General features: G+C 63.2%; 55 protein-coding genes (2 of these 55 cut by a window edge). 31 read left to right on the top strand and 24 right to left on the bottom strand.

The annotated features are described in order from the left end of the window. The 4 genes from mutM to radC all read right to left on the bottom strand — a co-directional run. Nucleotides 1–505 carry the 5' portion of a bifunctional DNA-formamidopyrimidine glycosylase/DNA-(apurinic or apyrimidinic site) lyase gene (gene mutM / locus FHS09_RS12115; protein ID WP_183460244.1) on the bottom strand. It extends 311 nt beyond the left edge of the window, so only the first 505 of its 816 coding nucleotides appear in the window; it begins with the start codon at nt 503–505; its stop codon lies beyond the left edge, outside the window. 127 nt (nt 506–632) lie between these two features. Beyond that, nucleotides 633–788 (bottom strand): 50S ribosomal protein L33, encoded by a 156-nt coding sequence (rpmG, locus tag FHS09_RS12110; protein ID WP_183460242.1) that lies wholly within the window; start codon nt 786–788, stop codon nt 633–635. A 35-nt stretch (nt 789–823) separates the two neighbouring features. After that, nucleotides 824–1,060, bottom strand: a complete 237-nt coding sequence (rpmB, locus tag FHS09_RS12105; protein WP_183460240.1) for a 50S ribosomal protein L28 — start codon at nt 1,058–1,060, stop codon at nt 824–826. Nucleotides 1,061–1,513: 453 nt separating this feature from the next. Continuing rightward, nucleotides 1,514–2,188 (bottom strand): RadC family protein, encoded by a 675-nt coding sequence (radC, locus tag FHS09_RS12100; protein ID WP_183460238.1) that lies wholly within the window; start codon nt 2,186–2,188, stop codon nt 1,514–1,516. Nucleotides 2,189–2,270: 82 nt separating this feature from the next. Between radC and coaBC the strand changes: the two genes are divergently transcribed. The 4 genes from coaBC (at nt 2,271) to slmA (ending at nt 7,636) form a co-directional block, all read left to right on the top strand. After that, entirely contained in the window at nt 2,271–3,482 is a 1,212-nt protein-coding gene (gene coaBC, locus FHS09_RS12095; RefSeq protein ID WP_183460236.1) for a bifunctional phosphopantothenoylcysteine decarboxylase/phosphopantothenate--cysteine ligase CoaBC, read from the top strand. Nucleotides 3,483–3,494: 12 nt separating this feature from the next. Then, nucleotides 3,495–5,861, top strand: a complete 2,367-nt coding sequence (locus FHS09_RS12090) for a phosphohexomutase domain-containing protein (protein WP_183460234.1) — start codon at nt 3,495–3,497, stop codon at nt 5,859–5,861. Between the two features lie 74 nt (nt 5,862–5,935). Then, on the top strand, nt 5,936–6,886 hold the full coding sequence (gene argB, locus FHS09_RS12085) for an acetylglutamate kinase (protein WP_183460232.1): 951 nt from the start codon (nt 5,936–5,938) through the stop codon (nt 6,884–6,886). A 144-nt stretch (nt 6,887–7,030) separates the two neighbouring features. Further along, nucleotides 7,031–7,636 (top strand): nucleoid occlusion factor SlmA, encoded by a 606-nt coding sequence (gene slmA, locus FHS09_RS12080; RefSeq protein WP_183460230.1) that lies wholly within the window; start codon nt 7,031–7,033, stop codon nt 7,634–7,636. 318 nt (nt 7,637–7,954) lie between these two features. Here slmA and FHS09_RS12075 read toward each other — a convergent pair whose 3' ends face one another. Both FHS09_RS12075 and pyrE read right to left on the bottom strand, forming a co-directional pair. Continuing rightward, the gene (locus FHS09_RS12075; RefSeq protein ID WP_183460228.1) at nt 7,955–8,572 is read right to left on the bottom strand and encodes a hypothetical protein; all 618 of its coding nucleotides are present in this window, start codon (nt 8,570–8,572) and stop codon (nt 7,955–7,957) included. 8 nt (nt 8,573–8,580) lie between these two features. Next, nucleotides 8,581–9,249, bottom strand: coding sequence for an orotate phosphoribosyltransferase (gene pyrE, locus FHS09_RS12070; RefSeq protein ID WP_183460226.1), 669 nt, complete (start codon nt 9,247–9,249; stop codon nt 8,581–8,583). A 128-nt stretch (nt 9,250–9,377) separates the two neighbouring features. On the opposite strand from pyrE, the gene FHS09_RS12065 reads away from it, so the two are divergent. Further along, on the top strand, nt 9,378–10,145 hold the full coding sequence (locus tag FHS09_RS12065) for an exodeoxyribonuclease III (RefSeq protein ID WP_183460224.1): 768 nt from the start codon (nt 9,378–9,380) through the stop codon (nt 10,143–10,145). Between the two features lie 215 nt (nt 10,146–10,360). Here the strand turns inward: FHS09_RS12065 and rph are convergent, their stop codons facing one another. Further along, a complete protein-coding gene (rph, locus tag FHS09_RS12060) occupies nt 10,361–11,080 on the bottom strand; it encodes a ribonuclease PH (RefSeq protein WP_183460222.1) in 720 nt (239 codons plus the stop codon). A gap of 96 nt (nt 11,081–11,176) precedes the next feature. Here rph and FHS09_RS12055 point away from each other — a divergent pair, with 96 nt between their 5' ends. After that, nucleotides 11,177–12,070, top strand: coding sequence for a YicC/YloC family endoribonuclease (locus tag FHS09_RS12055; protein ID WP_183460220.1), 894 nt, complete (start codon nt 11,177–11,179; stop codon nt 12,068–12,070). A gap of 84 nt (nt 12,071–12,154) precedes the next feature. On the opposite strand, the gene FHS09_RS12050 is transcribed toward FHS09_RS12055, so the two are convergent. Then, a complete protein-coding gene (locus FHS09_RS12050; RefSeq protein WP_183460218.1) occupies nt 12,155–12,691 on the bottom strand; it encodes a DUF805 domain-containing protein in 537 nt (178 codons plus the stop codon). A gap of 472 nt (nt 12,692–13,163) precedes the next feature. On the opposite strand from FHS09_RS12050, the gene FHS09_RS23140 reads away from it, so the two are divergent. The 6 genes from FHS09_RS23140 (at nt 13,164) to FHS09_RS12020 (ending at nt 20,634) form a co-directional block, all read left to right on the top strand. Beyond that, the gene (locus tag FHS09_RS23140) at nt 13,164–15,230 is read left to right on the top strand and encodes a S8 family peptidase (protein WP_183460216.1); all 2,067 of its coding nucleotides are present in this window, start codon (nt 13,164–13,166) and stop codon (nt 15,228–15,230) included. A gap of 182 nt (nt 15,231–15,412) precedes the next feature. Next, complete coding sequence (locus FHS09_RS12040) at nt 15,413–16,657, top strand: sterol desaturase family protein (RefSeq protein ID WP_183460214.1); 1,245 nt, start codon at nt 15,413–15,415, stop codon at nt 16,655–16,657. Between the two features lie 270 nt (nt 16,658–16,927). After that, nucleotides 16,928–17,548: a guanylate kinase gene (gene gmk / locus FHS09_RS12035; protein ID WP_183460211.1), complete on the top strand. Its 621-nt coding sequence runs from the start codon at nt 16,928–16,930 to the stop codon at nt 17,546–17,548. Between the two features lie 133 nt (nt 17,549–17,681). Beyond that, the gene (gene rpoZ, locus FHS09_RS12030; RefSeq protein WP_183460209.1) at nt 17,682–17,948 is read left to right on the top strand and encodes a DNA-directed RNA polymerase subunit omega; all 267 of its coding nucleotides are present in this window, start codon (nt 17,682–17,684) and stop codon (nt 17,946–17,948) included. A gap of 52 nt (nt 17,949–18,000) precedes the next feature. After that, nucleotides 18,001–20,118, top strand: coding sequence for a bifunctional GTP diphosphokinase/guanosine-3',5'-bis pyrophosphate 3'-pyrophosphohydrolase (gene spoT / locus FHS09_RS12025; RefSeq protein ID WP_183460207.1), 2,118 nt, complete (start codon nt 18,001–18,003; stop codon nt 20,116–20,118). Nucleotides 20,119–20,250: 132 nt separating this feature from the next. Continuing rightward, nucleotides 20,251–20,634: a RidA family protein gene (locus FHS09_RS12020; RefSeq protein ID WP_183460205.1), complete on the top strand. Its 384-nt coding sequence runs from the start codon at nt 20,251–20,253 to the stop codon at nt 20,632–20,634. 210 nt (nt 20,635–20,844) lie between these two features. Here the strand turns inward: FHS09_RS12020 and FHS09_RS12015 are convergent, their stop codons facing one another. Together FHS09_RS12015 and FHS09_RS12010 are read right to left on the bottom strand one after the other, a co-directional pair. Then, nucleotides 20,845–21,726, bottom strand: a complete 882-nt coding sequence (locus FHS09_RS12015) for an NAD-dependent epimerase/dehydratase family protein (RefSeq protein ID WP_183460203.1) — start codon at nt 21,724–21,726, stop codon at nt 20,845–20,847. Between the two features lie 137 nt (nt 21,727–21,863). Then, nucleotides 21,864–22,124 (bottom strand): GlsB/YeaQ/YmgE family stress response membrane protein, encoded by a 261-nt coding sequence (locus tag FHS09_RS12010; RefSeq protein WP_183460201.1) that lies wholly within the window; start codon nt 22,122–22,124, stop codon nt 21,864–21,866. Between the two features lie 188 nt (nt 22,125–22,312). Here FHS09_RS12010 and FHS09_RS12005 point away from each other — a divergent pair, with 188 nt between their 5' ends. The 4 genes from FHS09_RS12005 to FHS09_RS11990 all read left to right on the top strand — a co-directional run bounded on the left by FHS09_RS12005 (nt 22,313) and on the right by FHS09_RS11990 (nt 26,960). After that, nucleotides 22,313–23,233 carry a hydrogen peroxide-inducible genes activator gene (locus FHS09_RS12005; protein WP_183460199.1) on the top strand — a complete coding sequence of 307 codons (921 nt, stop codon included), beginning with the start codon at nt 22,313–22,315 and terminating at the stop codon, nt 23,231–23,233. A 13-nt stretch (nt 23,234–23,246) separates the two neighbouring features. Beyond that, nucleotides 23,247–25,331: an ATP-dependent DNA helicase RecG gene (recG, locus tag FHS09_RS12000; protein WP_183460197.1), complete on the top strand. Its 2,085-nt coding sequence runs from the start codon at nt 23,247–23,249 to the stop codon at nt 25,329–25,331. Between the two features lie 158 nt (nt 25,332–25,489). Further along, complete coding sequence (locus tag FHS09_RS11995) at nt 25,490–26,173, top strand: hypothetical protein (protein ID WP_183460195.1); 684 nt, start codon at nt 25,490–25,492, stop codon at nt 26,171–26,173. A 127-nt stretch (nt 26,174–26,300) separates the two neighbouring features. Then, nucleotides 26,301–26,960: a hypothetical protein gene (locus tag FHS09_RS11990; RefSeq protein ID WP_183460193.1), complete on the top strand. Its 660-nt coding sequence runs from the start codon at nt 26,301–26,303 to the stop codon at nt 26,958–26,960. 46 nt (nt 26,961–27,006) lie between these two features. Here the strand turns inward: FHS09_RS11990 and FHS09_RS11985 are convergent, their stop codons facing one another. Continuing rightward, nucleotides 27,007–28,335 carry a dicarboxylate/amino acid:cation symporter gene (locus tag FHS09_RS11985; protein ID WP_183460191.1) on the bottom strand — a complete coding sequence of 443 codons (1,329 nt, stop codon included), beginning with the start codon at nt 28,333–28,335 and terminating at the stop codon, nt 27,007–27,009. Between the two features lie 140 nt (nt 28,336–28,475). On the opposite strand from FHS09_RS11985, the gene FHS09_RS11980 reads away from it, so the two are divergent. The 5 genes from FHS09_RS11980 to FHS09_RS23265 all read left to right on the top strand — a co-directional run bounded on the left by FHS09_RS11980 (nt 28,476) and on the right by FHS09_RS23265 (nt 34,412). Next, nucleotides 28,476–29,099: a chorismate lyase gene (locus tag FHS09_RS11980; protein ID WP_183460189.1), complete on the top strand. Its 624-nt coding sequence runs from the start codon at nt 28,476–28,478 to the stop codon at nt 29,097–29,099. Then, nucleotides 29,092–29,973 carry a 4-hydroxybenzoate octaprenyltransferase gene (ubiA, locus tag FHS09_RS11975; RefSeq protein ID WP_183460187.1) on the top strand — a complete coding sequence of 294 codons (882 nt, stop codon included), beginning with the start codon at nt 29,092–29,094 and terminating at the stop codon, nt 29,971–29,973. The genes FHS09_RS11980 and ubiA overlap by 8 nt, the downstream gene beginning before the upstream one ends. A gap of 87 nt (nt 29,974–30,060) precedes the next feature. Next, on the top strand, nt 30,061–30,765 hold the full coding sequence (gene phoB, locus FHS09_RS11970) for a phosphate regulon transcriptional regulator PhoB (RefSeq protein ID WP_183460185.1): 705 nt from the start codon (nt 30,061–30,063) through the stop codon (nt 30,763–30,765). A gap of 37 nt (nt 30,766–30,802) precedes the next feature. Next, complete coding sequence (gene phoR, locus FHS09_RS11965) at nt 30,803–32,098, top strand: phosphate regulon sensor histidine kinase PhoR (protein WP_183460183.1); 1,296 nt, start codon at nt 30,803–30,805, stop codon at nt 32,096–32,098. Between the two features lie 82 nt (nt 32,099–32,180). Then, a complete protein-coding gene (locus FHS09_RS23265) occupies nt 32,181–34,412 on the top strand; it encodes a lipopolysaccharide kinase InaA family protein (protein ID WP_183460181.1) in 2,232 nt (743 codons plus the stop codon). Between the two features lie 131 nt (nt 34,413–34,543). On the opposite strand, the gene FHS09_RS11955 is transcribed toward FHS09_RS23265, so the two are convergent. The 4 genes from FHS09_RS11955 to FHS09_RS11940 form a co-directional block, all read right to left on the bottom strand. Then, complete coding sequence (locus FHS09_RS11955) at nt 34,544–34,903, bottom strand: hypothetical protein (RefSeq protein ID WP_183460179.1); 360 nt, start codon at nt 34,901–34,903, stop codon at nt 34,544–34,546. A gap of 11 nt (nt 34,904–34,914) precedes the next feature. Beyond that, on the bottom strand, nt 34,915–35,538 hold the full coding sequence (locus FHS09_RS11950; protein ID WP_183460177.1) for a DUF938 domain-containing protein: 624 nt from the start codon (nt 35,536–35,538) through the stop codon (nt 34,915–34,917). Beyond that, complete coding sequence (gene yaaA / locus FHS09_RS11945) at nt 35,535–36,320, bottom strand: peroxide stress protein YaaA (RefSeq protein ID WP_183460175.1); 786 nt, start codon at nt 36,318–36,320, stop codon at nt 35,535–35,537. The genes FHS09_RS11950 and yaaA overlap by 4 nt, the downstream gene beginning before the upstream one ends. A gap of 91 nt (nt 36,321–36,411) precedes the next feature. Next, nucleotides 36,412–36,891, bottom strand: coding sequence for a DUF4265 domain-containing protein (locus tag FHS09_RS11940; protein ID WP_183460173.1), 480 nt, complete (start codon nt 36,889–36,891; stop codon nt 36,412–36,414). A gap of 71 nt (nt 36,892–36,962) precedes the next feature. Here FHS09_RS11940 and FHS09_RS11935 point away from each other — a divergent pair, with 71 nt between their 5' ends. The 4 genes from FHS09_RS11935 to FHS09_RS11920 all read left to right on the top strand — a co-directional run bounded on the left by FHS09_RS11935 (nt 36,963) and on the right by FHS09_RS11920 (nt 40,323). Continuing rightward, nucleotides 36,963–38,237 carry a M48 family metalloprotease gene (locus FHS09_RS11935; protein ID WP_183460171.1) on the top strand — a complete coding sequence of 425 codons (1,275 nt, stop codon included), beginning with the start codon at nt 36,963–36,965 and terminating at the stop codon, nt 38,235–38,237. A gap of 82 nt (nt 38,238–38,319) precedes the next feature. Beyond that, nucleotides 38,320–38,541 (top strand): AbrB/MazE/SpoVT family DNA-binding domain-containing protein, encoded by a 222-nt coding sequence (locus FHS09_RS11930; protein WP_183460169.1) that lies wholly within the window; start codon nt 38,320–38,322, stop codon nt 38,539–38,541. Continuing rightward, complete coding sequence (locus FHS09_RS11925; protein ID WP_183460167.1) at nt 38,538–38,972, top strand: PIN domain-containing protein; 435 nt, start codon at nt 38,538–38,540, stop codon at nt 38,970–38,972. Before FHS09_RS11930 ends, FHS09_RS11925 begins: the two co-directional genes overlap by 4 nt. 202 nt (nt 38,973–39,174) lie before the next feature. Continuing rightward, complete coding sequence (locus FHS09_RS11920; RefSeq protein WP_183460165.1) at nt 39,175–40,323, top strand: phospholipase effector Tle1 domain-containing protein; 1,149 nt, start codon at nt 39,175–39,177, stop codon at nt 40,321–40,323. Between the two features lie 87 nt (nt 40,324–40,410). On the opposite strand, the gene FHS09_RS11915 is transcribed toward FHS09_RS11920, so the two are convergent. The 6 genes from FHS09_RS11915 to FHS09_RS11890 form a co-directional block, all read right to left on the bottom strand. After that, nucleotides 40,411–40,749: an antibiotic biosynthesis monooxygenase family protein gene (locus FHS09_RS11915; protein ID WP_183460163.1), complete on the bottom strand. Its 339-nt coding sequence runs from the start codon at nt 40,747–40,749 to the stop codon at nt 40,411–40,413. 53 nt (nt 40,750–40,802) lie between these two features. Then, nucleotides 40,803–41,504, bottom strand: a complete 702-nt coding sequence (gene phoU / locus FHS09_RS11910; protein ID WP_183460161.1) for a phosphate signaling complex protein PhoU — start codon at nt 41,502–41,504, stop codon at nt 40,803–40,805. A 25-nt stretch (nt 41,505–41,529) separates the two neighbouring features. Continuing rightward, nucleotides 41,530–42,270, bottom strand: a complete 741-nt coding sequence (pstB, locus tag FHS09_RS11905; RefSeq protein WP_246394944.1) for a phosphate ABC transporter ATP-binding protein PstB — start codon at nt 42,268–42,270, stop codon at nt 41,530–41,532. A gap of 164 nt (nt 42,271–42,434) precedes the next feature. Continuing rightward, nucleotides 42,435–43,721, bottom strand: coding sequence for a phosphate ABC transporter permease PstA (gene pstA / locus FHS09_RS11900; protein WP_183460157.1), 1,287 nt, complete (start codon nt 43,719–43,721; stop codon nt 42,435–42,437). Then, a complete protein-coding gene (gene pstC, locus FHS09_RS11895) occupies nt 43,714–45,093 on the bottom strand; it encodes a phosphate ABC transporter permease subunit PstC (RefSeq protein WP_183460155.1) in 1,380 nt (459 codons plus the stop codon). The genes pstA and pstC overlap by 8 nt, the downstream gene beginning before the upstream one ends. A gap of 207 nt (nt 45,094–45,300) precedes the next feature. Further along, nucleotides 45,301–46,371 (bottom strand): PstS family phosphate ABC transporter substrate-binding protein, encoded by a 1,071-nt coding sequence (locus FHS09_RS11890; protein ID WP_183460153.1) that lies wholly within the window; start codon nt 46,369–46,371, stop codon nt 45,301–45,303. A 186-nt stretch (nt 46,372–46,557) separates the two neighbouring features. Between FHS09_RS11890 and FHS09_RS11885 the strand changes: the two genes are divergently transcribed. From FHS09_RS11885 to FHS09_RS11870, 4 genes are all read left to right on the top strand, one after another. Next, nucleotides 46,558–47,130: a TRAP transporter small permease subunit gene (locus FHS09_RS11885; protein WP_183460151.1), complete on the top strand. Its 573-nt coding sequence runs from the start codon at nt 46,558–46,560 to the stop codon at nt 47,128–47,130. After that, entirely contained in the window at nt 47,127–48,482 is a 1,356-nt protein-coding gene (locus FHS09_RS11880; RefSeq protein WP_183460149.1) for a TRAP transporter large permease subunit, read from the top strand. Before FHS09_RS11885 ends, FHS09_RS11880 begins: the two co-directional genes overlap by 4 nt. A 145-nt stretch (nt 48,483–48,627) precedes the next feature. After that, entirely contained in the window at nt 48,628–49,017 is a 390-nt protein-coding gene (locus FHS09_RS11875; protein ID WP_183460147.1) for an acyl-CoA thioesterase, read from the top strand. Between the two features lie 28 nt (nt 49,018–49,045). Further along, nucleotides 49,046–49,288, top strand: coding sequence for a hypothetical protein (locus tag FHS09_RS11870; RefSeq protein WP_183460145.1), 243 nt, complete (start codon nt 49,046–49,048; stop codon nt 49,286–49,288). 66 nt (nt 49,289–49,354) lie between these two features. On the opposite strand, the gene FHS09_RS11865 is transcribed toward FHS09_RS11870, so the two are convergent. After that, nucleotides 49,355–50,491 carry a TRAP transporter substrate-binding protein gene (locus FHS09_RS11865; protein ID WP_183460143.1) on the bottom strand — a complete coding sequence of 379 codons (1,137 nt, stop codon included), beginning with the start codon at nt 50,489–50,491 and terminating at the stop codon, nt 49,355–49,357. 177 nt (nt 50,492–50,668) lie between these two features. Next, complete coding sequence (gene uvrD, locus FHS09_RS11860; RefSeq protein WP_183460141.1) at nt 50,669–52,864, bottom strand: DNA helicase II; 2,196 nt, start codon at nt 52,862–52,864, stop codon at nt 50,669–50,671. A gap of 350 nt (nt 52,865–53,214) precedes the next feature. On the opposite strand from uvrD, the gene hexR reads away from it, so the two are divergent. Further along, entirely contained in the window at nt 53,215–54,069 is an 855-nt protein-coding gene (gene hexR / locus FHS09_RS11855) for a transcriptional regulator HexR (RefSeq protein ID WP_183460139.1), read from the top strand. Between the two features lie 155 nt (nt 54,070–54,224). Further along, nucleotides 54,225–55,457: a multidrug effflux MFS transporter gene (locus tag FHS09_RS11850; RefSeq protein WP_183460137.1), complete on the top strand. Its 1,233-nt coding sequence runs from the start codon at nt 54,225–54,227 to the stop codon at nt 55,455–55,457. Nucleotides 55,458–55,469: 12 nt separating this feature from the next. Here FHS09_RS11850 and gstA read toward each other — a convergent pair whose 3' ends face one another. Beyond that, nucleotides 55,470–55,859: the 3' portion of a glutathione transferase GstA gene (gstA, locus tag FHS09_RS11845; protein WP_183460135.1), read on the bottom strand. 219 nt of this gene lie beyond the right edge of the window; only the last 390 of its 609 coding nucleotides appear in the window; the start codon falls outside the window, past its right edge — the gene reads right to left on this strand; it ends in the stop codon at nt 55,470–55,472.

Here is a 55,859-nt window from a genome sequence, read left to right as displayed (position 1 = left end):
CTCCCACGACGATGCGCCCGTCCATGATCAGCGCCTTGACCGCCTGGCGGCGGCCGCGGGAGGCGGAAAACAGGTAGTCGCCGTGAAAGTCACCGGACAGCGGTTCCGGGCCCAGGTGGGCGAGCAGTTCGTGTTCCGCGGGCTCTCCACCGGTCCACAGCAGCGCGCCGAAGCGGCGGGGATCGCGGTAGCGCAGGACCAGGCCGCTATCCAGCTGCCAGTCGATGTGGTCGTGTTTTTCCGCCGCACACTCCGGACCTACGAGGCGCAGGCTGCCGGACATGCCCAGGTGCCAGATGGCGCAGCCCCGGTCCGTGTGCATCAGCAGATACTTGGCGCGACGCTCCAGACGCAGGATCTTTGCACCGGAGATGCGCCTCGCGAACCCCTTGTCCACCGGCCAGCGCAGGCGATGCTGGCGCACCCTGGCCGAGCGGACCCTGTGGCCCTCCAGGTGGGGGGCCAGACCGCGGCGGGTGGTTTCTACCTCGGGTAGTTCGGGCATTTTGCTTTGGGCTTGTTGGGTAGGGCGGGCCTCCGGCCCGCGAGCCGAGCTGGAGCTCGGCGCTCCCGGCACACACAAAAAAGCCCGGAAACTCCGGGCTTTTTCCATCCTGCTACAGGCACAATCGTTACTTGATCTTGCCTTCCTTGTACATCACATGCTTGCGGACAACGGGATCGTATTTCTTGATCTCCATTTTTTCCGGCATGTTGCGCTTGTTTTTGTCAGTAGTGTAAAAGTGGCCGGTGCCGGCGCTGGAATTCAGGCGAATTTTCTCACGCATTGTTCTGTCTCCGATCTCTTAGCGGACTGCCGCCGTTAAAATTTTTCGCCGCGGGCGCGCAGCTCGCTCAGCACGGTGTCGATACCTTTCTTATCGATCACGCGCATTCCTTTGGCGGATACCCGCAGCTTCACGAAGCGCTTCTCGGATTCGACCCAGAAACGGTGGCTGTGCAGGTTGGGCACAAAGCGGCGCTTGGTGCGGTTTTTAGCGTGGGATACATTGTTACCGGTGACCGGGCGCTTACCGGTGACCTGACATACCTTGGACATCTGATGGCCTCTTCAAAACTCTCGAGCCCGCTGTGACGGAGCGGTGCGGGGACTGATTAATCCGGTTCCTGGGCGGACGCGGTATCTGTATAGAATCTGGCCCGGCCGCAAAAGAGCGGCGTTTTATACCAGAAGAGCCCCTCGGGGGCAAGTTCTGAACAACAGAATCGGCCTGTGGGGGCTTGCCCGCAAGCGAACAGCTACGGAGTTCCGCCCTTTTCGCCTGCGCAAGCAGGCTCCTACAGAGAGCACAGCGCCAGGCACCGCATTCAGAGCCTGTTTGGAGTCTCGCGCAAAACTCGCCTGGCCGGCATGGGTGCCTCTTTCCGGGACCGTATGAGGCATGGATGCTGATTACGAGCGTACAGGGATGTATTTACAGCGCGTCCCGGAAAGAGGCACCCATACCGGCCCCGCACGGAACGGGGACGATATGAAGACTCCAAACAGGCTCTAAAGCAACCCCTGCTCGGCAAAAGACAGCGCCGCCCCTTCTCCCACGATCATATGGTCCAGCACCTTGATGTCCACCAGCTCCAGCGCCTGGCTCAACCGCTCGGTGATCCAGATATCCGCCTGGCTGGGCTCACTCACCCCGGAGGGGTGGTTGTGGGCCAGGATCACTGCCGCCGCGCCCTTGTGCAGCGCCGCCTGCACTACTTCCCGCGGGTAGACGCTGGCGGCGTTGAGGGTGCCTTCGAACAGCTCCTCGAAGGCGATGACCCGGTGCTGGCTGTCCAGGTAGAGGCAGCAGAATACTTCGCGCCGGCGGTGGCGCAGCTGCGCGGTCAGGTAGTTGCGCACGGCGTCGGGGCTACACAGGGCATCGGTGCGCTGCAGGGATTCCGCCAGGTGGCGGCGGGCCATCTCCAGCACCGCCTGCAGTTGCACATACTTGGCGTCGCCCAGGCCTTTGCCGCGGCAGAACTCCCGCTTGTCCGCCTCCAGCAGCGGGCGCAGGCCGCCGAAATCCACCAGCAGTTGGCGGGCCAGGTCCACCGCCGAGAGCCCGGGAACCCCCGTGCGCAGGAAAATCGCCAGCAACTCCGCATCCGAGAGTGCCTCCGGCCCCCGCTCCAATAATTTCTCCCGCGGCCGCTCCGCCGCCGGCCAGTCCGTGATCGCCATGGTCTCCCTCCCTGTTTATCCTTATTCGCGGGGCACAGAAATGCTAATCTTACCCGCTCTCCCGATTTTGGAAACCGCGCCTATGTCCTCCCTGGCCGACAAACACATACTGCTGGGCGTCACCGGCGGCATTGCCGCCTACAAGAGCGCCGACCTGGTGCGCCGCCTGAAGGAGCGCGGTGCCCGGGTGCGGGTGGTGATGACCGCCGGCGCACAGGAGTTTGTAAAGCCGCTTACCTTCCAGGCCCTCTCCGGCGAGCCGGTGCACACCGACCTGCTGGACCTGGCGGCGGAGGCGGCCATGGGACATATCGAACTGGCCAAGTGGGCCCAACTGATCCTGATCGCCCCGGCCAGCGCCAACCTGATGGCCAAACTGGCCGCGGGCATGGCGGACGACCTGCTCACCACCCTGTGCCTGGCGAGTGAGGCGGAACTGGCGCTGGCGCCGGCAATGAATCAGGCCATGTGGCGCCACCCGGCCACCGCCGCCAACAGGCAAACCCTGTTGAACCGCAACACCCGCATCTGGGGACCGGCGGCGGGCAGCCAGGCCTGTGGGGACGTGGGACCGGGTCGCATGCTGGAACCGGACGCCCTGGTGACGGAGGTGGAGACCCTGATGGCAGCGAACCCATCGCTGACGGGCAAAACGGTGGTGATCACTGCCGGCCCCACCCGCGAGGCGCTGGACCCGGTGCGCTTCCTCAGCAATCACAGCTCCGGCAAAATGGGTTTCGCCCTGGCGGCCGCTGCGCGCCGCGCCGGTGCCGAGGTCACCCTGATCGCCGGGCCGGTGTCCCTGGCCACACCGCCGGGAGTCAAGCGTATCGACGTAGTCGACAGCCGGGAGATGCGCGATGCCGCCGAGCGCGCCGCGGACCTGTGCGACCTGTTTATCGCCGCCGCCGCGGTGGCGGATTTTCGCCCCGCCACGGTGGCGGAGCAGAAAATAAAGAAGCAGGACGACAGCGAGGAAGACGTCGTGGCGCTGGTCAAGAACCCGGATATCGTCGCCGGTATCGCCGCGCGCAGCAGCCGGCGCCCCTTTACCGTCGGCTTCGCCGCGGAGACGGAAAAGGTACTGGAGCATGCCCGGGGCAAGCTGGTGCGCAAGAAACTCGACCTGATTATCGCCAACGATGTGAGCACGGAGGACGGCGGCTTTGACAGCGACCGCAACGCCGTTACCGTGATCGACAGCACCGGCAGCGAGACCCTGCCACCGGCATTGAAAACGGAACTGGCCGAGCGGTTGATCGAAATCATAGCCGCCCGAGCATTTGCACAATAATTGGAATCTTTCGTGTCTTCCCGCAAACAGAATCGTCAACCCCTGATTCACAGCGGCCTGCTGTTGCCGGCCCTGCTGGCCGCCGCGGTCTGGCTGGGCGGTGCCTATATCGTCGAACGCAACATCATCTCCCCGCGCAACGCCGCGCAGGCCGAGGAGGCCGCTCAGCGGCAGGGAGAGAAGTATGCCGCCGAACTGAGCCGCTATTTCGACGGGCGTGCCCGGCAGCTGGAAAGCATAGGCAAAGGCGGCCACACCCCAGTCGAACTGCAGAAGGGCGATTTCCTGCCGCCGCAGGCCTCCGCGCAGTTTTTTGCCGATGGCGGGATACGCGTCGGCGCGGGAGATAATCCTCCCCTCAATTTCGCTCTGGTGGACTTGCTCAAACGTAGCCAGACGGAAGGCCCGCAGCCGGCGGAATTTCTGCGCACCGGCGCCGGCGACAGCTGGCAGTTGCACAGCGCCGTTGCCGAAGAGGGCGGACTGCTGCTGATCACCCAGCCTTTTTCCGTCATCGAAAAAATCCTGCAGAAATTCGACAGCGGCAACGGCGCCATTGTCCTGGTCCAGAAATTTCCCGACGGCACACCGCAGACACTGTGGCGGGCGGGGCAGGGCAACAGCGGCAGCACCAGCGCACCGGTCGGCGGCAGCTACCTGATTGTGCAGTTCCAACCCTCCGCATCCTTTGCCCAGCGCCATGGTCTCGGCGCGCACTGGTGCTATATCGCCGCCGCGTTCGGGCTGCTGGTTTCCTTGTTGTTATTGCTGCGCTTCCTGCCCCGCAATGCCCCCGCACCCTGGGAACGCATCAACAATAAAATGAAACAGCACAGGGGCGGGGGGAAACCCGACGACGCGGAGCCGGAAGCCGAGCAGTTCCAGTCGCCGCCGGAACCGCGGGAGCCCGTTCCCACGCGTGCCGCCGCGCCCAGCGTGCGCGAAGAAGTTGTGGAAGAAGCCCCGGCGAAATCCCAGCCGCCCCTGGGCACCGACTTCCCCCGCCACGTGTTCCGCGCCTACGATATCCGCGGCGTAGCCGGCTCGGAAATCAACGAACCCTTCGCCTACCAATTGGGGCGCGCTCTGGGCACCCTGGCCCAGCACGTGGGCGAGAAAATCCTGCTGGTGGGGCGCGACGGCCGCAACAGCAGCGAACTGCTGAGCAGCTGCCTGATCGAGGGAATCCTCGACAGCGGCTGCAACAGCGTCGACCTGGGCCTGGTGCCCTCGCCGCTGCTCTACTACGCCTGCGTCCGCGGTAAAAACACCAGCAGCGGAGTAATGGTGACCGCCAGCCACAACCCGGCGGAGTACAACGGCTTCAAGATCCTGTTGCGCGGGCGTCCACTGGCCGAGGACAAGCTCTCGGGACTGCGCCAACTGATGCAAAAGGGTCCGTTCAAAAGCGGGCAGGGCAGCAACCGTCAACAGGATGTGCGCGAGAGCTACATCGAGCAGATCTACAACGACGTGGCGCTGGCGGGACAACCGCACCTGGTGGTGGACGCCGGCAACGGCTCCACATCCCTGTTGGCGCCCAGGTTGTTCGAACAGCTGGGCTGCGCGGTCACTCCGCTGTTTTGTGAAATCGACGGGGATTTTCCCAACCATCCGCCGGACCCTTCGCGGCCGGAAAACCTTCAGGCTCTGATCGAAAAGGTAACCGAGACCGGCGCAGACCTGGGTGTGGCCCTGGACGGCGACGGCGACCGGGTGACCCTGGTCTCCGCCTCCGGGCGCATCGCCTGGGCGGATCAGCTGGTGATGCTGCTGGCCCGGGACGTGCTCGCGCGCAACCCCGGCGCAGATGTGGTGTTCGACGTAAAAAGCAGCCGCGCCGTCGGCCAGTTGGTGAACCAGTACGGCGGCCGCCCGATCATGTGGAAGACCGGCCACGCCCCCATGAAAACCAAAATGCAGGAAACCGGTGCGCTGCTGGGCGGCGAACTGTCCGGGCATATTTTTATCAAGGACCGATGGTTCGGCTTCGACGACGGCATCTACGCCGCCGCGCGCATACTGGAAATCATGGCGCTGCGCGAGCAGAGCCTGGACGACTTGCTCGATTCGCTGCCACAGCTGGTAAGTACCCCGGAAATTCTTTTGCCGGTGGAGGAGGGCGAGAAATTCGCTTTGATCGAGCAGCTGAAAAACACCGGCGAGTTCGACGCGGCGGATATCAACACCATCGACGGCCTGCGCATCGAGTACGCCGACGGCTGGGGCCTGGTGCGCGCCTCCAACACCGGCGCCGCCCTTACCCTGCGTTTCGAGGCGGAAACCGAGGAAGCGCTGGAGCGCATCCGCAAACAGGTGATGACACAATTGAAAAAAATCGATCCCAAGCTGACGGTACCGGACTGGCAGCTGGTGTAGCGCCGTGCGCACCGAGAACCCCCGGAACACTTTCGGTGCGCACGGCGCACCCTACGAACAGGAACTTTCCCTTTATGTCATTGGATCAGAAATCCGCCCTACGCGTCGCCCAGGTACTGAACGAGGCGCTGCCCTATATCCAACGCTTCACCGGCAAGACGATAGTGGTGAAATTCGGCGGTAACGCCATGGTGGATGAAAAGCTGCAGAACAGCTTTGCCCGCGACATTATCCTGATGAAACTGGTGGGCATGAACCCGGTGGTGGTGCACGGCGGCGGGCCACAGATCGGTGAGCTGCTGGACAAACTCAGCATCGAATCCCGCTTCGTGGACGGCATGCGGGTCACCGACAGCGAGACCATGGACGTGGTGGAAATGGTCCTCGGGGGCACGGTGAACAAACAGATCGTCAACCTGATCAACAAGAACGGCGGCCGCGCCGTGGGTGTTACCGGCAAGGACGGACTGCTGATTCGCGCCAGGAAACTGCAGCGGGAAAACGCCGCCGCGGGCCTGCACGCCTCGGAAATTATCGATATCGGCCATGTGGGCGAAGTGGAGAGCATCAACACCGATGTCATCGACATGCTCATCCACAGCGACTTTATACCGGTGATCGCCCCTATCGGCGTGGGTGAGGACGGCGCTTCCTACAATATCAACGCGGATCTGGTGGCCGGCAAGATCGCCGAATACCTGCGCGCAGAAAAACTGATGCTGCTCACCAATGTAGCGGGCCTGCAGAACAAGGAAGGCGAAGTGCTCACCGGCCTCAGCACCCTGCAGGTGGACGGGCTGATCGCCGACGGCACCATCTATGGCGGTATGCTGCCCAAGATCGCCTGCGCCCTCGACGCGGTGAAATCCGGGGTAACTTCCGCGCATATCATCGACGGCCGCGTACCCCACGCGGTGCTGCTGGAAATTTTCACCGATATCGGCGTGGGTACCCTGATCACCAACAACGGCGCACAATCGCACCAATTGCCGGATAACATTGAAGCGCGCGAGACAAATCGCTAGGATTCCCGCGCCTCTCCCAGCCGGCAGAGCCGGCGGCGGCTCCCGCTTAGGGCCTGTTTGGAATTTTATACACAACTCTCCGGGCCGAGAGAGAGAGATTCCAGACAGGCGCTTACTCTCAAAGGCATAACAACAAGGCAGTCAATGAGCAGCGAAAAAATCAACCGGCGCCAACAGATACTGCAGGCCCTGGCGCACATGCTGGAGGCCAGTCCCGGCGCCCGCATTACCACCGCGGCCCTGGCCAAGGAAGTGGGCTTTTCCGAGGCGGCGCTGTACCGCCACTTTCCCAGCAAGTCCAAGATGTTCGAGGGCCTGATTGAGTTTATCGAGGACACCGTTTTCAGCCGCGTGTCCCTGATCCTGCAGGAGGAGCCCTCCGCCCTGGCGCGCTGCCAGAAAATCCTGCACCTGCTGCTGGCCTTCTGCGAGCGCAATCCGGGCATCACCCGGCTGCTCACCGGGGATGCTCTCACCGGCGAGACTGAACGGCTGCACGGCCGCATTCTGCAATTCTTCGACCGTCTGGAAACGCAGTTGAAACAGATCCTGCGTGAGGCGGAGCTGCGCGAGCAGCTGCGCCCGGCAATTCCCCTCGGCGGCGCCGCCAACCTGCTGTTGGCCAGCGCCGAAGGGCGCATCGTGCAGTACGTGCGCAGCGGCTTCAAGCGCAAGCCCACCGAGTACTGGGCAGAGCAGTGGCCGGTATTGATGGCGGGATTCTTTCGCGAGACGGCACTGGCGCAGTAAGAGGAAAATTCGACCTCAGTGCGGGGCCGGGTGGGGTACCGCTTTCCGGGACACGGGCTGGGCGCCCCCCTTTAATACGTCCACGTCCTTGTACGCTCGTAATCGGCATCCCTGCCTCACAAATCTGCCGGAGCAGATTTGGACGCCGAAGGCGCCCGCAGGGCGAACGCCAGGGATGGCGCGAGTCATCCGGTCCCGGAAAGCGGCACCCCACCCGGCCCTGGAGAGTTTCGCACGAGAGTCCAAACGGGCTCTAAGAGTAGTCGAGTGTAAGGTGCGCCGCGCGCACCGCCCGAGCAACGGTGCGCACGGCGCACCCTACGGGGCGATTTCCGCGTAGCGCCTGGCGGCGTGATCAAACTCCTTGTTGAGTCGCTCCGCCTCGGCTTCGCGCCGGCTCAGGCGCTCCTTCAGCACCCCGATTTCCTTTTTCAGGTCGGCGATGCGCGCCAGCAGCTCCGGCGGCACTTCGCGGCCGTTGCGCTGAGTGCGTGCGGCGGCGGTTTCTTCCTGCTCTACCTGCCGGTGAAGGCTGGTGATATTGGAGCGCATGATCGCCATATCCTGATTCACCACCGCCAGTTTGCGCGAGCGCGCGCTCTCGATATCCGCCACGCTGTTGTAGCGCTTGAGTAGTTTGAGGTCCTCTTCCCGCTGCGCCTTGCGGCGCTGCTGTTCCGCCAGCTCCTCGCCGCTGAGTTGCGGCGGCACCACTTTGAGCACGCGCCCGGAGAGACTGAGCACTTCGTAGCCATCGGCTACATAGCGGGGCGGCACCAGGTCGTCCAACACCTGGACACCCTGCTCATCCTTATAACGGTAGAGCACCTTGCCACTGAACTCGAAATCCCCCTTTTTTCCGGGTTGTGCCCATACGGGGGCCCAGGCGACGGAGAGCGCGAGGACGGCGGCCGGGAACAGGGGGGCGATTTTCATCGCTCTTCTCACATGGGTTGGTCGGGTTTGCCGGAGACGCCGTAGCGCCGCCGATAGTCCACTATCTTCTGCAAGGTCTCGCTGTCTTGCGACTCCTCCTGCAGGTAACGGACGATGTGATCCAGCTGCACAATGCTGATCACCGGGATATTGTACTGCTGCTCCACCTGCTGGATAGCGGACAGTTCACAGTCCTCGCCGGCCTTTTCCTGCCGGTTCAGGCCGATCACCACGCCGGCGGGCTCCGCCCCCTGCGCGGCGATGATTTGCATGACCTCGCGCACTGCGGTACCCGCGGTAATCACGTCATCAATGATCAAAACCTTGCCAACGGGCGGCGCACCCACTAAGGTTCCGCCTTCGCCGTGATCCTTGGCCTCTTTGCGGTTGTAGCAGAAGGGCTTGTCCACGCCTTTCTCTGCCAGCGCCACGGCGGTCACCGCTCCCAGCGGTATGCCCTTGTAGGCCGGCCCGAAGATGACATCGAACTCCACTCCCGAGGTCAAAATCGCCTCGGCATAGGCCCGCCCCAGTGCCGCCAGCGCGGCGCCGGTGTGGAATCGGCCGGCATTGAAAAAATAGGGGCTGCGGCGGCCGGATTTCAGTGTGTAATCGCCAAAACACAGCACCTGGTGATCCAGGGCCAGTTGGATAAAATCGCGCTGATACTGCTGCATGGAAATTTATTAACTATTGGCTAAGGTGAAGGGAGACTTCTCCACAGATGCCTGTCGGAGAATGACAGTCGAATAATGCTAGTGACAATGCGGGTAATCATACACAGTCCGCTGGTAAGGGGCTAATAATGCGAATAGTGAGTCTGTCGGTAGACGGAGTGCACCAGGCGGCGCAGCGCGGTCTTTACGACTGGCTGGCGGATCAGGACGCGGATATCGTCTGCCTGCAGGACCTGCGCTCGCTGGAGCCGGAACTGGACCACCCGATCTTCCATCCCGACGGCTATTACAGCTACTTCTTCGATTCCGGCAATCCCCACGAGAACGGCGTCGCCATCTATACCCGCTACCAGCCCAAGGCGCTGATCTACGGCATGGGTTTCTCCAACGGCGAAGATATGTACGGCCGCTATCTGCAGGCGGATTTCGAGCGCCTGAGCGTGGGCTCACTGCTGGCGCCGGCAGCCAGGGACGAGGCATCGCTGGAGAAGAAGGTGCAGTTTTTCGACGACATGCAGGCGCACCTGGTGAAGATCAGCCGCAAGCGCCGCGACTTTATATTCTGCGGCAACTGGGGCATGGCCCACCGCCGGGCCGACGTGCAGAACTGGCAGGACTACCAGGACACCCCCGGCTTTATGCGCCACGAACAACGCTGGCTGGACCAGTTGTTCAACGACATCGGCTATGTGGATGCCTTTCGCAGGGTTGTCAAAGATGCCGACGAGTTCACCTGGTGGCCCAGCGGCAGGGTGGGCGAGGGGGACGGCTGGCGGATGGACATGCAGATAGTGTCCCAGACCCTGAAAAACCGCATCGAGTACGGCGCCATCAACAAGAACGTGGACTTCTCCAGCCACCTCCCGGTGATTATGGATTACGACCTTGAAGTTTAATGCGGAATGATGAATGCGGAATACGCGATCTAGCTGATTGCCGCCGGGACGGCCATAGGCCGCGCGCGGGCTGACGGTTGACAGCGAAAGCCTTGGAGCACAGAGAAGCCTTTCCGCATTCCGCATTCCGCATTTATGGAGCACATCCCTGTGCTCCACTCGCTTCGCGAGCAGCCTTCGGCTGTGCAAATCCGTTCCCGACAGATTTGTCCGCATTATTCTGCCAGCGCCTTCTTCTGCAGCGCAGTCAGTTCGCCGATCCCCGCCTTCCCCAGCGCCAACATGCGCGAGAACTGGGCCTCGGTAAAGGGCGCCCCCTCGGCAGTGCCCTGCACCTCGATCATGCCGCCGTCTTCTGCCATCACCAGGTTCATATCGGTGTCCGCGCGGCTGTCCTCCGGGTAGTCCAGGTCCAGCACCGCCTCGCCCTCATAGATACCCACGGAGACCGCCGCGACGAGATTGACCAGCGGATCGGTATCGATGATTTTCTCCCGCTGCATATGGCGCAGTGCGTCCACCAGCGCCACACAGGCGCCGGTGATCGCCGCGGTGCGGGTGCCGCCGTCCGCCTGGATCACGTCGCAGTCCAGGGTGATCTGGTTTTCACCCAGTAGTTTCAGGTCCACCGCCGCGCGCAGCGAGCGGCCGATGAGCCGCTGGATCTCCACCGTGCGCCCGCCCTGTTTGCCGCGCGCCGCCTCCCGCCCCATGCGCGAGCCGGTGGAGCGGGGCAGCATGCCGTACTCGGCGGTGATCCAGCCGCTGCCCTGACCGCGCAGGAAGCGCGGCACCTCGGCGGCCACCGAGGCGTTGCACAGCACTTTGGTATCGCCGAACTCCACCAGTACGGAGCCCTCCGCGTAACGGGTGTAGTGGCGGGTAATGCGCACGGGGCGCAACTGTTCGGGCGCGCGGCCGCTGGGACGCTGCATGATTCACCTCGGGTCGGTTCAAAACGCGACATTATACCTGCCCGGGCCGCCCGCGGCGGCTGTGCTATGATTCCCGGCCACTTCGCGGAGAGACTTATGGCCAGCAATAAGGTTCACAACGACTGTGTGCGCAGCATGACCGCCTTCGGCCGCGCCGAGGCCCCATACGCTACCGGCACCGCCACCTGGGAACTGCGCTCCGTCAACCACCGTTACCTGGAGCCGCTGTTCCGCCAGCCGGAAACCGCGCGCCCGCTGGAATCCCAGCTGCGCGAGAAGCTGCGCAAGCAGCTCGCGCGGGGCAAGGTGGAGCTGACCCTCAGCCTCAAAGCCACCGGCAGCGAGAGCGCCAGCCTGGAAGTCAATCGCGAACTGATCCGCGCACTGGCGCAAGCCGCAGATTCCGTGGCCGCGGAGCTGCCCAACACCGCGCCGCTCAATCCCCTGGAACTGCTGCAGTGGCCCGGCGCTATCGCAGAACTGCAGACGGATGCTGAACAGCAGGCACAGGCGATCCTCGCGGCTTTCGACGAGGCCCTGTGCCAGCTCAACGCCAACCGCGAGCGGGAGGGCGCGGAGCTGCGCAAATTTATCGAAACCCGATTGCAGCGGGTCGAGGAACAGGTCGCGCGGGTTCGCGAACTGTTGCCGCAAATCCTGCAGGCACAGCGGGAAAAACTGCGCGGGCGGCTCGAAGAGCTGCTCGCAGAACTGGACCGGGACCGGCTGGAGCAGGAAATGGTATTTCTCGCCCAGAAGGCCGACGTGGATGAGGAGCTGGACCGCCTGGACGCCCACGTGGCAGAGACCCGACGCGTACTGAAAGGCGGCGGCCCCATCGGCCGGCGGCTGGATTTCCTGATGCAGGAATTCAACCGGGAGGCGAATACCCTCTCATCCAAATCCGCAGTGACCGATACCACCCAGGCGGCGGTGGAACTGAAGGTGCTGATCGAACAGATGCGCGAGCAGGTGCAAAATATCGAATAGCGCTCTCCACCCTTCACCCCTCCATACCAACAAAAAAGCCGCTCACCAGAGCGGCTTTTTTGCTTCGGCACAGCATTGCTGGATCTACATCTGTGCCCGCTCGACGTAATTCTGATATGCGGGTATTGCGATCGCGGCAATGATGCCGATAGACGCAATGCCGAAAAAAATACTGAGAATAAAGCCGACGATCACACCCGATGAATTGGGGATCGTCCTGGGTCCATATTCGTTGGTCCCCTCCTTGCCGGGGAAGAAAAGCAGGTAGATCAGAAGCCCCAGATTGACCAACGGCAAAACAAACAGCAGCAGCCAGATCCCCGAGTGCCCCAGATCGTGCAGGCGGCGTACATACAGGGAAAACCCGTAAACCATGCTGACCAGCAGCAGGACAACGTACGCCAGGGCTCCCAGCCATGCGCTGACAGGTGTGAACACGGCCACTGCCAGCGAGCAGGCCACCATAAAGATAAAAGAAGAGACCAGTAAATAGGTCACCAGACGCAGACGACCCAGGCGGCCGGAGAAGGAAAAGATCTTCGGCTCTGCCGGCTGTATATCCTTCTCCTGAACCAGGTCTGCGGTCTCCGGCGAAGCGTAGGGGTTGGCCACTGTGGACATGAAATTTCCCGTGTTTTTGTTATTTCCTCAAAAAACAGCCGGGTTTATCCCCCGGCTGTCGACCCGGATTATCTCAACCGCTCCTCAATCAGCAACAAGACGCCTCCTCTTTGGCAAAGTGACTGAGATCTATTTCTCAGTATTATCCGGACATATCCGCCTATCCTGTAAAAAATCCATTTTTTGCTCAGAACCTCGATATTTGTCTTTATTTTTCCATGAGGTAAGGAAGTATCTTTCCGTTATAGGTAAACATTAGGACAAAGTTGATTGGCGTGTTGCACTTCTTTCTCCCGAAAAATCACCCATTCGCACTAAATCGGTGCAAATAAATTTCACTCGATCCATTCACCCAGTCAAAAAGGAGGGACAGACAAAAAAATCCATACAGCACTAGAGAAGAGTCAAACGGCGTGCCTGAACAAAAAAGCGGACGCGACCGATAAGAATAACCATGGAGCATTGAGCAACAATGAAAGTACCTTTTAAAAACATCCTGCGGAAATCGGCAATGGCCGGTGCGGCCGCACTGCTGGCCGGTGCGCCTCTCGCAGCCACTGCGGTGGAACACAGCGGGCCCTCGGCGGTCCCCTCCAATACGGCGGCAGTCACCGACCGTATTATCGTCAAGTACAAGAACTCCTCGCAGATGGGCATCGCCTCCAGCATGTCCCGCGCGGCACTGGAAAACGCCTCACATCTGGCCGGCACCGAGCTGAAGCACATGCGGCGCCTGGCTACCGGCGCCCAGCTGATGCGTTTCAACGGCCGCAAGGGAAAGACGGAACTGGCGGAAATCATCAGCCGCCTGCAGCAGGACCCCAACGTGGAATACGTGGAACCCGACCTGCTGCTGCAGCCCATGGCCATCCCCAGCGATCCCCGCTACAACGAGCAGTGGCACTACTTCGAATCCACCGCCGGCCTGAACCTGCCGAGCGCCTGGGACACCACCCAGGGTGAGGGTGTGGTGGTCGGGGTCATCGACACCGGCTACCGCCCCCACGCAGACCTGGTGGACAACCTGCTGCCGGGCTACGACATGATCTCCGATTCGGAAATCTCCCGGGACGGCGACGGCCGCGACAGCGACGCCAGCGATGAGGGCGACTGGACCCCGGCCAACGCCTGCTACTCGGGCTCCCCGGCCAGAAACAGCAGCTGGCACGGCACCCACGTCGCCGGCACCATCGCCGCCGCGACCAACAACGGCATCGGCGTGGCCGGCGTGGCCTACAAGGCCAAGGTAGTGCCGATCCGCGTGCTGGGCCGCTGCGGCGGCTACACCTCGGATATCGCCGATGCGATCATCTGGGGCGCTGGCGGCTCCGTCAGCGGCGTGCCCGCCAATGCCAACCCGGCCCAGGTGCTGAACCTGAGCCTGGGCGGCGAAGGCAGCTGCGGCAGCACCACCCAGAATGCGATCAACACTGCGCGCAACCTGGGTGCCACCGTGGTGGTGGCTGCGGGCAATGAAAACACTAACGCCAGCAACTCGAACCCAGCCAACTGCTCCGGTGTGGTGACCGTGGCCTCGGTGGACAGATCCGGCGGCCGCGCCTTCTACTCCAACTACGGCAGCGTGGTGGATGTGGCGGCACCCGGCGGCGACACCTCCACACTCAGCAACGGCGTGCTGTCCACCCTGAACAGCGGCACCCAGGGCCCGGCCAACGACAACTACGCCTTCTACCAGGGCACCAGTATGGCCACCCCCCATGTGGCCGGCGCCGCGGCACTGCTCTACGCGGTAAATCCGAGCATCACCCCCACTGAGGTGGAGTCCACCCTGGTGAGCACCGCGCGCAGCTTCCCCGCGTCTTGCAGCCAGTGTGGTTCCGGCATCGTAGACGCCGCGGCCGCAGTGGCAGCGGCTGGCGGTGGCGGTGGCGGCGGCGGCACCGATCCGGGCGACGGCACGCTGGAAAACGGCGTGGCGGAAGCCAACCTGTCCGCCAGCACCGGCGAAGAGCTGCACTACACCCTGGAAGTGCCCGCCGGCGCCTCCAACCTGCAGTTCCAGATCTCCGGTGGCAGCGGCGACGCGGACCTGTACGTGCAGTTCGGCTCGGCGCCGACCACCTCCAGCTATGACTGCCGGCCCTGGCTGAGCGGTAACAGTGAGACCTGCAGCATCTCCAATGTGCAGGCCGGCACCTACTACGTGATGGTGCGTGCCTATAGCAGCTTCTCAGGCGTGAGCCTGGTGGGCAGCTTTGGCAGCAGCAGCGGCGGCGACAGTGGCTGGACCGAGACCAACCTCTCCGGCAACCAAGGCTCCTGGCAGCACTTCACCCTGGATGTGTCCTCCGGCATGTCCTCGCTGGACGTGCAGATGTCCGGCGGCAGTGGTGACGGCGACCTGTACGTGCGCTACGGCGCCCAGCCCACCACCGGCAGCTACGACTGCCGGCCCTTCCGCAACGGCAACAGCGAGAGCTGCAGTTTCAGCAGCCCGAGCGCGGGCACCTGGTATATCAGCATCCACGGCTACTCCGCCTATTCCGGGGTAACCCTGGGCGCGCAGGCGAGCCCTTAATCGCCGCAAAGGGAGGCCACCGGGCCTCCCTGTCCATAGGGGCGAAACCTTGTGTTCGTCCCTATGCGCCGCCCCAAAAACTCTAACGAATTCCGAAATCTGTCTCCCGCCGCCGTTTCCCGCACCCGCTCCCTGTGGCACAGTCCCCGCATCCCCCCATAAGAAATATAAAAGAGGTATCCGTGAGCCTGGTCACCCTGGCGATTCCCTTTTTCCTTATCGCAATACTGGTGGAGCTGGCGCTGGACCGCTGGCGCGGCTGGGGCCTGTACCGATTGAACGATGCCATCGGCAGCCTCAGCGTCGGCATCCTGAGCCGTATCACCGGTCTGCTGCGCAAGGGCGTACTGCTGCTGGTCTATATCCCGCTGTACGAATTGTTGGAGCCCTACTACCGGGCGGTGGGCTTCAACTGGTCGCTGGACAACGGCTGGCACCTGCTGCTGGCGGTGCTGGCCTACGATTTCTGCTATTACTGGAAGCACCGAATGGCCCACGAGATCAATCTCTTCTGGGCCGACCACCTGGTGCACCACCAGAGCGAGGACTACAACCTCACCACCGCACTGCGCCAGCCCAGTGGTGGTCCGCCCATCGGCTGGATTTTTTATATGCCGCTGCTGCTGATCGGCCTGCCGGCGGAGCTTCTGATCACTGCCGGCGCCATCGACCTGATCTACCAGTTCTGGGTGCACACGCAGAAATTCCCCAAAGTACGGTGGATGGAGTGGATTTTCGTCACCCCATCAAATCATCGGGTGCACCACGCGCAGAACAAAATCTATGTGGATAAGAATTACGGCGGCGTGCTGATTGTCTGGGACCGGCTGTTCGGCAGCTACCAGGAGGAGTTGGAAAAGGAACCCTGTATCTACGGGGTGCGCAAGCCGCTCAACAGCTTCGACCCCCTGGCCGCCAACCTGCAGCATTACAAGCGCATGGCCCTGGACGCCTGGCACACCAAAAGTTGGCGGGACAAGCTCACTCTCTGGTTCCGCCGCACCGGCTACCGCCCGGCGGATGCGGAGGCGGCGATGCCGGTGCCCTCCTGCGACCTGGACAATTTCCGGCGCTACGACCCGGAAGTGCGCCGGCCCCTGCGCCTTTATGCGCTGGCCCAGCACCTCTGCTACTCCGCCGCCACCCTGGCGCTGCTGTGGTATGCGGGGGAACTCGGCTATATTGAGCAGGCTGTCGGTGTGGCACTGCTGGCCGCCGGGCTGGTCGTCAACGGCCGCATCCTCGAGGGCCACCGGTTCGCCCGCTACGGGGAATTGGCGCGGCTGGCCGTATTGACCGCTGCCGCACCCCTATTGCCCGCAGTGCTGTTTGCGCCGCTCGCGGCCTACACCGCGGCCAGCGGGCTGGTCTGGTGGCGGTTGGCTTTTGCCGGCAAAGGCGCTACAGTCGGCCCGGTTAGCGATTAGCGACAGGAAGCCAGGATCGGCCGCGGCAGTTTTGCGGCGGCCAACTGAACTTCCGCTGGCGGTCCCGGCCGGGGCCCAGGTTGCGCATGCAGTACCACGCACCTGGAAATCCCAACACATCCCCCCAACCCCGGCCGGGACTCAGCCTTCTATCTACCAACCAATCAAATGGCCCATCCCTGATCCATTTGATTGTCGCTCTCTCAAATCCTTCAGTTGCTCTCCCCTCGGGTATAATGGCCCGCGCATTTGCCGGATACAGGATCAGTTGTGCCGACAGGAACCCTCTTCACCGTCTCCGCCCCCTCCGGTGCGGGAAAAACCAGCCTGGTCAAGGCGCTGGTGGACAGCGACAGCCAGGTCACCGTATCGGTGTCCCACACCACCAGACCCATGCGCCCGGGCGAACAGGACGGGGTCAATTACCATTTCGTCGACCGCGCCCGGTTTGAACAGATGCTCGACGAGGACGCCTTTCTGGAGCACGCCCGGGTGTTCGACAATTACTACGGCACTTCCAGGCACTGGGTACGGGAAACCCTGGCTGCGGGCCGCGACGTGATCCTGGAAATCGACTGGCAGGGCGCCGCCCAGGTACGTCGCCTGCTGCCGGACACCGTGAGCATCTTTATCCTGCCCCCCTCCCAGGAGGCATTGCGCGAGCGCCTCACCGGGCGGGGCCAGGACGAGCGCAGCGTGATAGAGCGGCGCATGGAACAGGCCATCGACGAAATGTCCCACTACGTGGAAGCGGACTATCTGGTGATCAACGACGACTTCGACACCGCCCTCGTCGAGCTGTGCGCCGTGGTCACAGCCCAGCGCCAGAGTCTGGAACGCCAGCAGCAGCGCCACCGGGATCTGTTGCAGGCACTGCTGCGCCACCCCTGATTTCGCGAGCCATCTGTCGGCCATATCCTCCCGCGGCATCGGCTGGTCGATTTACGTACACTCCGCGCTGCGGTAAAATAATCGGTCCCGTACCGAATTCGCCCTCTGGGCACTGCAATGGAACCGAAAGTTTATGGCACGTATCACCGTTGAAGATTGCCTCGAGCATGTGGACAACCGCTTCGAGCTGGTTATCGTGGGCAGCAAGCGCGCCCGCCAGATTGCCACCGGCGGCAGAGACCCGCTGGTACCGGAGGAGAATGACAAGCCCACAGTCATCGCCCTGCGCGAGATCGAAGAGGGCCTGGTAGACGCCAGCATCCTCGACGAGCCGGAAGAGGAAACCACCAGGACGCCGGTCACCTCCGCCCCGGTCTACCTGTCCGAACAGGACCTGTGATTGATCCCGATTCTTCGACACTGTAAGAGAGACAAAAGAGGCGCGCGCGGCTTTGCACACTATCGATAGTCTGGCCCACCGCCTCTCCTCCTATCTTCCCCCCGACCAGATCCAGAGCATCCGCCGGGCCTATTTCTACGCGGAACAGGCCCACGACGGCCAGCAGCGCCGCTCCGGTGAACCCTACGTCACCCATCCGCTGGCGGTGGCCACCATCCTCGCCGGCATGCATATGGACCACGAGAGCCTGGCCGCGGCCATGCTCCACGACGTGATCGAGGATACCGGCATCCCCAAGGCCGCGCTGGAGGAACAGTTCGGCGAAGAAGTGGCGGACCTGGTGGACGGCGTCTCCAAGCTGACCCAGTTCGAGACCGACAGCCCGGCGGAAAAGCAGGCGGAAAATTTCCAGAAGATGGCCCTGGCGATGGCGCGGGATATCCGCGTGATCCTGGTAAAACTCGCCGACCGGTTGCACAACATGCGTACCCTCGGCGCGCTGAAGCCGCAGAAGCGCGCGCGCATCGCCCGCGAGACCCTGGAGATCTACGCGCCCATCGCCAACCGCCTGGGCATGAATGATGTGCGCATCGAGTTCGAGGACCGCGCCTTCTTCGCCATCTACCCGTTGCGTGCCAGCCGCCTGCGCGCGGCTTTAGTCGCGGCGCGCGGCAACCGCAAGGAGCTGCTGGAAAAAATCCAGAATGCCATCGAACTGCGCCTGCAGCGGGAGGGCATCGACGCGCTGGTGATCGGCCGCGAAAAGCATCTGTACAGCATCTACCAGAAGATGCGCACCAAGAAGAAATCCTTCAAGGAGATCATGGACGTCTATGCCTTCCGCATCATCGTGGACAGCGTGGACGCCTGCTACCGGGTGCTGGGGGTGATGCACAACCTGTACAAACCGGTGATCAGCGAGTTCAAGGACTATATCGCCATCCCCAAATCCAACGGCTACCAGTCGCTGCACACGGTGCTGCTGGGCATGCACGGCGTGCCCATCGAAGTACAGGTGCGCACCAAGGAAATGGACGAGATGGCCAACAGCGGCATCGCCGCCCACTGGCTGTACAAGGCCGCCGGCGACGAGGTGATCAACACCGGCGGCACCAGCCAGGTTCGCGCGCGCCGCTGGGTACAGGGCCTGCTGGAAATGCAGCAGCGCGCCGGCGATTCATTGGAATTTATCGAGAACGTCAAGATCGACCTGTTCCCGGACGAGGTCTACGTGTTCACCCCCAAGGGGCAGATCGTCGACCTGCCCGCCGGCGCCACCGCAGTGGATTTCGCCTACTCGGTGCACACGGATATCGGCAACTCCTGCGTAGCGGTGCGCATCAACCAGCGCCTGGCGCCCCTGTCGCAGCCGCTGGAGAGCGGGCAGAAGGTGGAAATCCTCACCAGCAAGAACGCCCAGCCCAATCCCAACTGGCTCAACTTCGTGGTCACCGCCAAGGCGCGCAGCGCCATCCGGCATTTCCTCAAACACCAGCGCCACCACGACTCCGTGGCCCTCGGCCGCCGCCTGCTGGAAAAGGCCCTGGGCAAGTTCAACACCCGGCTGGAAGACCTGGGCGAAGAGCAACTGCAGAAAGGCCTGCAGGAAGCCAAGTGCGCGACCCTGGAAAAACTGCTGGAGGAAATCGGCTTGGGCAATAAGGTGGCCTTCTCCGCCGCCAAGCTGCTGGTACCCGCTGGCAGTGAGGAGGCCGAGGCCAGCCATATCTCCTCGCCCCTCACCATCGATGCGCAGGAGGGCATGATGATCAGCTTCGCCCGCTGCTGCCGCCCGATTCCCGGGGATACCATCATCGGCCATATCAGCTCCGGCAAGGGCGTGGTGGTGCACCGGGACACCTGCCGCAATACCATCGAATTCCGCGAACACCCGGAAAACATCATGCTGGTGAACTGGTCGCCGGACGTGAAGGGGGAATTCCTCGGCGACGTGCGCGTGGAAGTGGAGTCCGAACGCGGCATTATCGCCCGCCTGGCTACGCGCATCACGGAGGAGGGCGCCAGCATCGAGCAGATCCATGTGGACGAAAAGGACGCGCACAACAGCGTCATCGCCATGACCCTGGAAGTGAACAGCCGCGTGCACCTGGCGCGGGTGATGAAGCGCCTGCGCAACCTGCCGGCGGTGATACGCATCGCCAGGCCGTGATTGTCAATGCGGAATACGCGGGCCATCTCAGTGCCAAATCGCGTATTCCGCATTCATCACTCCGCATTCCGCATTCCGGAGTTTCGCGTTATATTTGCCGGCCTTCTGTTTCAGCAAAGCATCGGAGTACCCATGCCCAACCGCGCCGTGATCAAAACCGACCAGGCCCCGGCCGCTATCGGCAGCTATTCCCAGGCGGTCAAGGTCGACAACACCGTGTACCTCTCCGGCCAGATTCCACTGGACCCCCAGAGCATGGAACTGGTCCCAGGCGATTTCGCCGAGCAGGCGCGCCGGGTCTTCCGCAACCTGCAGGCGGTGTGCGAGGCGGCCAACGGCTCCCTGGGGCACATCGTCAAGCTCAACCTGTATCTCACCGACCTGGGGAATTTCGCCACCGTCAACGAAGTGATGGCCGAATTTTTCGACAAACCCTATCCCGCGCGCGCGGCGGTGGGCGTGAAGGAATTGCCGAAAGGGGCCCTGTTCGAGGCGGAAGGGGTGATGGTTATTTAAATGCGGAATTAGGAATGCGGAATGATGAATACGCGAGCCATCTCTGCGCTGTAGGAGCGGCCGCTGGCCGCGATCTGGCTCCCTTTTGAACAGACACGCCCAGACGCAGGGACGCATTCATGAGGCACATCCCTGTGCCTCACCCGCTTCGCGGGCAGCCTTCGGCTGTGCAAATCTGCTCCCGGCAGATTTGTCCGCATTCCGCATTAATTATCCCTCACTCTCCAGCAGCGCACTGTATCCCGTCCGGTAGTCCGGGTACTTCATCTCGTAGCCGCTGGCCAGCATGCGCCTGTTGCTGAGTTTCTTCGAACGCCGATCGCTGGTGCGAACGATTTCCCGCAGGTGCGCGCTGGAATAGCCCATAGCCTTCACCAGCCACTGCTGCAGTTCGTGCATGGGCACCGGTGTGCAATCGGCGCCGATATACAGCTGCTCCGGCGACCGGCCCCGCTTCTGCTGTTCCATCAGATGGATAAGAAAACCGATACAGTCATCCACGTGGATGCGGTTGCTGTACTGCGGCGGCTGCGGCGGTGCGCAGCGGCCTGCGCGCACCTGGGACAGCAGGCGGTCTCGCCCCGGGCCATAGATGCCGGCAAAGCGCACCACGCAGGCGGTAGGCACTGCGCTGCGAATAATCTCCTCCGCCGCCAGCAGAATGTCGCCCTGGTAGCCGCTGGGAATCGGCGGCGTCTGCTCGTCGAGAAGCTGGTCGCCGCACTGCCCGTAGACCCGCGTGGAGGAAACCCAGATCAGCAGCCGCGGCGGGCGCGCCAGGTTGGGCAGCACCGCCGCCAGCGCGGTGGCGGTATCAATATAGGCGCGATGGTAGGCCCCCGGGGTGCTATCGCTGGGGGTAAAAGTGGCGAGCACCACGTCTGCGCCCTGTTCCAGGTGCCGCTCGATATCCTCTTTGCTGGTGGCGTCCCCGCGACGCCAGTTTACCGCGTCGGCCCGGCGCCTGTTCGCCAAGGCCACCAGCGGGTTGCGGCGTACACCGTAGACGGTGTACTCCTGCCGGTTCAGCTGCAATGCCAGGCGCGCGCCGAGGTCGCCGCAGCCAAAGATCCAAAGTTTTTCCTGTGCCATAACCGTCCGTGCACTTATCCGGGCCGATACAGCGCCCCCAATTAAAGTTCCGCGGGTGAGTCCCCGCTGTATTTTTTATTCTTCCCTGCAACGAAAACCCGGGGCACTGAGGCCCCGGGACTCATCAATCCTGTCTGTCAATGGTGGCGCCGCTTGAGCATCCGGTAGATGAACAGCAGGATGATAGCGCCAATGGTCGCGGTCACTATATCGCCAAGCGCAAAACCGGTCACCGGCCCGCCGATCCCCACCAGGGAACCGAGCCAGCCACCGATAAAGGCGCCGACGATGCCGATCACAATAGTGACGATCCAGCCGCCCGGGTCCGGGCCCGGCATGATCCACTTGGCCAATACGCCCGCGATAAGCCCGAGAATAATCCAGGAGAGAATGCCCATAGAGATACTCCGCTCAATGTTTCCCTACACATATAGCAAAAAATTGCGCCTTTATCCCTTTATCCTGTCCACAAATAGCAAAAATTACTAATAACCACCACAGATATCTCCAGTCACATTCTTTATTGGCCTGCGGCCACTATTTATGAATAATTGCTATTACCTCTAAGCAGCTGATTGCCTGAACCATGACCCTGAATGAACTGCGCTACATAGTGACCCTGGCCCAGGAGCAGCACTTCGGCCGCGCTGCCGAGCGCTGTTTCGTCAGCCAGCCGACCCTGTCCATCGCCGTGAAAAAGCTGGAGAAGGAGCTGGGAGTAGCCCTGTTCGAGCGCTCCAAGACCCGCGTGCAGGCCACGCCGCTGGGCGAGCGCATCGTGGCCCAGGCGCAGCTGGTGCTGGAGCAATCCGCGGCTATCAAGGACATCGCCAGCGCCGGCAAGGACCAGTTGGCCAGCCCACTGTCCGTTGGCGCTATTTTTACCATCGGACCCTATCTGTTTCCGCACTTCATTCCACAATTACAGCGATTGGCTCCGGAAATGCCTCTTTATGTGGAGGAGGGCTACACCGCCACCCTGCGCCAGCGGCTGCGCAAGGGGGAGCTAGATGCAATTATCATCGCGCTGCCGTTTACCGAACCGGACGTGGTCACCCAACCACTCTACGACGAGCCATTTGTGGTGCTGATGCCCGCCGGCCACCCGCTGGCGGAGGAGTCCCTGATCACCCCGAACCAGCTCTCCCGGGACAATGTGCTGCTACTGGGCGAGGGGCACTGTTTCCGCGACCAGGTGCTGGAGGCCTGCCCGCAACTGCAGCACTCCATTGAGAAGGAGGCCGGCAACGGCCATATCCGCACCGCCGCCGACGGCAGTTCCCTGGAGACCCTGCGCCATATGGTGGCGTCGGGCCTGGGCATCACTGTGCTGCCGATGTCCGCGGCCGCCGCCTCCCAGTACGCCAGCGGCCTGCTGGAGACCCGCCCGTTTGCGCCACCCGCCCCCAGGCGCACCGTGGCCCTGGCCTGGCGCGCCAGCTTCCCGCGCCACCGGGCGATCGACATACTGCGCGACGCCATCGGGCAGTGCCGCCTGGAGATCTAGAGCCAGCTCCGGAATGGGAAGACCACAGGGGGAACTCAGCGCACTACCGGTTACCGCACTCAAGGGCGTGGGAGACAAGTTCGCTCAGGTGCTGGCGAAGCTGCATATCGCCACGGTGCAGGACCTGCTGTTCCACCTGCCGCTGCGCTACCAGGACCGCACCCGCATCACCCCCATCGCCGCCCTGGCGCCGGGAATGGACGCGGTGATCGAGGGCGAGGTGCGCGCCGCGGACGTGGTGTTCAGCCGCCGGCGCAGCTTGGTGGTGCGGCTGCAGGACGGCAGCGGCACCCTCTCCCTTCGTTACTTCCACTTTACCGCCGCGCAGAAAAACCGCTTCGCCCGCGGTGTGCGTCTGCGCTGCTACGGCGAAGCGCGCCGCGGAGCCGCCGGCCTGGAGCTGTATCACCCGGAAACGGAGATAGTCGACGGCGGCAGCTTCAGTGCGCCGGACACGCTCACCCCGGTCTACCCGCTGACCGAGGGCGTCAGCCAGGCGCGGCTGCGCGGCCTGGTGCAGCAGGCGCTGGAACTGCTCGCCCGTTGCGGCGCCGAGGAACTGCTGCCTGCGGAACTGCTGCCGGCGCGTCTGCGCTACCCCTTGACGGAAGCACTGCGCTACCTGCACTGCCCACCCGCCGGCGCCGACCTGACGCAACTGGCCGACGGCATGCACCCAGCGCAGCAGCGCCTGGCCCTGGAGGAACTGCTCGCCCACCACCTGAGCCTGCTTGAGCTGCGCCGCAACAGCGCGGTGCACGCGGCGCCGGCACTGGCTTCCAACCCCGCGCTGGAGAGGGACTTTCTCTCCCGGCTGCCATTTGCCCCCACCGGCGCACAGCGGCGGGTCTGCGCCGAGATCGCCGAAGACCTGGCCCGCAATCGCCCGATGATGCGGCTTCTGCAGGGCGATGTGGGCGCTGGCAAAACCCTGGTGGCGGCCCTGGCTGCACTCAAGGCCATTGGCGCCGGCGCCCAGGTGGCCGTGATGGCGCCCACGGAAATTCTCACCGAACAGCACCGGCGCAATTTCAGCGACTGGCTGGAGCCCCTGGGCATCCCCGTGGCCCAGCTCACCGGCGGGCTGAAGCCCGCCGAGCGGCGCGCACAGCTGGCGGCCATCGCCAGCGGGGAAGCGAAATTGATAGTGGGCACTCACGCTCTTTTCCAGGCTGAAGTGGCCTTCCACCGGCTGGCGCTGGTGATTATCGACGAACAGCACCGCTTCGGCGTGCGCCAGCGACTGCAGCTGCGCCAGAAGGGTGGCGACGGCGCGGTGCAGCCGCACCAACTGATCATGACCGCCACACCCATCCCGCGCACCCTGGCCATGTCCGCCTTCGCCGACCTGGACTGCTCGGTGATCGACGAACTGCCACCCGGGCGCCAGCCGATCAACACCGTGGCAATCTCCAACCAGCGCCGCGACCAGGTGGTGGCCAGGGTGCAGGGCGCCGTGGCCGAGGGGCGCCAGGCCTATTGGGTCTGCACCCTGATCGAAGAGTCAGAGAGCCTCCAGGCCCAGGCCGCCGAAACCACCGCCGCAGAGCTGGCGGAGGCCCTCGGCGGTGTGCGCGTGGGCCTGGTGCACGGTCGCCTCACGGCCGATGAAAAGGAGCGGGTGATGAACGCCTTCAAGGCTGGCGAGATAGATCTGCTGGTGGCCACCACGGTGATCGAAGTGGGCGTGGACGTGCCCAACGCCAGCCTGATGATCATCGAGAACCCCGAGCGCCTGGGCCTGGCCCAGCTGCACCAGTTGCGCGGGCGGGTGGGGCGCGGCTCCATCGCCAGCCATTGCGTGTTACTCTACGCCACGCCGCTGTCGCAGAACGGCCGCGCGCGGCTGCAGGCCCTGCGCCAGCACAGCGACGGCTTCGCCATCGCCGAGGAAGATCTGCGCCTGCGCGGCCCCGGGGAAATCCTCGGCATCCGCCAGACCGGCGAGATCCAGCACCGCATCGCCGACCTGCAACGGGACGCCGAACTGCTGCCACAGGTGCAGAAAATCGCTGCCTCCGCCGCCCTCACCGAAAGTACCCGCCGGCAGTTGATCGCGCGCTGGCTGCAAAACAAACCGCGCTACGCCGAGGCCTGAATACCGGTTTTCCGGCCGGCGCAAGGTCCCGTTTATCTCGCCCCCAAAAATGTGACCGAAATCACACCTCAGTCATAAATGGTTTTGCGCAAGTCTCATACCAATGGCAGCCTCACCGCCGCAAAAAACCAAGAAAATATCCACTTAGGGAAAGTCTCGTGAACAAAAACCTATTGAAGAAACGCACTCTCAACACTCTCGCACTGAGCAGCCTGCTCGCTTTCACTTCTCCCACCTGGGCCCTGGATTGGTTTGGCGGCGACGCGGCCCCTCCCAGCCTGACCCTGGCTCCGGCGGAAATCGCCATCGAACTCCCAGCCCCGATACACAGGGATCTGGAGCTGCTGCTGTCCGGCACCGGGGGGGGCAAAAGTCTCGCCGAGCTTGAGTCCCGCGCCGTGCGCAAGTTCAGCACACTGCTGCGCAAGGAACTGGACACGGAGCTGCGCAAGCACTTCGAAGGCGAAGGGGTTCCCCTGGTACAGGAGGGCGGTCTCCTCACCCTGCGCAATTTCCTGGACATCGCTGTTAGCAGACAGCTCCACGAAATGGAAACCACGGCCGATTACGAACTGGAGCGGGGCGTCCTGACGCTGTCCGGCACTTTCCACTATCGGCTGGAAAATAACTCCGGCGAGGCACTGCGCGAACGGCGGCTGGATATCGCCGAGCTGCAGGTGCAGGAGAAATACCTGGTCAAAGCCCCACTCGGCGGCGGCGAGGCGGAAAACAGTTCCGATCAGGCAACCGAGCAGGCGCTGACGAAGCTGGTCGGGCTATTGCTGGAGCGCGTCGAGGATGACCTGGAAGCAGACGAGTTGAGGGATATGACAGCACCCTGATCCCCGCAGCCATCCGCCGGATAAATTAGCACCAAAAACTATCACGCAGTTGCACTCTCCTCCCAGCAGTGGCAGCCTTTGACGGCGATCACAAAAAATAAAGATAAGTATTTGGAGAAAACCTGCGATGAGACGCACAACCCGCGGGCTGGCCCTGGCCGGCCTGCTGACCTTTTCCTTCGCCTCCGCCGTCCAGGCCGAGGAGCAAAAACCCAACCTCAGTATCTTCCCCCCGGAGATAACAATGGACATCCCAGTGCCGGTGCAGGGGGGCGACCTGGCCTTGCTGCTGGCCCAGGCCAGCCAGGGCAACAGCCTCAGCCAGCTCAAGGAGGCCGCCATACTCCGGTACAAGCAACACCTGGAGCGCGAACTGGCCCAACAGCTACAGGAATTCTTCACGGACGAGGAAATACTGCTGGTGGACCGGCAGGGCCTGCTGTCCCTGCGCAATACGCTGGATATCACCGTGATCAAGCACTTCAGCAGCCTGCAGTCCAAGGGAGACCACGAGTTGGAAAAAGGCACCGTGGAGCTGTCTGGGGACTACCGCTACCGCCTGGAACATATTTCCGGCAGCGCGATGCGCGAACAGCAGGTAAATATCTCCAAGCTGAAAATACGCGAGAAATACCAGGTCGTGACCCCCAATGACGGCGGCGAAATTGAGAACACGACCGATCGCGCTATCGAGCGGGCGCTGTCGGAACTGGTTGAGGAATTGATGGAGCGCATTGAGGACGACCTGGAGGCGGACGAACTGGAGTCCTTTGCCCGCTCGGCCTAGCCGCCCCCCGTGGTCAGGGCGGCATGCGCAAGGCAGCCGCCACTGGTCATCCGTTGCTGGCGCGGTACTGGCCACTCACTGTCATATCGCCGCCGTTGGCCGCACTGTCGTAGTTGCGATCGTTGAAGGTCTCTTCCGACAGGGCGCCCTCGCTCTTCGCCACAATAGCGCTAACCACCGAATCCCCGGTGATATTCACCGCGGTGCGCACCATATCCAGCAGCCGGTCCACCCCCAGGATGATGCCGATACCCTCCAGCGGCAGGCCCACCTGCTGCAACACCATCGCCAGCATGATCAGGCCCACCCCGGGCACGCCGGCGGTACCCACCGAGGCCAGGGTGGCAGTGAGGATTACCATCAGGTAGCCCGACAATCCGATATCGACACCGTACATCTGGGCAAAAAATACCGTGGCCACGCCCTGCATGATCGCCGTGCCGTCCATATTGATGGTGGCCCCCAGGGGAACGGTGAAGGCCGCCACCTTGTTGTCCACCCCCAGGCGCTTCTCCACCGTGGCCAGGGTCACCGGAATGGTGGCCGCGGAGGAAGCGGTGCTGAAGGCGAACACCATCGCCGGGCGCATCTTTTTGATCAGCTCCACCGGGTTCAACCCGGAGAGCAGTTTCAGCAGCAGCGAATAGACCCCCAGGGCGTGCAGCAACAGAGTGGCCAACACCACCAGGAAATACTTGCCCAATTGCACGATCGCCTCCACGCCCAATTGCGCGAACAGCTTGGCCAACAGGGCGAAAACTCCGTAGGGCGCAAAAGCCATCAGCACCCCCACCATGCGCATGATGACGTCGTTCAGATCGTTGAAGAAGGACGCTATCCGCCGCCCTGGCTCACCGCTGCGGGAAACCGCGTAGCCCATAAGCAGGGCGAAGACGATAATCTGCAGCATATTGCCGGCCGCCATGGCTTCCACCGGGTTGGTGGGGAAGATGTCGATCAGTACATCCTTCAGCGAGGGTGAAGGGGGGGCCTCAAAAGTGGCCTCGGCAACCAGTCCTTCCATACCCTCGCCGGGCTGGAACAAGGTACCCATCAGCAAAGCGAGAGTGATCGCAGCCGCGGTGGTCAACAGGTAGAGCATTATCGTCTTGACCGCCAGCACGCCCACGCGGCTGCCCTCGGAGAGCGCGCAGGCACCACAGATCAGCGATACCAGCACCAGCGGCACCACCATCAGTTTCAGCGAGGCGATAAAGATGCGCCCGGCGATATCGAACAGGCCATCGACCAGATAAGTGTCGATGACTCCGGTAACGCCGCTGCCCAGCAACTGGCTGGTACTGAGGAAGTTGAACAGTACACCGACGACGATGCCCAACAGCATCGCCAAGAGGATTCTAGTGGTCAAACCCATGGGGTGATTCCCGTGTTGATCTCGTTGTTATACGTGCGGCCGGCCACTATAGCCACTGGCGTGGCCCGGGGCAAAGCGGAACTGACCACCGACCCTGACCACTGTACAATCCCGCCTTTGTGGAATGCGCGGAGCTTGCAGTGCTTTACTCCCCTCCCGGGTACCAATCCCCCTACGAACCGGACGGCGCCTGGCTGAGCCAGCCGCTGGAAACCCTGCAGGGGAAGGGGCCGCCGGCGGAACTGCTGCCCTGGTTGCTGTACCCGGGATCGCTCACCGCCGCGCTCAAGCACCTGAGCGCTGGCGACTTCCGGGTGCAGGTGCTGTCCCAGCGCTGGCAGCAACCCGGTTTGGAGGAGCGCCGGGCGCTGGACATGCGCGAGCGCCAGCGGGCACTGGTGCGCGAGGTGCTGCTGTACGGCAATGGCCGGACCTGGGTATACGCGCGCAGCGTGCTGCCCGAGCGCAGCCTGCAGGGCAGGTCCCGCTACCTGCGCAGCCTGGACAACCGCCCGCTGGGGGAACTGCTGTTCAGCCAGCCGGATATCCGCCGCGGGCCCATCGCGCTGAACCGGCTGCGCCGCAATTCCCGCTGCCGGCTGCGCGAGCTGGCCGGGGAGGGCGCGAGCGCCTGGGGGCGCCGCTCCACCTTCTGGTTGCGCGACAAGCCGCTGCTGGTGGCGGAGGCCTTTCTCGATGGTTTTCGCCCGCAGCACCCACCCTTCAACAGCAGCGGCGGGAAATTGGAAGAGCGTGATGATTAGTCGACAACTTTCCCAGCACTGGCCCGCCGCGCTGCCCTACTGGCAGCTGGCGCGCCTGGACAGGCCCATCGGCACGCTGCTACTGCTGTGGCCCACCTGGTGGGCGCTGTGGCTGGCGGCGAAGGGCTGGCCCGGCCTGCACCTGTTTGCAGTGTTCACCCTGGGGGTGCTGTTGATGCGCGCCGCCGGCTGTGCGGTCAACGATTTCGCCGACCGCCGCATCGACGGCCACGTCAAGCGCACCGCCGCGCGCCCCCTGGCCACTGGCCGGGTCACCCCGCGCGGCGCGCTGCTGCTGTTCGCCGCCCTGAGCCTGGCCGCGTTTCTGTTAGTGCTCACCACCAACCGGCTCACCATTTTGATGTCCCTGCCGGCGCTGGCGCTGGCCTTCTGCTATCCCTTCGCCAAGCGCTACACCCACCTGCCGCAGGTGGTGCTGGGGGCGGCCTTCAGCATGGGCATTCCCATGGCCTTCGCCGCCGCCACCGGCGAGGTGCCGCCCACCGCCTGGCTGCTGGTGACCGCCAATCTGCTGTGGACTGTGTGCTACGACACCTTCTACGCGATGGTGGACCGGGACGACGACCTGCGCATCGGAGTCAAGTCCACTGCCATCCTGTTCGGCGATATGGACAGAACCATGACCGGCGCACTGCAGCTGATGGTGCTCTTCGCACTGCTGCTGATCGGCCGCCGTTTCGAGCTGGGGACCGCCTACCAGTTCGGCCTGGCCGCCGCCGCCGGCCTGTTCGCCTACCAGCAGTGGCTGATCCGCGGCCGGGAAAGGGATGCCTGTTTCCGAGCATTCCTGAACAACAACTGGGTGGGCATGGCGGTATTTGCCGGAATATTTTTCCACTATCTGCTGAGTTGACCCCCACAGGCTGGGGGCTGTTTTGCGCCTGTCATATATTTGTCACAGGAATGCCGTTAAATGGCCGGCAAAAGCAGGATATGACAGATGCAAAACAAAACCATTCTGATAGTCGACGACGAAGCCGCCGTGCGCGACATGCTGCGTGTGGCACTGGAAATGGCAGAGTATCGTTGCATCGAAGCGGAAAACGCCCAGGCCGCGCACGCGCTGGTGATCGATGAAAAGCCGGACCTGATCCTGCTCGACTGGATGCTGCCGGACGTGTCCGGAGTGGAGCTGGCCCGCCGCCTCAAGCGCGACGAACTCACCGCCTCCATCCCCATCATCATGCTCACCGCCAAAGGCGAGGAAGACCACAAGATCAAGGGCCTGGAGACCGGCGCCGACGACTATATCACCAAGCCGTTTTCCCCCCGGGAGCTGGTGGCGCGCCTCAAGGCAGTGTTGCGCCGCGCCGGCCCCAGCACACCGGAGGAACCGCTCACCGCCGGCCAACTGGTGCTGGACCCGATCAGCCACCGGGTGACCATCGGCGGCCAGGCGGTGGAGATGGGCCCCACGGAATTCCGCCTGCTGACGTTCTTCCTCTCCCACCAGGAACGCGCCTACACCCGCACCCAGTTGCTGGACCACGTGTGGGGCGGCAACGTCTATGTGGAGGAGCGCACCGTGGACGTGCATATTCGCCGCCTGCGCAAAGCCCTGGCAGTGGACGGCCACGACCGCTTTATCCAGACGGTGCGCGGCACCGGCTACCGCTTTTCTGTGCAAACCGCGGAAAAAGTGTAAGACTTTGCCCGCCTGAACTAACACAGCGACACCTTCAATGCTGGATCGCAGTATCGGCGAGTTCTCGCGCTTTGCCGTCATCGCCCTGGGCTGTGCCATTCTCGGTTTCTCCACCGGGCGCTGGCTGCCAACCATCGCCCTCGGCCTGGCGGTCTACCTGGGCTGGGTGCTCTGGCAGCAGAGCCGGTTCAACCGCTGGCTGGCCAACGGCCGCCGCGGCCCCGCGCCCACCGCCTTCGGCGTCTGGGGCGATATCTACGACGACTTCTACCGCCTCCAGCGCCGCCACCGCCGCGAGAAGCAGAAGCTGCACACCATGTTGCGCCGGGTGCAGGACAGCACCAGCGCCCTGCGTGAGGGCATAGTGGCATTGGAGGACGACGGCAACCTGGCCTGGTGGAACCCCGCCGCCGGCGAGCTGCTCAGCCTGCGCCCGGAGGACGCCGGCCAGCCCCTGATCAATTTCGTGCGCGAACCCGGTTTCGTCAGCTACATGCAGCAGCAGGGCCGGCGCGAGCCGCTGACCCTGCCGGCACCGGGCAACGACGCGCGCATCCTGCAAATGGAAGTCACCCGCTACGGCCGCGACGAGGCCCTGGTGATCGTGCGCGACGTCACCCGGCTGCACAACCTGGAACAGATGCGACGGGATTTCGTCGCCAATGTGTCCCACGAACTGCGCACCCCGCTGACGGTGATCGCCGGCTACCTGGAAACCCTGGAGGGCAGCGGCCAGGCGCCCCAGGGCTGGCAGCGGCCGCTGGCCCAGATGCTCGACCAGACCCAGCGCATGACCAGCCTGGTCAACGACCTGCTGCTGCTCGCGCGCCTGGAAACCTCGGAGCGCAACAGCGGCCGCGAACAGATCCCCGTGCGCGAGCTGATGGAGCGGGTGGCGGGGGAGGCCCGCGGTCTCAGCGCAGGACGCCACCAGATCAGCGTCGAGTGCCTGCAGGACGCCACCCTCACCGGCGACGCCACCGAGCTGCACAGCGCCTTCGCCAACCTGGCGCTGAACGCGGTCAAGTACAGCCCTGCCGGCGGCCCCATCCAGCTGCGCTGGTGGGTGGACAGCCGCGGCGGCCACTTCTCGGTACAGGACAGCGGCATCGGCATCGACCCCATCCACATCCCCCGCCTCACTGAGCGTTTCTACCGCGTGGACGCGGGCCGCTCCCGCGACAGCGGCGGCACCGGCCTCGGCCTCGCCATCGTCAAACACGTGCTGCTGCGCCACAGCGGCGAACTGGGCGTGGACAGCACCCCGGGCCGCGGCAGCACCTTCACCCTGCACTTTCCCCCCAGCAAGCTCTCCACCGCCGCTTCCGCCTAATTTGCAGGTTAAAAATCACCCAATTGCTGCTAGAATCCCCCGCCTCACGATCACGTCAGAGTAATTCTTCGGGAGACCAGCAGTGGCGGTAGAGACTTTTCCTGCAGATGGCGACCGCGATTTGTCCTCGGTGCGGGGCGCCTTCCACCTCGGGGCCCTGTCGTACCTGCTTCGGGGCCACTTCCGGGCTCCCGCCGGCCATCTCGCCAGCGCCGGTCATCGGGTGCCGCGGGACTTCTCCGCCATCTGCGTGGCCAGCCAGGCGGACCCCGCCAGCGACACCTACATGATCGAACGGCTGCGCGAGCTGGGCCTTCGCCACGTGCGCCTGGACTATGGCTACTGCGCCCCCGACGGCCACACCGAGCGCTTCCTGCAGCGGCTGCTGGACGAGGGCTTCGCGGTGTTGCTGCACCTGGTGCAGCCGCCGGAGGAGGCCGCGCGCATGGGGCTGCCGGACGCCTGCCAGCGCTGGCACGACTTTGTGGCAACCGCCCTGGAGCGCTGGGGCGATCGGCTGGAGGCGGTGGAGATCGGCAACACCGTGAACCGCCGGCGCTGGTGCGGCTACCACCGCCTGGAATTCTTCGCCCGCGCCTGGCAGATAGCCGCCGGAGAGATACAGCAGCGCGGCCTGCGCCTGGCCGGACCCAATATCACCGACTTCGAACCCCCCTATAACGTCGGCCTGCTCAAGGCCCTGCGCCGTTGCGGCGGGCTTCCGGAAATCCACACCACCAACCTGTTCGCCGAGCGCGCCACCGAGCCGGAGAACTACGATCGCAAGGTCCTCGGGCGCCGTTTCGCCCACCTGCACCAGCTCAACCTGGTGAAGAAGGCGCGCCTGCTGGCGGCCATCAGTGAGCGCTTCCAACTGGCGCACACCTGGTCCACCAACGCCTTCTGGACCCTCGGGCGAATCCGCCGCATGCTGGAGGACTGCGAGCAGAAACAGGCGGACTACCTGGCCCGCTACATGCTGCTGGCCGCCGCTTCCGGCAGCCTGGGCCGCGCCTACTGGGGCCCGCTGGTGAGCTGGCGCGAGGGACTGATCGACGACGGCAGCGGCCGCGCCCCGCCCCACGAACTGGTGTGCTTCTACGGCACCAACTACGGCGAACTGCAAAACTACCGCGCCCGCCCGGCCTTCGATGCCATGGCCTTCTTCAACCGCACCGTGCCCGGTGCGGAGTATCGCGGCCAACTGTGCGATTCCCGCCGCCTGCAGCTGCACGAATTCATTCGCGGCGACCAGCGCATCCACGCGGTGTGGACGGTCAACGGCTGCGCCGCCGACCTGATGACCATCTATTCCCGCGAGGGTCTGGCCCGCGCCGAGTGGCGCAATCGCGACGGCGCGCCGCTGGCGGAGATGCCGGAGGTGGCCGGCGAGGCGCCGCTCTACCTGACCTGGCCTGTGTCGGTGGAGCCGGCGGTCAACCGCTCTGCCCGGGTGTTCGCCGGTGCGCGCATCGCGCCCCACGCGGATGCCGGCAACTACTACTGCTTCGACGACGGCCAGTGGCGGGGCATGGTGTGCGCCGCCAGCCGCGTCGATGCGGACAAGTTGTTCGCTGAACTGCACCCGCAAAAGCTGCCGGCACCGGCGAAACAGGACGCGCTGCGCAAGACCCGCAATGCGGTGTGGAAGGTCGCCGACCCCCGAGATCCGGAAAAATCCCTGGTGGTAAAGAAGCCGGACCGGCTGCCCTGGAACAAGAAGCTGGCGGACCGCTTCAAGCCCTCCAAAGGGCTGCGCAGCTGGAACGGGGCGGTGGAGCTGCAGCGCATCGGCGTGGCCACCCCGCGCCCGGTGGCCTGGTTCGAGCGCATTGAGCGCGGGGCCCCAACCGAAAACTGGTATATCTGTGAATTCCAGCCCGGCAATCTCTCGGTGCGCGATTTCTTCTCCGCGTTCAAACAGGGGGCGAGTTGCCACCGGGGTGTGGCCAAGAGGGAGTTCCTGCAGAAGCTGGCGCAGTTCCTGCTCAAGCTGCACAAGCGCGGGGCCTATTTCCGCGATCTGTCCGGCGGCAACATGCTGGTGCGGCTGGACGAAAACAACGAGCCGCATTTCTCGCTGATCGACACCGGCCGCGCGCGCTTCTATCCCAAGCAGCTGACCGTCTCCCGCCGCCTCTCAGATCTGAAGCGCGCCTGCTACAAGCTGGACTGGCAGAGCCGGAAGGAATTTATGGCACTCTACCTGGGTGCGCTGGGGCGCCGGTTTACGCCGCTGCACCGACTGCCGTTCCTGTACTACGACCTGAAGATCGGGCTCAAGCGCAGGCTGAAGGGCAAGAAGAAATCCTGAAGCCCCGAGCCACCGGGGGAGCTGCAGGAGCGGGCCATGCCCGCGATCGCGGGTAAATGCCAATCGAGGGTCCGACAAACGCCGATCGCGGGCATGGCCCGCTCCTACAAGGAGAGAGGGGCGAAAAGGTTTTAAGAGAGCTCTTCGAGCTCCCGCTCCTCTCCGCCCTTGAGATAGGTGACCGTCTCCCCCTCAGCCACCGCGTTGCACTCGCGACGCAGGGTCAGGTGATGCAGCTGCTTTTCCGCGTCGCGCAGCAGCAGGTGCTCGAGCCCCTGGTCGTCCACCGGCAGGATGCCGTTGCTCACCAGGGCGTCGCGCAGGGCGCGCAGGCGCGGCATATCGCGATAGCGGTCCAGGTCATCGGAGAGGCGCTTTTTCATGCGTTCGCTCTCGTGCAGTATCGCGACGGTCTCGCGGTATTTGGCGAAAAAGAATACCGCCGCAATCGCGAAGGCGATGATCACTCCCGTTTCCAACCAGCCCGGCATTCCAAACCCCCTTATTCGATATGTTGCCAGACCACCAACTGGTTGTTGGCCGGCAGATAGTGATTCTCTACGCGCTGCAGACCCGCATCTTCCGCCAGCCGGTCCAGCCACTCCAGGTCGCGGATGCCGCTGTGCGGATCGCGCTGCTTCAGCCAGCGGTCGAAATCGGCATTGCTGGAGCCGATGCCGCCGGGGCCACTGCCAATATAGCCGCCGGCGATTTTCATCGGGCCATAGACTATCAGCGCGCCGCCCGGCTGCAATACCCGGGGCAACGCGCGGAAGAGGGCCCGCACCGAATCCGCGGACATGATATGCAGGCTGTTGGCGGTGAACACGGCGTCCACGGCCAGATCCGGCCACTCGCCGCTCACGTCCAGTTCCAGCGGCGGCGGCATGTTGCTCGCGGGCTGCGCCGCCAGCCAGGCGCGGATGCCGGGCAGGTTCTCCGCGAGGTCAGAGGTCTGCCAGGTGAGGTGCGGCAGCCGCGGCGCGAAGTAGACCGCGTGCTGGCCGGTGCCGCTGCCGATCTCCAGCACCGAGCGGCGGTGGGCCAGCAATCGCCGCAGCTCGCGAAGTATCGGCTCTCGGTTGCGCGCGCAGGCGGGTGCGTCCGGCAGCTCGCCCGCGCTCACGGCGCCTCGTCCCGGGTGAAAACCCAGTCGTTGCCCTTGGACAATCCCGCATTGTAGCGGTAGCCGTCGCCGTCGAACGCCTTTAGTTCCTCCGCCTTTTTTACCCGCCGGTCGATGGCCCAGCGGCTCATGGTGCCGCGGGCCCGCTTGGCATAGAAGCTGATCATCTTGTACTGGCCGTTTTTCAGGTCCCTGAACTGCGGTGTGATCACCTCCGCTTGCAGCGCCTGGGGCCGAACCGACTTGAAGTACTCGTTGGAGGCCAGGTTGACCAGCTCCTTGCTCTTCAGACTCTGCAGCTGTTTGTTGAGCGCATCGGTAATCTTCCCGTCCCAGAACTCGTAGAGGTTTTTGCCGCGCGCATTGGTAAATCTGGTGCCCATCTCCAGCCGGTAGGGCTGCATCAGGTCCAGTGGGCGAAGCAGGCCGTAAAGGCCGGAGAGTATGCGCAGGTGCTTCTGGGCGTAATTGAAATCCCGTTTGCCCATGTTCTCCGCCTGCAGCCCGGTGTACACATCGCCCTTGAAGGCGAGCAGGGCGGGGCGGGCGTTCTTCGCGGTGAAGGGGCGTTTCCACTGCTGGAAGCGGTCGTAGTTGAGCGCGCCCAGCTTATCGGAGATCTTCATCAGGCTGGAGATCTGCTGCGGGCTCAGTTCGCGCAGCTCTTTAATCAGCTCGGAGGAGTCTCCGAGGAAATCCGGCCGGGTAACTTCCAACTCGGGCAACAGGTGGATAGGACTCTCGTAGTCCAGGGTCTTGGCCGGAGAAATAACGATTAACATCGGGTTCCTTGTTTGCCGGGAGCGCCGAGCCCCAGCTCGGCATACACTTGCGGACACTATTGCCGAGCTGGGGCTCGGCGTTCCCAGGGGGTTATTCGGGCTTCAGGATATCCTGCCACCAGTTCAGCGGCGTCTGCCCGTCCTGGGGGTCATACACATTGCCGTAGTACCAGACGCTGTTTGCGCCGTCGCACACGCTGTCGAGAATTTTTTCGATAGTGGCGAAGCCGCAGCTCACGTGGATGCTGTATACCAGCAGGCGCGGGCTCTCCAGGTCCAGTTCGCCGCCGAGCTTTTCCAGTTGCGGGGTGAGTCGGTCGGAAACGGCGGCGCTGTCGCCGCGGCAGAAGACGCGGATCGCCAGGTTACCCGAGCGCTTAACCAACTCGAACTCCTGTTTCTCCGTGTTCACCTTGATGGTATCGCCGCTGGCAATGCCCTTGATGAACGCCGGCGAACGCACCAGCTGGCAGCTGTCGTCCTCATTCACCCGTACCTGTAGGCGCTCCACCACCGGCTCGCCGTCCGGGCTGGTGCCGGCGAACAATTCGATTACCTGCAGTGCCGTCATAACCCCGCTCCCCCTGTATCGGGTATTAGTTGTGTAAAATAGCTGGCCAGGCATTATACAGGGAGGAGACGATGATCTCGCGCGCACTGATAACCGCCACCACCGTGGCCATATCTCTACTGGCCGGTTGTGCAGTCAACCCGGTCACCGGTAAGAAAGAACTGTCGCTGATATCCCAGGGCCAGGAGCTGGCCCTGGGCGAGCAGCAGTACCCGATCAACCAGCAGCAGCAGGGCGGCCAGTACATCCTGGACAAATCGCTGCAGGACTATGTGAACCGGGTGGGCCAGAAGCTGGCGCGGGTGTCCGACCAGCCGCAGCTTCCCTACGAATTCGTGGTGCTGAACAACTCAGTGCCCAACGCCTGGGCACTGCCCGGCGGCAAGATCGCGGTAAACCGCGGGCTGCTGGTACTGCTGGACGACGAAGCGGAGCTGGCCGCGGTGCTCGGCCACGAAATCGTGCACGCCGCCGCGCGCCACTCCGCCGCGGCCATGTCCCAGCAGCAGGTGCTGGGCGCGGGCCTGGCGGTGCTGGGGGCGGCCACCCAGGACACCGCCTATGGCGACCTGGTCTCCCTCGGCGGCCAGCTGGGCGGCACTGCCTATATCGCCCGCTACGGCCGCGAGAACGAGCTGGAGTCCGACCGCTACGGCATGAAATACATGGCCGCCGCGGGCTACGACCCCCAGGGCGCGGTGCGCCTGCAACGCAAATTTGTGCAGCTCTCCAAGGGCAAAAAGGCCGGCGGCCTGCAGGCCCTGTTCGCCAGCCACCCGCCCTCCCAGTCGCGGGTCGACGCGAATATCAAGCACGCCGAGGGACTGCCCAAGGGCGCCACCAACCGCGCGCAATACCAGAGGGCCATCGCCCAGCTGAAGCGCGACGCCGATGCCTACCAGAGCTACGACGACGCCCTGGCAGCGATTAACAACAAGCAGTACGACCGCGCCCTCAGCCTGGTGCGCCAAGCCCAGCGGCAGCAGCCCAAGGAGGCCTCCTTCTACGCCCTGGAGGGAGACCTGTTGGCGCACAAGGAACAGTACCGGAATGCCCACAAAGCCTACGACAGCGCGGTGCAGAAAAATCCCGGGCTCTTCTCCAACTGGCTCAAGCGCGGCATGGCCAGCGCCCAGTTGAACAACTACACCGCCGCCGAGCGCGACCTGGAGCGCTCACTGCGCTACCTGGAAACCGCCCACGCCCACTATTACCTGGGGCAGGTCAACGAAAAGCAGGGCAATGTACGGAACGCTTACAGCCACTACCAGACTGCTGCACAGGCGGGCGGGGAGATCGGCAACAAGGCCCAGGCGCGGATGCAGGCGATCGGCAATAAGGGCTGATACGGCAAAATTCTTTACTGTTTGACATTTGGTAAAGATTGGACCAACCTTTACCAAATAGTGATCCGCAAAGAGAGATCCCATGCCAAAAGTCAGCGCCAAAAGGCAAATCACCCTGCCGATCGAACAGTGCCGCCTGGCGGGCATAGGCCCGGGGGACGAGTTCGAAAGCTATGTGGACAACGAGGGCCATATAACCATCGTGAAGAAAAAGGCCGGTGCGGCAAAAGGCATTCTGTCCGGGCGGAAAATCGATTCCCGGATCAGCGATGAGGCCTCCCTGGAGAGCGGCCTCGCCTCGTGATCGCGGTAGACACCAATATATTGCTACGCTACCTGCTCGCTGACGACGAAACCCAGAGCAGGAAGGCCTCCACATTGATCAACGGCTCGCAATCGGTCCTGGTAACCGATGTAGTGCTGGCGGAAACCATTTGGACCCTCAAAGGCAAGAAATATAAACTCGACAGGGACGCCATAATCCGAGTGATCAACGCCCTTTTTGAAGAACCCAATATCCATTTCGAAGACGGCCAGACGGTATGGCGCGCCCTGTGCGATTACCGCAAGGCCAGATCGGTAAAAAGTGGCGGCAAAAGAAAGCTGGCGGACTTTCCCGATGCCCTGATTGTCAACAAGGCGCAATCCTATGCGCGGGATTGCGGCGAACGGCTTTCCGGAGTATTTACCTTTGATACGGCGGCACAAGTACTGCCCGGCACCAGAAAACCCTAAAAAGATAATCGGTGGTGCTGAGTCCCAGGGCCGTCTTTTTTCTTTCCCGTCTTTAGTCTCCAGTTGTCCAGCCGCAGGGGAAGTCTGTTTTTCGGACGGTTCCTGATGCTGGGGATTATTGTTGTCGCAGGCGTTGATCGACAACAGAAAAGCTCTTGCGGCTGGAAGCCAAGGAACCTCTGAAAAACCAAAGGATATAAAAATGACAAGCTATACAAAGGAATTCAGTAAAAAACCCGCCTCCGCCAGCCCCAAGCATATCCTGATCTTCCTCGACGGTACATGGAACGACGAGGACGGCAAGGACGGCGACGGAATAACCACCAACATCTACCGGATGTTTCGCTCCATCGCCGGCAGGCTGTACGAAGACGACATTCCCCACCGCATCGAGGGCGATAACCAAGTGGCGTTGTATTTCCGCGGTGTGGGCAACGACGAGGACAACGGCGCCCTGGGCACCTTCTACGAAGGTGCCTTCGGCGCCGGGGAAAAGCGCATCCGCGACCACGCCTATGTACAACTGGTGGATCACTACGCCCCCGGGGATTCCATCAGCATTTTCGGATTCAGCCGCGGCGCCGCCTGCGCGCGGCTATTGGCGGCGAAAATCCACAAATACGGCATTCTTTCCCGACTTATGGCCACGTTCGAGAAGAACGACAACGACGGGATTCTCGAGGAGTATTTCCTGCGCTACGACGATGGCGTACCCGATGACGAAGCGGTGGACGTCCAGTTTCTGGGCATCTTCGACACCGTGGGCGCCTTCGGCGTGCCGGTGAACCTGGGATTTATCAAGCTGCAGAAACTCAACCTGTTCCGCAACCTCCGAGTGGCGGAGAACGTCCGGCGGGTGGTGCACTGTGTCAGCCTGGACGAGAGCCGCGAGCCCTTCGTGCCCACCCTGTGCAATTGCGATGAAAAGGTGGAGGAAGTCTGGTTCCCCGGCGTGCACTCGGACGTAGGCGGCGGGTACCGGCTGAATGAACTGGGAAAAATCTCCCTGAACTTTATGGTGAAGCGCCTGCGGGAGTATTTTCCCGGCAATCCGGTGCAGTTCGACCAGACGGAACTGGACAGGCATACGCAGATAGACCTGATCAACGACCGGATACATCTGCACTACCACGGCGAGGGGTTCAAGAAGTACCTTCGAGATGTCTACGTTTCCAGGGACGGGGAGAAGTCCGCAATCAAACCCAGGGTTCACAAGTCCGTGGTGGATCTGAAGGAGTGCGAGAAACTGCATCTGGTGGAGTCCACCAGCACCTTTGTGAAGTTGACGCCTATTTTGTATTTGCCGGATAACCTGGCGGCGTTGAAGGGGAGTTATGAGATTGTGGAGTAGCGTTATTTACGGAATCAGAGTGCTGCAACGGGGCGGGCCGATGGCCCGCAAGCCGAGCTGGAGCTCGGCGTTCCCAGGGGTACTCCGTTAACTATCCGCTGGTCCCTCCAACTTAGTATCGGGGGGCTCCACCACCCACTCGGGCTCCTCGAATTCGCCCAGGGGGCGGACTTCCACGAAAGGGGCGGCGCTGCGGATAATCTCGTCGATCTCCGGGTTGTGCCTGCTCTCCATGGCATCTCTCTCGGCCTTGCTGTTCCAGCTGGCGATGGCGATCAGGGTGTTGGGGTCGCCGATTTTCCGGCGCAGCTCGGTGCCCCTGGCGCCGGGGGCCCGCTGGATCAGCTCGGAGGCGCGCACCCAGACCTCGGCGTATTCCTCGGCGGTGTGGCCTTCTTTAATGTGGACTTCGAAGATGTATTTCATTTGAGAGCGGGCCTCCGGCCCGCAAGCGGAGCTGGAGCTCCGCACTCCCGGGGTTACGCTTTCTTCAGCTTGTCCTCGTGGCCGTGGCGGATATCGGCACCCTCCACCAGGTAGACCACCTGCTCGCAGATGTTCTTGGCGTGGTCGCCGATGCGCTCCAGGGAGCGCAGGGTCCAGAGGACATTGATCACCCGCGAGATACTGCGCGGATCTTCCATCATGTAGGTGATCAGCTCGCGCACCGCGGTGCGGTAGTCCATGTCCACCTGCTCGTCTTCCGCGAGGGTGTCCATCGCGGATTTCACATCGAAACGGGTGTAGGCGTCGAGGGAATCGTTGAGCATCTTGCGCACGGCGCTGGCGATATGGCGGATCTCGGTGTAACCGCGTGGCGCGGACCCCTCGTCGGTGAGTGCGATGGCCATCTTGGCGATCTTGCTGGCCTCGTCGCCGACCCGCTCCAGGTCGCGGGCGATGCGGATCACCGACATCACCATGCGCAGGTCGGAGGCGGCGGGCTGGCGCTTGGCGATAATCAGCGTGGCGTGCTCGTCCAGGGCCATTTCGCGCTTGTCGATTTCCTCTTCGATGTGCAGCACCTTTTCCGCCAGTTCGCTGTCGGCGTTGGCCAGTGAATCCACTGCGTCGGCCACCTGGCGCGCTACCATGCCGCCCATTTCCAGCATCTCGGTCTTGATGCTTTCCAGGTCCTCGTTGAATTGGCGGGAGATGTGTTGGTCGAAATGCATGTCCATAGTGGTTCTCAGGGAGTTGGTTGCCTCAGCCGAAACGGCCGGTGATATAGGCCTCGGTCAATTCGTGTTGCGGGTTGGTAAACACCATTTCGGTATCGTTCACCTCCACCAAGTGTCCCAAATGGAAATAGGCGGTGCGCTGGCTGACCCGCGCGGCCTGCTGCATGGAGTGGGTGACGATGGCGATAGTGTAGTTCTCCCGCAGCTCGTCGATCAGTTCTTCGATGCGCGCGGTGGCGATGGGGTCCAGGGCGGAGCAGGGCTCGTCCATCAGGATCACCTCCGGGCTCACGGCGATGGCGCGGGCGATACACAGACGCTGCTGCTGGCCGCCGGAGAGGCCGGTGCCGGGCTTGTCCAAACGGTCCTTCACCTCGTTCCACAGGCCGGCGCGGCGCAGGCTGTTCTCGACGATCTCGTCCAGTTCCGCGCGGCGGCTGGCGATGCCGTGGATCTTGGGGCCGTAGGCGACGTTGTCGTAGATGCTTTTCGGGAAGGGATTCGGCTTCTGGAACACCATGCCCACCCGTGCACGCAGCGGCACCACGTCGACTTTGGGGCCGTAGATGGGTTCGCCGTCGAGGGTGAGTTCGCCCTCGACGCGGCACCCTTCGATGGTGTCGTTCATGCGGTTGAGGCAGCGCAGGAATGTGGACTTGCCGCAGCCGGAGGGTCCGATCATCGCCACCACTTCGTTGCGGCCGATATCCAGGCTCACATTGTGAATCGCCTGGGCCTCGCCGTAGAAGACATTGACATTGCGCATGCGCAGCTTGGCGTTGTCGCACAGCGGTCGGCCGACGGTTTCGGTTACCTTTCTCTGGGTATCCACTGTCTCTCGTTCTACCGTTTTGGGTTGCGCGGCTCCGGTTTGGCCGGCTGCGTCCAGGGTCATTGTAGTCATCGGAAGATAATCCCGTTTGTCGGCCGCTACCAGCGGCGCTCGAGTTTTTTGCGCAGCCAGACCGCGCTGGTGTTCATGGCGATCAGCACGGCGAGCAACACCATGATGGCCGCCGAGGTGCGCTCGACAAAGGCACGCTCGGGGCTGTCCGCCCAGAGGTAGATCTGTACCGGCAGCACCGTGGCCGGATCGGTAATGCCCCCGGGCACGTCGACGATAAACGCCACCATACCGATCATCAGCAGCGGCGCCGTCTCGCCCAGGGCCTGGGCCATGCCGATAATCGCGCCGGTGAGCATGCCGGGCAGCGCCAGCGGCAGCACATGGTGAAATACCACCTGCATGCGCGATGCACCCATGCCCATGGCCGCCTCGCGGATCGACGGCGGCACCGACTTGAGCGAGGCGCGGCTGGTGATAATAATCGTCGGCAGGGTCATCAGCGTCAGCACCAGGCCACCGACCAAAGGCGCGGAACGCGGCAGCTCGAAAAAATTGATAAAGATCGCCAGGCCCAGCAGGCCGAAGACAATGGACGGCACCGCGGCGAGGTTGTTGATATTCACCTCAATCAGGTCGGTCCAGCGATTTTTCGGCGCGTACTCCTCGAGATAAATCGCCGCGGACACGCCGATGGGGAAGGACAGCAGCAATGTCACCAGCAGGGTGAGCAGGGAGCCCACCAGCGCCGCGCGAATACCCGCCTGTTCCGGCTCGCGGGAATCGCCGTTGGTAAAGAAAGTGGTGTTGAAGCGTTTCTTCAGCTCGCCGCTTTCCATCAACTGCTGGATCCAGCCGGCCTTCTGGTCCGAGGTGCGGCCGCGGAAGCCGTTTTTGGAATCGTCCAGGCTCTTGACGAAGGTGTCCACGTCGTCGTCGGCGGCCAGCCACAGGGTTTCGCTCTGGCCCAGCAATTCGGGGTCGGCCTTGAGGCGGTCGCGCAGGGTAAAGGGTGCACCGGTGGAGACCAGTGAGTAGAGTTCGCGTTTCTCCTTGCGCCCGCTCACCTCGGGGAAACGCTGCAGCAGCGCCTGACGAATCACGCCGTCGAAGTTGGCCCAGGCCAGGCTTTCGTCGTCCACCTTGTCGATGCCGAGCACCTGCTCGTCGTAGTGCACGCGCAGCTCGATGGCACTCTGCACGAAGGCGCCGCTGCCCTTGGAAATGATATCGGTAAACAGCACCACCACCGCGAGCACGCCGAAGGCAATGCTGGCGATGCCCAGGCCGCGGAAGAGTTTTTCCTTGCGGTGGCGGCTGGTGAGGCGCCGCTCGATGCGCTCGCGCACCTGTGCTTGAGACAGATCAGTCATACTGTTCCCGATATTTTTTCACGACGTGCAGGGCGATAAAGTTCAGCACCAGGGTGGATAAAAACAGCATCAGGCCAAGGGCAAAGGCGGCCAGGGTTTTCGGGCTGTCGAACTCCTGGTCCCCCACCAGCAGGGTGACGATCTGCACGGTCACCGTGGTTACCGACTCCAGCGGATTCGCGGTCAGGTTGGCAGCCAGCCCCGCGGCCATCACCACGATCATGGTCTCGCCGATTGCGCGGGACACCGCCAGCAGCACGCCGCCGACGATGCCCGGCAGCGCCGCGGGAATCACTACCTTGCGCACGGTTTCCGAACGGGTGGAGCCCAGGCCGAGCGCACCATCGCGCAGGGACTGGGGCACCGCGTTGATCACGTCGTCGGACAGCGAGGATACGAACGGAATAATCATGATGCCCATCACCAGCCCGGCGGCCAGCGCACTCTCGCTGGAGGCCTGCACGCCGACGGAGGTGGCCAGGTCACGGATAAAAGGCGCGACCGTGAGCGCGGCGAAGAAGCCGTACACCACCGTGGGCACGCCGGCGAGGATTTCCAGCAGCGGCTTGGCCAGGGCGCGCACCCGCTTGCTGGCGTACTCGGCGAGATAGATGGCGGACATCAGGCCCACCGGCACCGCCACAAACATGGCGATGGCGGAGACCATCAGGGTGCCGGTGAACAGCGGCACTGCGCCGAAAGCGCCGCTGGAGCCCACCTGGTCGGCGCGTAGGGCCATCTGCGGGCTCCAGTGCAGACCGAACAGGAATTCGGTAACCGGCACCGTCTGGAAAAAACGCAGGGATTCGAACAGTACCGAGAGCAGAATGCCCACGGTAGTTAAGATGGCGGCACAGGCGCAGGCGAGCAGTACCGCGCGCAATACCTTTTCCACTTTTTCCCGCGCGCGCAGTTCGGGGGAAAAACGCAGCAGGGCGAAGGCCCCCAGGCCCAGCGCCAGTATCAGGGTCAGCGCCGCCTGCAGCAGGCTCGCGCCGCTGCGCAAACTGTTCAGGCGATCCGCCGCGGCCTGCAGTTCCGGTGTGGTCTCGCCGAACAGGTTGCCGGCGGCGAGATTCTGGATCTGCACGTAGAGCAGGTTCCGCCCGGCGGCGGTCTCCGGCCTGTCGGGAATACTGTTCATCACCATCGCACGGATGATCGCGTTGTCGAAAGCCAGCCAGGCGCCCAACAACAACAGTGCCGGCAGGCCGCACCAGAGCGCGGTGTGCAGACCGTAGTAACTCGGCAGCGAAGCCAGGTTGCGCACGCCGCCTCTGCTGCGCGCAGCCGCAAGCGCGCGGCTGAAACCGGTACCGTAGGCCACCAGGACCAGCAGTAACAACAGGGCGAACAGGGTGGGGGTTTGCATCGATCTACCGTGCTTTCAAATTCTTCGCGGGCATTATCCGGGCTTTTTACGACGATTGCATGGCGCCGTCACAAAGAACAAAACGGCAGGACTGCCGTTTTGCACAACCGAAGGCTGCCCACAGGGTGAGGGCCATGGATGGCCCGAATGAAAAGCCAGGCCCCGGGGCCTGGCTGACAATTCCGTTTACCGGACTGGAAACAGAATTTATTTCTTTGCGGCGAGGTCGGTCAGCGCGCTCAGCTTGCGCACGTCCGCCACTACCTGCTGGCGCTTGGCCGCGGGCAGCGGGATCATGCCCTTGTCGGCCAGGTAACCGTCGTCGCCCCAGGCGCGTTCGCTGGTGAACTCGGCCAGGAACTGCTTGACCCCCGGCACCACGTTCACGTGCGCTTTCTTCGCATAGATGAACAGCGGGCGGGAGACCGGGTAGCTCTGGTCGGCGATGGAGTCGAAAGTCGGCTCCCGGCCCTCGATCAGGGAACCCTGCACCTTGTCGGCATTCTGGTCGAGGAAGCTGAAGCCGAAGATACCCAGGGCGTTGGGGTTGGCCACCAGCTTGTTTACGATCAGGTTGTCGTTCTCACCCGCTTCCACATAGGCGCCGTCTTCGCGCACGTTGTGACAGATGGCCTTGTAGGCGCTCTTGTCTTCTTTCTTCTTGGCGGCGATCCAGTCGAAGGACTTGCAGCCACCTTCCATCGCCAGCTCGGCGAAGGCGTCTCGGGTACCGGAAGTTGGGGGCGGGCCCAGCACTTCGATCTTGTGCGCGGGCAGGGCCGGGTTCACGTCTTTCCAGGTTCTGTAGGGGTTGGGCACCAGGGTCTTGGAGCCGTCTGGGTTGGGGACATCCTTGGCCAGGGCCAGGAAAATGTCGCGGCGGCTCAGCTCGAAGGGCTCGGCGCTCTTGGCGTTGGCCAGCACGATGCCGTCGTAGCCGATCTGCACCTCCACAACGTCCACGCCGTTTTCGTTGCACATGTCCAGCTCGGACTGCTTGATGCGGCGGGAGGCGCCGGTGATATCCGCGGTATTCTCACCCACACCCTGGCAGAACAGCTTCATGCCGCCACCGGTGCCGGTGGATTCCACCACCGGGGTCTTGAACTGGGTGGCGCGGCTGAAGCGCTCGGCCACAGTGGTGGTAAAAGGATATACAGTGGAAGAGCCGACGATGCTGATATGATCGCGGGCCGCCAGGGCCGCCTGGGAAGCGGCAATCGTCAGGGCCGCCAGGGCCGAGGCCACTAATTTCTTACTCGCGGGGCGCTTGTTCATGGGGAACTCCAGTGTTCTCGGTTTTGTTTCACGCGGCGATGCTATGAATTTCGGGTGACGATTCTATGAATGAAAAATGACAAAATGGTTACAGACCTTCTCTGCCCCTATCCCTGGCGCCAATAGCGTCTACACGGTAGGCTTGAGCCCTCGACAGAACAATAAGATGCGATGAGAAATTCTCCCATGTCCCCGTTGCTTCGCGGTGCCCGCGGCCTGGATCACCTGGCGCGCGCCACCGGCGGCCTGCTCGGCTGGTTCACCCTGGCGATGGTACTGCTGCAGAGTGCGGTGGTGCTGCTGCGTTACGGCCTCAACGGCGGTTCAGTGGCCCTGCAGGACTCGGTGGTCTACCTGCACGGCGCCGTCTTTATGCTCGGCCTGGCCTACGCCCTCTACACCGGCGCCCACGTGCGGGTGGATGTCTTCTACCGCCGCATGAGCCCGCGTCGCCGGGCCTGGGTGGATGCGGTGGGTACCCTGGTATTCCTGCTGCCACTGTGCGCCTTTATCGCCATCGGCAGCTGGCATTTCGCCGCCGCCAGCTGGGCGGTACGCGAAACGAGCTCCAGTGCCGGCGGCCTGCCCGGGGTATTCCTGCTCAAGAGCCTGATCCCGCTGGCGGCGGCAACCCTGGCGCTGCAGGGGCTCGCGGAACTGGCGCGGGCGCTGGCGCGGCTGATGGAGGTGGAAGGCGCAACGCTCACTCCCCGGGCACCGGCGGCTACGCCCTCGGCGGCAGAGGAGATAGGCGTGTGATCGAGCTGGTTCCCCTGCTGATGTTTCTCGCCGTGTGCGGTCTGCTAATGTTCGGTTACCCGGTGGCCTTTACCCTGGGCGGCACCGCGCTGCTGGCGGCGGGCCTGGGTATCGTCGCCGGCGCATTCGACCCGGAGCTGCTGCGCGCCTTCCCCGACCGCCTCTACGGCATCATGCAGAACGGCACCCTGATGGCGGTGCCGCTGTTCGTATTGATGGGCGTGATGCTGGAGCGGGCGCGGATCGCCGAGGAGCTGCTGGTGAATCTGGCCCGGGTGTTTTCCCGGGTGCCCGCGGGCATGGCGGTCTCGGTGGTGGTGGTGGGCGCGCTGCTGGCCGCCAGCACCGGCATCGTCGGCGCCACGGTGGTGACCATGGGGCTGATGTCCCTGCCCACCATGCTCAAGCGCGGCTACTCGCCGACCCTGGCCAGCGGCACCATCTGTGCCACCGGCACCCTGGGCCAGATTATTCCGCCGTCCATCGCCCTGGTGCTGCTGGGGGACACACTGTCCAATGCCTACCAGCGGGCGCAGCTGTCCGCGGGTATTTTCAACCCGCAGCCGGTGAGCGTGGGCGACCTGTTCGTGGGGGCTATCATTCCCGGGCTGCTGCTGGTGACGGCCTATATCATCTACCTGCTGTTTGTGGCCCGCCACCAGCCGGCGGATACCGGCGACGGTGGCCAGGTGAACCTCTCGCAAACCCTGATGAGCCTGCTGCCTCCCATTGCGCTGATGCTGTTGGTGCTGGGTTCAATCATCACCGGCATCGCCACGCCCACCGAAGCCGCCGCGGTGGGCGCCCTGGGGGCGGGGCTGCTGGCCTATAGCCGCGGCGCGCTCAAGTGGCAGCGGGCCGGGGAGGTGGGACGCAGCACCCTGCAGGTGACCGCGATGGTGTTCGCCATCCTGATCGGTGCCTCGTTGTTCTCGCTGGTGTTCCGCGGCTATAACGGCGAGGAGCTGGTCACCGGCTTCTTCACCAACCTGCCCGGTGGCGTGATCGGCGCGACCCTGCTGGTAATGCTGGCGATCTTCCTGCTGGGCTTTATCCTCGACTTTATCGAGATCACCTTCGTGGTGGTGCCCATCGTCGGCCCGGTACTGCTGGCCATGGGCGTGGACCCGGTGTGGCTGGGCATTATGATCGCCATCAACCTGCAGACCTCCTTCCTCACCCCGCCGTTTGGCTTCGCGCTCTTCTATCTGCGCGGAGTGGCGCCGGAATCGGTGGCCACCGCGGCCATCTACCGGGGCGTGATGCCGTTTATCGCCATTCAACTGCTGGTACTGTGCCTGCTGGCAATTTGGCCGGCGCTGGCGACCTGGCTGCCGGGATACTTGTCATAGGGGGCGAGCACCCCTTAGCCTTGGAGATCTTCGGAATCCGAGGGGTGTCCCACTACCCTGGCTGGCTATTTGATAGTCAAATTGTGCTATAATGCGCCACCCGCAAATCGGCGGAACCCAATAAATCTAACAACGTGAGCAGTCGATGTCCGCACTCGATGAAGAACCGCAACCCACCGGCACCCTGACCCTGCAAACCCAGACCATGCCCCGCGACACCAACCCCCAGGGGGACGTTTTTGCCGGCTGGCTGATGTCACAAATGGACCTGGCCGGCGCCATTCTCGCCCAGAGCATCGCTCGCGGCCGGGTCACCACCGTCGCGGTGGGCAGCATGGTGTTCCTGCGCCCGGTGCCTGTGGGCTCCACCGTCAGCTGCTACGCGGAGGCCATCGAAGTGGGCCGCTCCTCGATCCGCACCATGGTGGAAGTCTGGCTGACCCGGGTACATACCGGTGAGCAGGTAAAGGTCACCGAAGGCGAGTTTGTATTCGTGGCCATCGACGACCGCGGCCATACCAGGCCACTGCCATAGTAACCATCACCCGGCGGGTGCTATACCCATGGGGATGGTGCAACAAATCCTGAACCTGGCCGGTGTCCTGTTGATTCCCAGCGGGGTGTTACTGATGATTCTCGGCCGCCTGCGCTGGAGCCGCAAAGCGATCCTGTCCGGCGTCGCGTTCCTGGTCCTGGGCGCACTGCTGCTGGTGTGGATGCATTTTGTATTGCTCTGGCAGGTGGACGCCTGCCTGGATTCGGGTGGGCAGTACAATTACGAAGAGAGTGTCTGCGATTTTGAATAGCGAAACAGCTATCGCTTCGCGGTTCAACCCGGAGATACATCTGCAGACTTGTCCGACTCTCCACAGTTATTCACTATCTTTCAGCGCCCGCGCCTGGTAGTAGGCCTCCTCGCTGATCTGGTGATAGGGAATTACCTCCCGCTCAAACTCCTTGAACGCCTTGTACACCCGGGCGAACTGCGGGTCCCTCGCCGCGGTTTCTTCCATGATCTGGTCGTTGATTTTCTGCAGGTGCGCGATCACCTCCGCGGGCAGGCGCTTGAGTCGTACGCCATGCTTCTCCACCAGTTCCTTCAACGCGCGGTTGTTGCGCGCGGTGTACTCGTCGAGCATATCCTGGTTGGCGTCGCGGGCGGCGGTGCGCACGATTTCCTGCAAGTCCGGCGGAAGTTTTTCGAATGCGGTCTTGTTGACGATAAATTCCAGGATGGAGCCGGGTTCGTGCCAGCCGGGGTAGTAGTAGTAATCGGCAATCTGGTGGAAACCGAAGGCCAGGTCGTTGAAGGGGCCCACCCACTCGGTGGCATCGATAACGCCGGTCTGCAGTGCGGTGTACAGCTCGCCGCCGGGGATGGTGACGGCGGTGCCGCCGGCGCGGTTCAGCACCTCACCGCCGATGCCGGGAATGCGCATCTTGAGGCCCTTGAGATCCTCCACGGAATTGATCTGCTTGTTGAACCAGCCGGCCATCTGCACGCCGGTGGAGCCGCCGGCCATGGGAATCAGGTCGAAGGGCGCGTAGATTTCCTCCCACAGTTCCAGGCCGCCGCCGTGGTGCAGCCAGCCGTTCATCTCCTGGGCATTGAGGCCGAAGGGCACGGCGGTAAAAAATTGTGCGGCCGGGATTTTTCCCTTCCAGTAATAGGCCGCGCCGTGGCCCATCTGCGCGGCGCCATCGGATACCGCGCCGAACACCCCCATCGCCGGCACCAGCTCCCCAGCGCCATAGACCTTGATCTTCAGGCGCCCGGCGGACATGGCTTCAACTTTTTTCGCGAAACGCTCCGGTGCACTGCCGAGGCCGGGGAAGTTCTTCGGCCAGGTGGTGACGAGTTTCCACTCGAAGGTTTCGCGACTGCCGTCCTCGGAGAAATGCTGCGTGGGGCCCAGGGAGGCTCGGGAGGCGACCAGGGCGCCGAAGGTGATGACCAGCAGGGCGAGCAGGCCGAGGATGATGGGGGGGTACCAGTTGATTTTTTTCATCGGTTTTTATTGTTCACTGCTTTGTGCGTTTTTGCATTTGTAGGACCGGCCGTTGGCCGCGATCGGACTTCGTAAGAATTACCGATCGCGGCCAACGGCCGCTCCTACAGGCGGGCCCGCGGCCCGTTTGCGGAGCTGGAGCCTTCAGCGCCAATAAACAGCTCCGCGGTCCCGGGGTTAGAGCGGTTGGAGTTTGGCCATGGCCACCACCAGCCACTTACTGCCGGCGTCGTCGAAGTTGACCTGTACCCGGGCGCGGGGGCCGTTGCCTTCGAACTGTATTACGGTGCCCTCGCCGAATTTGGGGTGCTCCACGCGGCCACCGAGGGCCAGCGGGGGCAGGTCGTCGAAGTCCGGCGCGGGGTCGGACAGGTTGCCGATCTTGCCGTAGTTTGGGTTGAACAAGGGGCGGGAGATCTCGGTTTTCAGGCGCACTTCGTGTACCAGCTCCGGCGGAATCTCGGCGATAAAGCGCGACGGGCTGTTGTAGGTCTCGTTGCCGAACAGACGGCGGTTTTCCGCATAGGTGATGTACAGCTTCTGCATCGCGCGGGTGATGCCCACATAGCAGAGGCGTCGCTCCTCCTCCATGCGCCCGGGCTCCTGGGCGGACATCTTGTGCGGGAAGAGGTTTTCCTCCACCCCGGCCATAAACACCAGCGGGAACTCGAGGCCTTTGGCGGAGTGCAGGGTCATCAGCTGTACCGCGTCCTCGAACTCGTCCGCCTGGCCCTCGCCGGCATCCAGTGCAGCGCTGTCCAGGAACTGGTTGAGCAGCGGCGGCTCCTCTTCGCCTTCGGGCACGTCGATGCCATCGAAGGCACGGCAGGCGCTGACCAGTTCCTGCAGGTTCTCCACCCGGGTCTGGCCTTTTTCACCCTTTTCCTTGCCGTGGAATTCCAGCAGGCCGCTGCGCTCGATCACATCCTCGGCGATCGCATCCAGCAGTTTGTCTTCGGCATCCGCGGCCAGTTGCTCCACCAGGTTGAGAAAGCTCTGCAATGCATTGCCGGCGCGCGCGGACAATACGCGCTGCTCGATCATCTGCGTCGCAGCTTTCCAGAGGGAACTGCCGTGCTCGCGGGCATAAGACCGCACCGCCTCGACGCTGCGCGCACCTATGCCGCGGGTGGGGGTATTCACCACCCGCTCGAAGGCAGTGTCGTCGTCGCGGCTGGCGATCAGGCGCATATAGGAGAGGGCATTCTTGATCTCCATGCGCTCGTAGAAGCGCTGACCGCCGTAGATGCGGTAGGGTACCTGCTCGCGCAGCAGGGCCTCCTCCAGTACCCGCGACTGGGCGTTGGAGCGGTAGAGGATGGCCACGCTGTCGCGGCGGTTGCCGTCGCGCACCCATTCGCCGATGCGGTCGACGATAAAGCGCGCTTCGTCCTGTTCGTTGTAGGCGGCGTAGACCGCGAGGGGTTCGCCTTCCTCGCCATTGGTCCACAGCTCCTTGCCCAGGCGCCCGGCGTTGTTCGCGATCACCGCGTTGGCGGCGTTGAGGATGGTGGCGGTGGAGCGGTAGTTCTGCTCCAGCCGCACCATCTGCACGTCGTGCATATCCCGGGCGAAGTGCTGGATATTCTCGATTTTGGCCCCGCGCCAGCCGTAGATGGACTGGTCGTCGTCACCCACCGCGGTGATATGGCACTGGTCACCGGCGAGCAGGCGCAGCCAGGCGTATTGGATGGTGTTGGTGTCCTGGAACTCGTCCACCAGGATATGCGGGAAGCGGCGGCGATAGTGGGCCAGCACGCTGTCGTTGTTCAGCCACAGCTCGTGGGCCCGCAGCAGCAGCTCGCCGAAATCGACGAGGCCGCCGCGCTGGCAGGCCTCCTCGTAGGCGAAATAGATGCGCACCATGGTCTGCAGCCAGGGATCGCCGCCGGCATTGATGTAGTGCGGGCGCAGGCCCTCGTCCTTCTGCGAGCCGATCCACCACTGGGTCTCCCGCGGCGACCACTTGGATTCATCCAGCTGCAGGTCGTTCTGCACCCGCTTGATCAGGCGCAGCTGGTCGTCGGAGTCGAGAATCTGGAAGTTCTGCGGCAGGTTGGCCTCTTTCCAGTGGGCCTTGAGCAGCCGGTGGGCCAGACCGTGGAAGGTGCCCACCCACATGCCAAAGGTGTTTACCCCCAGCAGCTCCTCGATGCGCCCGCGCATCTCGCGGGCGGCCTTGTTGGTAAAGGTGACCGAGAGGATGGAGTAGGGGGAGGCCCCCTCCACCTGCATCAGCCAGGCGATGCGGTGCACCAGCACGCGGGTCTTGCCGGAGCCGGCGCCGGCCAGTACCAGTTGGTTACCGGGGGGCGCAGCCACGGCCTCGCGCTGGGCGTCGTTGAGGGGGTCTAGAATCTGCGATACGTCCATGGCGGGGATTGTACCAGAGCCGGGGCCTCTTAAACTGGCTAAATAAACAGGTCCGTATCTTTGATGAGCACGCTCACTGGGCCCGCTTTGCTCCCTTCTAAACGCACTCGAGAGCAGGACAGAATGACCGGTCCCCTATGAGAAGGTTCTGCTGCCGGGGGCGGTTTCCGGGACCTTTAATAAGGCAGGGATGCCGATTAGACCTACAGGGAGTATTTAGGGGGGCGCCTAGCCCGTGTCCCGCAAACCGCCCCCGGCAGTAGAACCGCCACCATCGCCTCGGCTAGAACCACTCGCCAGCATCGGGGCTTGCGGCTAAACTGCCAATCCGAATATATAAAGGAAGTCCCGTGAAACCGGCGGAAGTCACGCAGAAAATCAGCGAACAGCTGTCATCCATGCGCAAATCGGAGCGCAAGGTGGCAGAGTATATCCTCGCCAATCCGGACGAGATCATCCATATGCGCATCGTCGACCTGGCCACCGAGGCCCAGGTGAGCGAGCCGACGGTGGTGCGCTTCTGCCGCGCGGTGGGATGTTCCGGCTTCCAGGAGTTCAAGCTGAACCTGGCCCAGCAGCTGGCCTCCAGCCCCAGCTTCGGCCAGATCGCAGTGACCGACACCGACACCATCGCCGAGTACAAGCGCAAGGTGTTCGACTCCACGGTGGACACCCTGCTCAATGTACGCGACAAGATAGACGCCCGCGCGCTGGAGGCGGCAGTCACCGTTATCGCCGCCGCAAAGCGGGTCGAATTCTTCGGCTTCGGTGCCTCCGGCGCGGTGGCCGCGGACGCACAGCACAAATTTTTCCGCCTGCAACTGGCCACCGCGGCCCACTCCGATCACCACATGCAGAACATGTCCGCCATGTCCATGGAGCCCGGCGACGTGGTGGTGGCCATCTCCCAGAGCGGGCGCACCAAGGCGCTGCTGCACTCCATGAAAATGGTCAAGGAGCAGGGCGGCACCGTGATCGGCCTGGCGCCGAGCGGTTCGCCGGTGGCCCGGGAGGCAACCATTCCGCTGGAGGTGGACGTGGAAGAGGATATCGAGATCTACACCCCGCTCTCCTCACGCATCGCCCACCTGGTTGTGATCGATGTGCTCGCCATCGGCGTGGCCCAGCGCAAGGGGCCGCAGTTGCAGGAGCATTTGCTCAAGCTAAAGAAGGGGCTGTACAGCCTGAGGGAAGACAAACCCTGAGCGCTTGAAGATGTTTCTGCCGGTGGGAGCGGCCGCTGGCGAAACGCGGGGCGCGCCGCTACCATGGCACCCCCGCAAGACTTCTCTCCAAAAGTCCGACGCCGCTGCCGGCTCCCCGCCGGAGAACTTTCACCGCTGTACCCGAGCCGATACCTATGCCGCCGATTTCCATGTCCGCCGACAAGACCCCGCCACGCTGGCTGGCGGTGTGGCTGGCGGCGCTGGTGGCACTGACGCCCTTTTCCATCGACAGCTACCTGCCGGCGATCCCGGCCATGGCGGACGCCCTGGGCACCGCCGTTGCACGGGTACAACACTCGGTATCCAGTTTCCTGCTCGGCTTCGCCATCGGCCAGCTGCTCGGCGGGCCCCTGTCGGATCGCTGGGGCCGGCGTTTGGTCGGCACCATCGGCCTGCTGGTATATATCGCCACCTCGTTGATGGTGCTGTTTGCCAGCCACGTGGATCACCTGATTATCCTGCGTTTCCTGCAAGCCATCGGCGGCGGCTTCGCCACGGTGATCTGCGCGGCAATCGTGCGCGATCTCTATCAGGGACGCGAGGCGGCGAAGATTATTTCCATGATCAGCACCATGATGCTGGTGGCGCCGCTGATTGCCCCGGTGATCGGCTCGCTGCTGCTGACCGCCGCCGGCTGGCAGAGCATCTTTATTTTCCTGATGCTGTACGGTGCCGCCATGCTGGTACTGGTGCGCTTCCTGCTGCCGGAGACGGTTTCGCGCTTTTCCCGCGCGCGGCGCCAGCGTACCTCGAAGAGTTCGCTGGTGCGCAACTACGGCCAAGTGCTGCGCAACCGGCGGGCGTTGGGGTTTCTCGCCGCGCAGTCCTGTGTCAGCGGCTCCATGTTTATCTATATCACCACCGCGCCCTTCGTATTCATGGAGTTTTTCGAAGTGCCAGCGAGCCACTTTCCAATTTATTTCGGCACCTGCGTACTGGGATTGATCTGCATGGTGCAGGTGAATATCCGCCTCCTGAACTTTTTCGAGCCGCGCAATATCCTGCTGGTGGGAATTATATTGCAGGGGCTGGGCTGCGGCCTGCTGCTGCTGGGCACCATGACCGGGGTGAAGGAAATCCTCCTGTGGATGGTACCGCTGGTGATAGTGATCGCCTGCATCGGCATCACCGGTCCCAACGCCACAGCATGCTTTCTGGAGTTTTTCCCAAAAATCAGCGGCAGCGCCAACGCCCTTTACGGCGCTACCATTTTCATTACCGGCGGCCTGCTCGGCGGCATAGTGAACGGGTTGCATACCGGCACCCTGGTGCCCATCGCGGGCTCCATGCTGGCCTGTGCCACAGTGGCGCTGCTGGCAGTGGTGTTTGTGGCGCGGGCACGGGAGCCCATCGAGCCGCCCGGGTAACCGGAAGCTGTTTTATTTTTCCTCCAGCAACCCCTCTTCGCGCAGCGCCTCCCGTACCGGTGGGCGCTCGGCCACCCGTTTCTGGTAAGCCTGAAGCTTGGGCCAGCGCGAGGTATCAATGTTGTGTTGATCCAGCCAGTTGGCGATAGTGAACAAATAGGCATCGGCGACGGTAAACCGGTCTCCCACCAGGTATTTTCCCTCCAGCCGGCTCTCCACATAGTCGAAACGCTTACCGATACGCTTTTTGGCTTCCTCTTTTTCTCCATCGCTCGCATCCGAAAATAACGGCGCGAAGGCCTTGTGCAGTTCCGTGGAGATAAAATTCAGCCACTCCTGAACCCGGTAGCGGTCCAGGCTGCCGCTCTCCGGCAACAAGCCGGCGTCGGGCTTCTGTTCGGC

Source organism: Microbulbifer rhizosphaerae, assembly GCF_014191725.1.
In the GTDB taxonomy this organism is placed as follows: Bacteria; Pseudomonadota; Gammaproteobacteria; order Pseudomonadales; family Cellvibrionaceae; genus Microbulbifer; species Microbulbifer rhizosphaerae.
Note: the sequence above shows the minus strand (reverse complement) of the source record. Positions and strands in the feature narration are given on the sequence as shown.

Bases quoted from the DNA above. Each gene is read 5' to 3' on its own strand.
- FHS09_RS12055 (WP_183460220.1), top strand. From the start codon at position 11,177: ATGGCCAGCAATAAGGTTCACAACGACTGTGTGCGCAGCATGACCGCC.
- uvrD (WP_183460141.1), bottom strand. From the start codon at position 52,864: ATGGACGTATCGCAGATTCTAGACCCCCTCAACGACGCCCAGCGCGAG.
- FHS09_RS11915 (WP_183460163.1), bottom strand. From the start codon at position 40,749: ATGAAATACATCTTCGAAGTCCACATTAAAGAAGGCCACACCGCCGAG.
- phoU (WP_183460161.1), bottom strand. From the start codon at position 41,504: ATGGACATGCATTTCGACCAACACATCTCCCGCCAATTCAACGAGGAC.
- pstA (WP_183460157.1), bottom strand. From the start codon at position 43,721: ATGACTGATCTGTCTCAAGCACAGGTGCGCGAGCGCATCGAGCGGCGC.
- ubiA (WP_183460187.1), top strand. From the start codon at position 29,092: ATGATTAGTCGACAACTTTCCCAGCACTGGCCCGCCGCGCTGCCCTAC.
- FHS09_RS23140 (WP_183460216.1), top strand. From the start codon at position 13,164: ATGAAAGTACCTTTTAAAAACATCCTGCGGAAATCGGCAATGGCCGGT.
- FHS09_RS12010 (WP_183460201.1), bottom strand. From the start codon at position 22,124: ATGGGCATTCTCTCCTGGATTATTCTCGGGCTTATCGCGGGCGTATTG.
- pstC (WP_183460155.1), bottom strand. From the start codon at position 45,093: ATGCAAACCCCCACCCTGTTCGCCCTGTTGTTACTGCTGGTCCTGGTG.
- argB (WP_183460232.1), top strand. From the start codon at position 5,936: ATGTCATTGGATCAGAAATCCGCCCTACGCGTCGCCCAGGTACTGAAC.
- FHS09_RS12075 (WP_183460228.1), bottom strand. From the start codon at position 8,572: ATGAAAATCGCCCCCCTGTTCCCGGCCGCCGTCCTCGCGCTCTCCGTC.
- FHS09_RS11890 (WP_183460153.1), bottom strand. From the start codon at position 46,371: ATGAACAAGCGCCCCGCGAGTAAGAAATTAGTGGCCTCGGCCCTGGCG.
- FHS09_RS11865 (WP_183460143.1), bottom strand. From the start codon at position 50,491: ATGAAAAAAATCAACTGGTACCCCCCCATCATCCTCGGCCTGCTCGCC.
- FHS09_RS11870 (WP_183460145.1), top strand. From the start codon at position 49,046: ATGGGGATGGTGCAACAAATCCTGAACCTGGCCGGTGTCCTGTTGATT.
- radC (WP_183460238.1), bottom strand. From the start codon at position 2,188: ATGGCGATCACGGACTGGCCGGCGGCGGAGCGGCCGCGGGAGAAATTA.
- rpmG (WP_183460242.1), bottom strand. From the start codon at position 788: ATGCGTGAGAAAATTCGCCTGAATTCCAGCGCCGGCACCGGCCACTTT.
- FHS09_RS11920 (WP_183460165.1), top strand. From the start codon at position 39,175: ATGACAAGCTATACAAAGGAATTCAGTAAAAAACCCGCCTCCGCCAGC.
- FHS09_RS12015 (WP_183460203.1), bottom strand. From the start codon at position 21,726: ATGGCACAGGAAAAACTTTGGATCTTTGGCTGCGGCGACCTCGGCGCG.
- FHS09_RS11850 (WP_183460137.1), top strand. From the start codon at position 54,225: ATGCCGCCGATTTCCATGTCCGCCGACAAGACCCCGCCACGCTGGCTG.
- FHS09_RS12005 (WP_183460199.1), top strand. From the start codon at position 22,313: ATGACCCTGAATGAACTGCGCTACATAGTGACCCTGGCCCAGGAGCAG.
- pstB (WP_246394944.1), bottom strand. From the start codon at position 42,270: ATGCGCAATGTCAATGTCTTCTACGGCGAGGCCCAGGCGATTCACAAT.
- FHS09_RS12065 (WP_183460224.1), top strand. From the start codon at position 9,378: ATGCGAATAGTGAGTCTGTCGGTAGACGGAGTGCACCAGGCGGCGCAG.
- phoR (WP_183460183.1), top strand. From the start codon at position 30,803: ATGCTGGATCGCAGTATCGGCGAGTTCTCGCGCTTTGCCGTCATCGCC.
- FHS09_RS11875 (WP_183460147.1), top strand. From the start codon at position 48,628: ATGTCCGCACTCGATGAAGAACCGCAACCCACCGGCACCCTGACCCTG.
- phoB (WP_183460185.1), top strand. From the start codon at position 30,061: ATGCAAAACAAAACCATTCTGATAGTCGACGACGAAGCCGCCGTGCGC.
- pyrE (WP_183460226.1), bottom strand. From the start codon at position 9,249: ATGCAGCAGTATCAGCGCGATTTTATCCAACTGGCCCTGGATCACCAG.
- FHS09_RS11935 (WP_183460171.1), top strand. From the start codon at position 36,963: ATGATCTCGCGCGCACTGATAACCGCCACCACCGTGGCCATATCTCTA.
- slmA (WP_183460230.1), top strand. From the start codon at position 7,031: ATGAGCAGCGAAAAAATCAACCGGCGCCAACAGATACTGCAGGCCCTG.
- FHS09_RS12020 (WP_183460205.1), top strand. From the start codon at position 20,251: ATGCCCAACCGCGCCGTGATCAAAACCGACCAGGCCCCGGCCGCTATC.
- FHS09_RS11985 (WP_183460191.1), bottom strand. From the start codon at position 28,335: ATGGGTTTGACCACTAGAATCCTCTTGGCGATGCTGTTGGGCATCGTC.
- recG (WP_183460197.1), top strand. From the start codon at position 23,247: ATGGGAAGACCACAGGGGGAACTCAGCGCACTACCGGTTACCGCACTC.
- rpoZ (WP_183460209.1), top strand. From the start codon at position 17,682: ATGGCACGTATCACCGTTGAAGATTGCCTCGAGCATGTGGACAACCGC.
- coaBC (WP_183460236.1), top strand. From the start codon at position 2,271: ATGTCCTCCCTGGCCGACAAACACATACTGCTGGGCGTCACCGGCGGC.
- rph (WP_183460222.1), bottom strand. From the start codon at position 11,080: ATGCAGCGTCCCAGCGGCCGCGCGCCCGAACAGTTGCGCCCCGTGCGC.
- FHS09_RS11930 (WP_183460169.1), top strand. From the start codon at position 38,320: ATGCCAAAAGTCAGCGCCAAAAGGCAAATCACCCTGCCGATCGAACAG.
- FHS09_RS11955 (WP_183460179.1), bottom strand. From the start codon at position 34,903: ATGCCGGGCTGGTTGGAAACGGGAGTGATCATCGCCTTCGCGATTGCG.
- FHS09_RS11885 (WP_183460151.1), top strand. From the start codon at position 46,558: ATGTCCCCGTTGCTTCGCGGTGCCCGCGGCCTGGATCACCTGGCGCGC.
- yaaA (WP_183460175.1), bottom strand. From the start codon at position 36,320: ATGTTAATCGTTATTTCTCCGGCCAAGACCCTGGACTACGAGAGTCCT.
- FHS09_RS11940 (WP_183460173.1), bottom strand. From the start codon at position 36,891: ATGACGGCACTGCAGGTAATCGAATTGTTCGCCGGCACCAGCCCGGAC.
- FHS09_RS11990 (WP_183460193.1), top strand. From the start codon at position 26,301: ATGAGACGCACAACCCGCGGGCTGGCCCTGGCCGGCCTGCTGACCTTT.
- FHS09_RS12050 (WP_183460218.1), bottom strand. From the start codon at position 12,691: ATGTCCACAGTGGCCAACCCCTACGCTTCGCCGGAGACCGCAGACCTG.
- rpmB (WP_183460240.1), bottom strand. From the start codon at position 1,060: ATGTCCAAGGTATGTCAGGTCACCGGTAAGCGCCCGGTCACCGGTAAC.